At 34.0% G+C, this 57,671-nt stretch carries 51 protein-coding genes and 2 pseudogenes (2 of these 53 cut by a window edge); 42 read left to right on the forward strand and 11 right to left on the reverse strand.

The features are described from left to right. Positions 1 to 279, reverse strand: partial view of a LacI family DNA-binding transcriptional regulator gene (locus tag COJ46_RS09200; RefSeq protein WP_176522625.1) — the beginning only. It extends 732 nt beyond the left edge of the window; only the first 279 of its 1,011 coding nucleotides appear in the window; it begins with the start codon at positions 277 to 279; the stop codon falls past the left edge of the window. Between the two features lie 464 nt (positions 280 to 743). Between COJ46_RS09200 and COJ46_RS09205 the strand changes: the two genes are divergently transcribed. The 3 genes from COJ46_RS09205 (at position 744) to COJ46_RS09215 (ending at position 5,265) form a co-directional block, all read left to right on the forward strand. Continuing rightward, positions 744 to 2,165 carry an aldehyde dehydrogenase family protein gene (locus tag COJ46_RS09205; RefSeq protein ID WP_097978126.1) on the forward strand — a complete coding sequence of 474 codons (1,422 nt, stop codon included), beginning with the start codon at positions 744 to 746 and terminating at the stop codon, positions 2,163 to 2,165. A gap of 234 nt (positions 2,166 to 2,399) precedes the next feature. Next, entirely contained in the window at positions 2,400 to 3,716 is a 1,317-nt protein-coding gene (gabT, locus tag COJ46_RS09210) for a 4-aminobutyrate--2-oxoglutarate transaminase (RefSeq protein WP_097978125.1), read from the forward strand. A gap of 154 nt (positions 3,717 to 3,870) precedes the next feature. After that, positions 3,871 to 5,265 (forward strand): amino acid permease, encoded by a 1,395-nt coding sequence (locus COJ46_RS09215; protein WP_098565851.1) that lies wholly within the window; start codon positions 3,871 to 3,873, stop codon positions 5,263 to 5,265. Positions 5,266 to 5,360: 95 nt separating this feature from the next. On the opposite strand, the gene COJ46_RS09220 is transcribed toward COJ46_RS09215, so the two are convergent. Further along, positions 5,361 to 6,440, reverse strand: a complete 1,080-nt coding sequence (locus COJ46_RS09220) for a GIY-YIG nuclease family protein (RefSeq protein ID WP_335447132.1) — start codon at positions 6,438 to 6,440, stop codon at positions 5,361 to 5,363. A gap of 194 nt (positions 6,441 to 6,634) precedes the next feature. Between COJ46_RS09220 and COJ46_RS09225 the strand changes: the two genes are divergently transcribed. Continuing rightward, a complete protein-coding gene (locus tag COJ46_RS09225) occupies positions 6,635 to 6,973 on the forward strand; it encodes a hypothetical protein (RefSeq protein ID WP_097978122.1) in 339 nt (112 codons plus the stop codon). A gap of 558 nt (positions 6,974 to 7,531) precedes the next feature. Then, positions 7,532 to 8,266 (forward strand): AAA family ATPase, encoded by a 735-nt coding sequence (locus COJ46_RS09230; RefSeq protein ID WP_098565853.1) that lies wholly within the window; start codon positions 7,532 to 7,534, stop codon positions 8,264 to 8,266. Between the two features lie 43 nt (positions 8,267 to 8,309). Here the strand turns inward: COJ46_RS09230 and COJ46_RS09235 are convergent, their stop codons facing one another. Both COJ46_RS09235 and COJ46_RS09240 read right to left on the reverse strand, forming a co-directional pair. Further along, positions 8,310 to 8,657 carry a DUF952 domain-containing protein gene (locus COJ46_RS09235; protein ID WP_098565854.1) on the reverse strand — a complete coding sequence of 116 codons (348 nt, stop codon included), beginning with the start codon at positions 8,655 to 8,657 and terminating at the stop codon, positions 8,310 to 8,312. Positions 8,658 to 8,676: 19 nt separating this feature from the next. Continuing rightward, positions 8,677 to 9,420, reverse strand: a complete 744-nt coding sequence (locus COJ46_RS09240) for a hypothetical protein (protein ID WP_098565855.1) — start codon at positions 9,418 to 9,420, stop codon at positions 8,677 to 8,679. 161 nt (positions 9,421 to 9,581) lie between these two features. Between COJ46_RS09240 and COJ46_RS09245 the strand changes: the two genes are divergently transcribed. From COJ46_RS09245 to COJ46_RS09255, 3 genes are read left to right on the forward strand one after another with little or no spacing between them, the layout of a single operon-like run. Then, positions 9,582 to 11,036, forward strand: coding sequence for a spore germination protein (locus tag COJ46_RS09245; RefSeq protein ID WP_098565856.1), 1,455 nt, complete (start codon positions 9,582 to 9,584; stop codon positions 11,034 to 11,036). Positions 11,037 to 11,056: 20 nt separating this feature from the next. Beyond that, positions 11,057 to 12,154, forward strand: a complete 1,098-nt coding sequence (locus COJ46_RS09250; RefSeq protein WP_176527931.1) for a GerAB/ArcD/ProY family transporter — start codon at positions 11,057 to 11,059, stop codon at positions 12,152 to 12,154. Then, positions 12,151 to 13,272, forward strand: coding sequence for a Ger(x)C family spore germination protein (locus COJ46_RS09255; protein WP_098565858.1), 1,122 nt, complete (start codon positions 12,151 to 12,153; stop codon positions 13,270 to 13,272). Before COJ46_RS09250 ends, COJ46_RS09255 begins: the two co-directional genes overlap by 4 nt. A gap of 39 nt (positions 13,273 to 13,311) precedes the next feature. Here COJ46_RS09255 and COJ46_RS09260 read toward each other — a convergent pair whose 3' ends face one another. Beyond that, positions 13,312 to 14,496, reverse strand: coding sequence for an MFS transporter (locus COJ46_RS09260; RefSeq protein WP_098565859.1), 1,185 nt, complete (start codon positions 14,494 to 14,496; stop codon positions 13,312 to 13,314). A gap of 2 nt (positions 14,497 to 14,498) precedes the next feature. Further along, complete coding sequence (locus tag COJ46_RS09265) at positions 14,499 to 14,942, reverse strand: MarR family winged helix-turn-helix transcriptional regulator (RefSeq protein WP_098565860.1); 444 nt, start codon at positions 14,940 to 14,942, stop codon at positions 14,499 to 14,501. Positions 14,943 to 15,115: 173 nt separating this feature from the next. On the opposite strand from COJ46_RS09265, the gene COJ46_RS09270 reads away from it, so the two are divergent. The 10 genes from COJ46_RS09270 to COJ46_RS09310 all read left to right on the forward strand — a co-directional run bounded on the left by COJ46_RS09270 (position 15,116) and on the right by COJ46_RS09310 (position 24,151). Beyond that, entirely contained in the window at positions 15,116 to 15,994 is an 879-nt protein-coding gene (locus tag COJ46_RS09270; protein WP_098565861.1) for a YitT family protein, read from the forward strand. A gap of 193 nt (positions 15,995 to 16,187) precedes the next feature. Next, entirely contained in the window at positions 16,188 to 17,846 is a 1,659-nt protein-coding gene (locus COJ46_RS09275; protein ID WP_097978112.1) for an FAD-binding dehydrogenase, read from the forward strand. 134 nt (positions 17,847 to 17,980) lie between these two features. After that, a complete protein-coding gene (locus tag COJ46_RS24950) occupies positions 17,981 to 18,073 on the forward strand; it encodes a MerR family DNA-binding transcriptional regulator (protein WP_286145498.1) in 93 nt (30 codons plus the stop codon). A gap of 6 nt (positions 18,074 to 18,079) precedes the next feature. Beyond that, on the forward strand, positions 18,080 to 18,388 hold the full coding sequence (locus COJ46_RS09280; protein ID WP_286145499.1) for a MerR family transcriptional regulator: 309 nt from the start codon (positions 18,080 to 18,082) through the stop codon (positions 18,386 to 18,388). Positions 18,389 to 18,702: 314 nt separating this feature from the next. Continuing rightward, positions 18,703 to 18,852, forward strand: a complete 150-nt coding sequence (locus tag COJ46_RS09285; protein ID WP_176527932.1) for a hypothetical protein — start codon at positions 18,703 to 18,705, stop codon at positions 18,850 to 18,852. A 181-nt stretch (positions 18,853 to 19,033) separates the two neighbouring features. Then, positions 19,034 to 20,752: an alpha-keto acid decarboxylase family protein gene (locus COJ46_RS09290; RefSeq protein ID WP_098565862.1), complete on the forward strand. Its 1,719-nt coding sequence runs from the start codon at positions 19,034 to 19,036 to the stop codon at positions 20,750 to 20,752. A gap of 210 nt (positions 20,753 to 20,962) precedes the next feature. Further along, positions 20,963 to 21,235: a hypothetical protein gene (locus COJ46_RS09295; RefSeq protein ID WP_098565863.1), complete on the forward strand. Its 273-nt coding sequence runs from the start codon at positions 20,963 to 20,965 to the stop codon at positions 21,233 to 21,235. Between the two features lie 68 nt (positions 21,236 to 21,303). After that, positions 21,304 to 22,251: a LacI family DNA-binding transcriptional regulator gene (locus COJ46_RS09300; protein WP_098565864.1), complete on the forward strand. Its 948-nt coding sequence runs from the start codon at positions 21,304 to 21,306 to the stop codon at positions 22,249 to 22,251. A 46-nt stretch (positions 22,252 to 22,297) separates the two neighbouring features. Further along, positions 22,298 to 23,068 carry a Cof-type HAD-IIB family hydrolase gene (locus COJ46_RS09305; protein ID WP_097978108.1) on the forward strand — a complete coding sequence of 257 codons (771 nt, stop codon included), beginning with the start codon at positions 22,298 to 22,300 and terminating at the stop codon, positions 23,066 to 23,068. A gap of 87 nt (positions 23,069 to 23,155) precedes the next feature. Next, a complete protein-coding gene (locus COJ46_RS09310) occupies positions 23,156 to 24,151 on the forward strand; it encodes an alpha/beta hydrolase (RefSeq protein WP_098565865.1) in 996 nt (331 codons plus the stop codon). Between the two features lie 93 nt (positions 24,152 to 24,244). Here COJ46_RS09310 and COJ46_RS09315 read toward each other — a convergent pair whose 3' ends face one another. Beyond that, entirely contained in the window at positions 24,245 to 25,921 is a 1,677-nt protein-coding gene (locus COJ46_RS09315) for a M4 family metallopeptidase (RefSeq protein ID WP_097978106.1), read from the reverse strand. A gap of 587 nt (positions 25,922 to 26,508) precedes the next feature. Between COJ46_RS09315 and COJ46_RS09320 the strand changes: the two genes are divergently transcribed. The 6 genes from COJ46_RS09320 to COJ46_RS09345 all read left to right on the forward strand — a co-directional run bounded on the left by COJ46_RS09320 (position 26,509) and on the right by COJ46_RS09345 (position 31,996). Then, positions 26,509 to 26,691: a hypothetical protein gene (locus COJ46_RS09320; protein ID WP_097978105.1), complete on the forward strand. Its 183-nt coding sequence runs from the start codon at positions 26,509 to 26,511 to the stop codon at positions 26,689 to 26,691. Between the two features lie 418 nt (positions 26,692 to 27,109). Further along, the gene (locus COJ46_RS09325; RefSeq protein WP_069035062.1) at positions 27,110 to 27,340 is read left to right on the forward strand and encodes a hypothetical protein; all 231 of its coding nucleotides are present in this window, start codon (positions 27,110 to 27,112) and stop codon (positions 27,338 to 27,340) included. A gap of 112 nt (positions 27,341 to 27,452) precedes the next feature. Continuing rightward, the gene (locus COJ46_RS09330) at positions 27,453 to 27,959 is read left to right on the forward strand and encodes a protease inhibitor I9 family protein (RefSeq protein WP_286133627.1); all 507 of its coding nucleotides are present in this window, start codon (positions 27,453 to 27,455) and stop codon (positions 27,957 to 27,959) included. A 197-nt stretch (positions 27,960 to 28,156) separates the two neighbouring features. Beyond that, positions 28,157 to 29,623: a response regulator transcription factor gene (locus COJ46_RS09335; protein WP_098565866.1), complete on the forward strand. Its 1,467-nt coding sequence runs from the start codon at positions 28,157 to 28,159 to the stop codon at positions 29,621 to 29,623. 182 nt (positions 29,624 to 29,805) lie between these two features. Continuing rightward, a complete protein-coding gene (locus COJ46_RS09340; RefSeq protein WP_098565867.1) occupies positions 29,806 to 31,266 on the forward strand; it encodes a flavin monoamine oxidase family protein in 1,461 nt (486 codons plus the stop codon). Between the two features lie 202 nt (positions 31,267 to 31,468). Continuing rightward, positions 31,469 to 31,996, forward strand: a complete 528-nt coding sequence (locus COJ46_RS09345) for a DinB family protein (protein WP_286133626.1) — start codon at positions 31,469 to 31,471, stop codon at positions 31,994 to 31,996. Between the two features lie 78 nt (positions 31,997 to 32,074). Here COJ46_RS09345 and COJ46_RS09350 read toward each other — a convergent pair whose 3' ends face one another. Continuing rightward, positions 32,075 to 32,458, reverse strand: a complete 384-nt coding sequence (locus COJ46_RS09350; RefSeq protein ID WP_097978102.1) for a VOC family protein — start codon at positions 32,456 to 32,458, stop codon at positions 32,075 to 32,077. A gap of 243 nt (positions 32,459 to 32,701) precedes the next feature. Between COJ46_RS09350 and hutU the strand changes: the two genes are divergently transcribed. From hutU to COJ46_RS09365, 3 genes are all read left to right on the forward strand, one after another. Continuing rightward, positions 32,702 to 34,378, forward strand: a complete 1,677-nt coding sequence (gene hutU / locus COJ46_RS09355; RefSeq protein ID WP_097978101.1) for a urocanate hydratase — start codon at positions 32,702 to 32,704, stop codon at positions 34,376 to 34,378. Continuing rightward, a complete protein-coding gene (gene hutI, locus COJ46_RS09360; RefSeq protein ID WP_097978100.1) occupies positions 34,378 to 35,634 on the forward strand; it encodes an imidazolonepropionase in 1,257 nt (418 codons plus the stop codon). Before hutU ends, hutI begins: the two co-directional genes overlap by 1 nt. Before the next feature lie 69 nt (positions 35,635 to 35,703). Further along, positions 35,704 to 37,011 (forward strand): MFS transporter, encoded by a 1,308-nt coding sequence (locus tag COJ46_RS09365; protein WP_098565868.1) that lies wholly within the window; start codon positions 35,704 to 35,706, stop codon positions 37,009 to 37,011. A gap of 141 nt (positions 37,012 to 37,152) precedes the next feature. Here COJ46_RS09365 and COJ46_RS09370 read toward each other — a convergent pair. Beyond that, positions 37,153 to 37,347: pseudogene (locus COJ46_RS09370) on the reverse strand (ATP-binding protein); the annotation flags it as partial. 191 nt (positions 37,348 to 37,538) lie between these two features. On the opposite strand from COJ46_RS09370, the gene COJ46_RS09375 reads away from it, so the two are divergent. The 12 genes from COJ46_RS09375 (at position 37,539) to COJ46_RS09430 (ending at position 53,062) form a co-directional block, all read left to right on the forward strand. Then, positions 37,539 to 37,874: an ArsR/SmtB family transcription factor gene (locus COJ46_RS09375; RefSeq protein WP_217993274.1), complete on the forward strand. Its 336-nt coding sequence runs from the start codon at positions 37,539 to 37,541 to the stop codon at positions 37,872 to 37,874. After that, positions 37,867 to 38,322 carry an SRPBCC family protein gene (locus COJ46_RS09380; protein ID WP_097978097.1) on the forward strand — a complete coding sequence of 152 codons (456 nt, stop codon included), beginning with the start codon at positions 37,867 to 37,869 and terminating at the stop codon, positions 38,320 to 38,322. Before COJ46_RS09375 ends, COJ46_RS09380 begins: the two co-directional genes overlap by 8 nt. A 442-nt stretch (positions 38,323 to 38,764) precedes the next feature. Next, positions 38,765 to 39,190 carry a MarR family winged helix-turn-helix transcriptional regulator gene (locus COJ46_RS09385; protein ID WP_097978096.1) on the forward strand — a complete coding sequence of 142 codons (426 nt, stop codon included), beginning with the start codon at positions 38,765 to 38,767 and terminating at the stop codon, positions 39,188 to 39,190. Next, the gene (locus tag COJ46_RS09390) at positions 39,174 to 39,512 is read left to right on the forward strand and encodes a DUF3147 family protein (RefSeq protein WP_097978095.1); all 339 of its coding nucleotides are present in this window, start codon (positions 39,174 to 39,176) and stop codon (positions 39,510 to 39,512) included. Before COJ46_RS09385 ends, COJ46_RS09390 begins: the two co-directional genes overlap by 17 nt. Before the next feature lie 64 nt (positions 39,513 to 39,576). After that, positions 39,577 to 39,960 carry a YkvA family protein gene (locus COJ46_RS09395; protein ID WP_097978094.1) on the forward strand — a complete coding sequence of 128 codons (384 nt, stop codon included), beginning with the start codon at positions 39,577 to 39,579 and terminating at the stop codon, positions 39,958 to 39,960. Between the two features lie 358 nt (positions 39,961 to 40,318). Beyond that, positions 40,319 to 40,786 carry a DUF3291 domain-containing protein gene (locus COJ46_RS09400; RefSeq protein WP_097978093.1) on the forward strand — a complete coding sequence of 156 codons (468 nt, stop codon included), beginning with the start codon at positions 40,319 to 40,321 and terminating at the stop codon, positions 40,784 to 40,786. Between the two features lie 141 nt (positions 40,787 to 40,927). After that, entirely contained in the window at positions 40,928 to 42,310 is a 1,383-nt protein-coding gene (locus COJ46_RS09405) for an L-cystine transporter (protein WP_098565869.1), read from the forward strand. 1,106 nt (positions 42,311 to 43,416) lie between these two features. Further along, entirely contained in the window at positions 43,417 to 46,458 is a 3,042-nt protein-coding gene (locus COJ46_RS09410) for a LamG-like jellyroll fold domain-containing protein (protein ID WP_286145500.1), read from the forward strand. A gap of 364 nt (positions 46,459 to 46,822) precedes the next feature. Then, positions 46,823 to 47,932 (forward strand): HupE/UreJ family protein, encoded by a 1,110-nt coding sequence (locus tag COJ46_RS09415; RefSeq protein WP_098565870.1) that lies wholly within the window; start codon positions 46,823 to 46,825, stop codon positions 47,930 to 47,932. A 1,439-nt stretch (positions 47,933 to 49,371) separates the two neighbouring features. Further along, positions 49,372 to 50,640, forward strand: coding sequence for a penicillin binding protein PBP4B (gene pbp4b / locus COJ46_RS09420; protein WP_098565899.1), 1,269 nt, complete (start codon positions 49,372 to 49,374; stop codon positions 50,638 to 50,640). A gap of 230 nt (positions 50,641 to 50,870) precedes the next feature. Next, on the forward strand, positions 50,871 to 51,512 hold the full coding sequence (locus COJ46_RS09425) for an FMN-binding negative transcriptional regulator (protein WP_098565871.1): 642 nt from the start codon (positions 50,871 to 50,873) through the stop codon (positions 51,510 to 51,512). Between the two features lie 569 nt (positions 51,513 to 52,081). Next, complete coding sequence (locus COJ46_RS09430) at positions 52,082 to 53,062, forward strand: cation diffusion facilitator family transporter (protein ID WP_098565872.1); 981 nt, start codon at positions 52,082 to 52,084, stop codon at positions 53,060 to 53,062. Between the two features lie 209 nt (positions 53,063 to 53,271). Here the strand turns inward: COJ46_RS09430 and COJ46_RS24770 are convergent, their stop codons facing one another. Together COJ46_RS24770 and COJ46_RS09440 are read right to left on the reverse strand one after the other, a co-directional pair. Then, the gene (locus COJ46_RS24770; protein WP_098565873.1) at positions 53,272 to 53,628 is read right to left on the reverse strand and encodes a hypothetical protein; all 357 of its coding nucleotides are present in this window, start codon (positions 53,626 to 53,628) and stop codon (positions 53,272 to 53,274) included. Between the two features lie 6 nt (positions 53,629 to 53,634). Further along, positions 53,635 to 53,892: a hypothetical protein gene (locus tag COJ46_RS09440; RefSeq protein ID WP_098565874.1), complete on the reverse strand. Its 258-nt coding sequence runs from the start codon at positions 53,890 to 53,892 to the stop codon at positions 53,635 to 53,637. A 485-nt stretch (positions 53,893 to 54,377) separates the two neighbouring features. Between COJ46_RS09440 and ftsZ the strand changes: the two are divergent. The 3 genes and pseudogenes from ftsZ to COJ46_RS09455 form a co-directional block, all read left to right on the forward strand. Continuing rightward, positions 54,378 to 55,361, forward strand: a pseudogene (ftsZ, locus tag COJ46_RS09445) (cell division protein FtsZ); the annotation flags it as partial. An 806-nt stretch (positions 55,362 to 56,167) separates the two neighbouring features. Then, positions 56,168 to 56,815, forward strand: coding sequence for a TetR/AcrR family transcriptional regulator (locus tag COJ46_RS09450; RefSeq protein WP_098565875.1), 648 nt, complete (start codon positions 56,168 to 56,170; stop codon positions 56,813 to 56,815). A gap of 247 nt (positions 56,816 to 57,062) precedes the next feature. Next, positions 57,063 to 57,671, forward strand: the 5' portion of a protein-coding gene (locus tag COJ46_RS09455; RefSeq protein ID WP_098565876.1) for a tyrosine-protein phosphatase. The gene runs 174 nt beyond the window's last position; only the first 609 of its 783 coding nucleotides appear in the window; the start codon lies at positions 57,063 to 57,065; the stop codon falls past the right edge of the window.

Here is a 57,671-nt window from a genome sequence, read left to right on the forward strand (position 1 = left end):
GAGCACGTTATATCCGTTTCTTGCTGCAATAGTTACAATTCCGCGAGTAGATTCTTCATAAAATGGATCGTGACTATGTCCTGTGATTAACGCAATCATGTTGGTTTTTTTTTTCACGAGATTTCTAGCAATCATATTAGGATGGTAATTTAATTCTTTAATTGCTCTCTCTACTTTCGCTACTGTAGATTGTTTGATATTTTTAGAACCATTTAATACGCGAGAAACAGTAGATTGAGAGACTCCAGCTAACCTCGCAACATCGTGGGATGAAACCAAATAAATCACTCCAAGCTCATAGAATATAAAATTGAAATAATAGTGAATTAATTTTAAAAAAGCAATGAATACGGCTGATGTACGAATTCCTCTTACTCCCAAAAACAAAATAAACTGTGGAAGATTTAAGAGACTTTTCCTCATTATAGCAAATAAAAAAGAATTTGATTAGGATTTTTATGAGAATTAACGTGTTTTTTTGACTACGTATTCATAAAAAGAGAATGAATACAGAATTATTATTTAGATTAAATCTCCAAATATATTGGTGAAAAAGGATTCAATCGGATGTATTCTTACAGAAATCACCATAATTTGCAATGATACTTTGATAATTAGGAAATTTTTTTAGGTTTTTTAGTCGGAAGGTAAATATTTACAAAATGCTAAATAGTAAAAATTGTTTGACACTTATTTATTTGGAAGTTTATTATTAATACGTATTCATAAATTAGGAGGGAAACATGAAACAGAATCTTTGGGTTAACGGACTACATATGGAAACAGAACATTATTCAGAATTACTTTCTCCCTATTCAAGTGAAAAGATTGCAGACATTTCAATAGCGAATAAAGAGCAAACTCAAAAAGCAATACAAGCAGCTTATGATGCTAAAGAAGTAATGGCTAAAATGGCTGCTCATCAACGAGCAGCCATTTTAGAGAAAGTTTCGCAACTTCTTGAAGAAAATTTAGAAGAAGCGGCGAAAGTAATTGCTCTTGAATCGGCTAAACCGCTTATCTTCGCTAAAGCGGAAGTAATAAGAACGATTGAAACTTATAAATTTGCATCAGAAGAAGCTAAACGAATTCATGGAGAAACAATCCCCTTTGATGCGGCAGTTAGTGGTGTCGGAAAAATAGGCTACACCGTCCGAAATCCAATTGGTGTTATTGGAGCTATTACTCCATTTAATTTTCCCATGAATTTAGTTGCACATAAAGTGGGACCTGCTATAGCTTCAGGGAATACCGTAGTATTAAAGCCAGCTTCACAAACGCCACTTTCTGCATTTTATGTAGCTGACTTATTCAAAAAGGCAGGTCTACCTGACGGTGCGTTAAATATTGTCACGGGACCAGGTGGAGTGGTAGGTGACGCTATTGTAGAAAGTGATCAAGTTAGTATGGTGACTTTTACAGGAAGCTCTTCAGTTGGAATTGCACTTCGGGCGAAGGCAGGGCTTAAGAAAACAACTCTTGAACTAGGTTCAAATGCAGCATTAATCATTGATGAGGGCATTGATGTAAAGAAGACTATTGATCGTTGCTTAATGGGTGCATTTTCTAACCAAGGACAAGTATGCATCTCTTTACAGCGTATATATGTACACGAAAAAATCTATGATGAGTTTGTTTCGCAGTTTGCAAAAGCGGCTAGCAAACTTAAACTAGGTGACCCTCTAAATCCTGAAACATATGTTTCATCTCTTATTTCACCGAATGATTTAGATCGTGCTTTAAGCTGGATCGAAGAAGCAAAAGCACAGGGTGCGACTATTGCATCTGGTGGCAAAGCACAAGGTAATATCCTCGAACCGACAGTTATTTTAGATGTAACGAGTAACATGAAGGTATCGTGTAATGAAGTTTTTGCTCCAATTGTTTCAATTTGTAAAGTATCATCAGTAAACGAAGCAATCGATGCTGTGAATGATTCCCGATATGGGCTGCAAGCTGGAATATACACAAATAATGTTTCCAATGCACTGAAAGCAGCGGACGAATTGCATGTTGGTGGAGTGGTTATTAATGATGTCCCAACGTTCCGTGTTGATCAAATGCCATATGGCGGCGTAAAAGAAAGTGGAACAGGACGTGAAGGATTGAAATATGCAATTGAAGAGATGACTGAAATGAAACTGGTTATATGGCATAAAGGATAAATCACATGCAACGACTAAAATGATATTAATTTTTTTAGTATATCGCTTAGCTTTATTGTTTTTTTTATACGGTATACGTTTTTGGACTTATTTATCGGTTCTCATACTAAAGTTTGAAATGAGGGTATAGGTAATTATAAATAATGTCATGCTTTACCCCTAATTAAAAAAGATACAGTATTTGAAAAAGCAACTATCAAAGAGAAATTATTATAAAAATGGAGGAATCAAAAGATGGGTAAGCAACTAACCTCAAAAGAATGGCAAGAAAAACGCGATAAATATGTAGTAAAAGGAGTTAGTAATGGAAATCGAGCAATCGCTGTAAAAGGCAAAGGAGCGACACTATACGATTTGGAAGGAAAGAAGTTTATTGACTTCGGTGCGGCGATCGGAACAATTAACGTGGGGCATTCACATCCAAAAGTAGTAGCAGCTATACAAGAACAAGCAGAAAAGGTCATTCATCCTGGTTTCAACGTCATTATGTACCCGTCATACATAGAAATTTGTGAAAAATTGTGTGAAGTATCACCAGGAAATTTTGCGAAAAAAGCAATTTTACTAAACAGTGGTGCTGAAGCAGTTGAGAACGCTGTGAAAATCGCAAGAAAATATACAAAACGCCAAGCAGTTGTCACATTTACTCGCGGATTCCACGGCCGTACATTAATGACGATGACAATGACGAGTAAAGTAAAACCATATAAACTTGGTTTTGGTCCATTTGCACCAGAAGTATATCAAGCACCATATCCATATATGTATCGTAAGCCAAATGGCATGACTGATGAACAATACGAAGCAGATGTGATTGCACAGTTTGATCAATTTTTTGTGGCAACAGTTGCACCAGAGACTGTGGCGTGTATTGTTATGGAGCCGATTCAAGGAGAAGGTGGATTTGTTATACCACCAAAATCATTTGTAAAACATGTGCGTGAATTTTGTTCAAAACATGGTATTTTGATGGTTGCTGATGAAATTCAAACAGGTTTCGCAAGAACAGGAAAATTGTTTGCGATGGAGCATTTTGATATTGCAGCTGATCTTATGACTGCTTCTAAATCTATCGCAGGTGGTATGCCACTAAGTGCTGTTATCGGTAAGGCAGAAATAATGGATATGGCAGATCCTGGTGAATTAGGTGGAACATACTGTGGAAATCCACTTGCTTGTGAAGCAGCATTAGCAGTATTAGAAGTTATTGAAGAAGAACAATTATGTGAAAAAGCAAAATGGATTGGAGAAGTGCTTGAGAGCCAAGTGAGAAAATGGCAAGAAAAGTACAACTTCATTGGAGAATTCCGCGGTCTTGGCGCAATGTGTGCAGTAGAGATTGTAACAGATCAAAAATCAAAAACACCGAATAAAGAACTTACTACAAAAATTGCAAAAGCAGCAAACGAAGCTGGGCTTCTATTACTTACTGCAGGTCTAGATGGAAATATCATTCGTTTTTTAAGCCCATTAGTGATAACAGAAGAGGAGCTTAGCGAAGGTCTTGCCATTTTAGAAAACGTTTTAGAAAACGTATTAGTTTATTGTTAAAATTTTGTTGAAACTTAAACGTTCAATTGTTTTCATATGTTCAAACTTTTTAAGAGTAACTTCCGAATGTGGAGTTTAATAGGACATGCTCGAGTCTTTTAAAATAAGGTTTTTATAAATAGTTTTATATTAACAAAAAAAGGATAGGGTGAATATGGAGAATCAAAACAAAGGTTTACAACAAAATTTAAAGAACCGCCATATTCAGATGATTTCAATTGGGGGAATCATTGGGGCTGGTTTATTCGTAGGTAGCGGGAATGTTATTCATAGTGCAGGTCCATCAGCAATTGTTGCTTATGTAATAGCGGGAGTATTAGTTGCACTTCTTATGAGAATGTTAGGAGAAATGGCTGCAGAGAACCCAGATAGTGGCTCGTTTTCAACGTATGCAAAAGAGTCGATTGGCCCTTGGGCAGGTTACACGATTGGATGGTTGTATTGGTTTTTCTGGTTGATTACAATCGCAATCGAGGCGATTGCAGGTGCAAATATTATGAATTTATGGTTCCCAAGTATTCCATTATGGGGATGGGCTTTAATTCTTACATTTGCTCTTACACTCACCAATATTTTATCAGTGAAAACATTTGGAGAGTTTGAATATTGGTTTGCCATTACAAAGGTAGTGGCGATTTCAGCATTTATGTTATTAGGTCTAGCGATTTTATTTAAATTTATTCCTACAATTCAATCTCCGGGATTATCAAATTTGACACAGCATGGCGGATTTTTCCCTAAAGGTGTGAGTGCAATATTAGGTGGGTTTATGACGGTTATGTTTGCATTTTTTGGATCTGAAATTGCTGCGATTGCTGCTGGTGAATCAAAAGATCCTCAAAAGTCTGTTGTTACTGCTATTAATTCTGTTGTTTGGCGTGTAGCATTGTTCTACATTGGGTCAGTTGCTATTTTAGTTTTATTAATGCCTTGGAATGACGCGAAATCGTTAAGTAGCCCATATGTAACGTTGCTTACAAATTTAGGGATTCCTGGGGCTGCAACAATCATGAAGATTGTTGTACTTTTTTCAGTACTTTCTTGTTTGAATTCAGCACTTTACACGAATTCTCGCATGCTATATTCATTAGCGAAGCAAGGAAATGCTCCGAGAATTTTTACAAAAGTAAACAAAGGTGGATCACCATATTGGGCGGTCTGGGCAAGTTCAGCTTTCGCCTTCCTAGCTGCAATTTTTAACTTTATTTCACCAGATAAACTTTTTTCATTTCTACTGAATGCATCAGGTTCAATTGCTCTTCTAGTGTATATTGTTATTGCAGTCTCGCATTTAATAAAGAGAAGAGAAGCTGAGAAAAAAGGTAAAGTGTTACGATTAAAAATGTGGGGTTTCCCATATATAACTTACATTTCCATCATCGCAATGGTCGTAATTTATTTCTCGATGTTCTTTATGAGTGGTCTTCGCTCACAATTCTATTTAACATCTTTAATTACAGTTTTAGTAATTTCTTCATTCTTCATTTTTAAAGTTGGAAAGAAAGAGAAAGTTGAATCAAAACATGAAGAATTGATTATAAATAATTAATGCATGTGCTAGTTTAATAAGAACGTAAAATGGCTGTCAATATTGACAGCCATTTTTTACATACAAAATATTAACATTTTATTTTAATAGAGCTTTTATACAAAGAAATTAACTATTTTTCGAAGTTCTTTTGTTAATTTAGTACTAGTAGGACTAAGCCATCTTTTTGGAACAATTAGATGCTTGCAATTCTTACTATTTAAATAGCTGTAAATAATTTGAGCTTCGTCGATTTCATCGCGGCTTACATCTTTAGAAGATTGATCATTATTATTTTTGAAGTAATTAATTGAATTTGAAAATATTTCTTCAATCAATTGATCAAATGAATCGTATTCAATTTCTACCAATTCACAATGCAATATTTGTGTCCGATAGATCAGAAAGTACTTAAATTTGTTGTTTTCTAATTGTTCAATTGTAATAATATTATGATTTTGTTCAGTAAATTCGATTAGTTTTTCTTTATTAGTTAAAGATTTAACCATTTCAATCCAATCCCTGTATTTTGCCGCATCCTCAAAATCAAATTGTTCAGATGCGGATAACATAAGCTTTTCCATTTCTTCAAGCAGACTCATGTCAGTACGATTAAGAAATCGAATAACTTTATCAATTATCATATTGTACTCTTCAAGCGCTGGTCCACCTAGACAAACTCCATTACATGTCCCTAATGAATAATTTAAACAAGCGCTATTCTTAACCGCCAGATGGCCACAATTAATTTTAAAGCATTCCTTAATGCCGGTAACTGCTCTTTCAACTTTACTTCTACTTGTAAAAGGACCAAATATTAATACATTTTCACTTTCAATAGGCTCGTAGCTAATTTCAAATGAAGGAACTTTTTTATTTAAGTTGATGACTAAGTAAATAAAAGATTGCGGACTTTTCATCATGCGATTATACATTGGTTTAATTTCTTTAATTAAATGACACTCAAGCATGAAAGCATCGAATTCAGTATCAGTCAATAAATAGTCAAAATCCTTTAAATGGGTTACCAGTTTTTTCACTTTTGGTGAATGTCCCTTTGAACTTTGAAAGTAAGATTGAACTCGTTTTTTTAAGCTTTTTGCTTTTCCGACATAAAGGATTTGACCTTTTGAATCTTTCATTAAATAAACGCCAGGGGATAAAGGCAGATTTTTTACTTTTTCTTGTAGATTAATAGTAGTTCATCCCTTTTCTTGTAAGTATAATCTCATTTTAACATGAGTAATGAATTAAAAGTCAGAACAATTATGCGGAATAACTTCAACAAAACTTTATATAAAAAACATAATTTAAAGTCTTTAATACACGCATAAAAGAACGATTACATGCGTAAAAATTGACTACAGATGATTTAAAGGAGAAGTGATCTTTGATGAAAACGATCTATACGACATCCTCTTTCTCCAATTGGATTCTAGCTTGTATTGTTAATGGATTAATAATTTGGTTATGCAGTTTATTTGCTCATCTAGTCGACTGGAAGTATGCTGACATGGGATTCTTCCTATACTTTGTCATTCTAGTATTCTATATTATTTGTTTAAAACTGAATGAAGGATTCCCAGCACTTTTTCGGAAATTTGTACTCCGCAAAAAATTCGATATAGTTAATGTATCTGCTTATGAAGTAACGATTATTCTAGTAGCTATTTTTCACGTAGTAAGAGCGATTGTGATTTATAAGGATGCTCTTAGTGCCGTATTTTGATTTCATAAAAAACGAGGGAATCCTAACAGTCTAACTAGTTAGGAGAACCCTCTTTTTTTTATTTTAATGGTATAAAAGATTTGGAAAGCTATAAAAAAAGAGTGATGACAAAAAGCTTGAACTGCAAATAAGTCTTAGAGTACCCGCAAATAAGGAGCCAATCTGTGCAAATAAACAGCGTACTGCAAATAAAATCTGAGAATCGCAATTAAAAATAGTAAAACTGCAATTAAATATAGAAAAACGCAATTAAAAATAGTAAAACTATTAAATTTCAGAGAATCGCAAATAAGTTTAATAATTACCTATACTGGTTAGGGTATTATGACTTGGAAGTTGGACGATTGTAGACACTTTCAATGTAAAGATGCTCTTATTCTTACTAAATCGAAAAAAATCGTAAAATCCGTTAATTTTCGATGGATTATACCAACTACAATAAAAAAACGCACCTGAAATATCTCAATTACTGTTCAGGACAATAATTTGTTGTACTTCCTCACAAATAAATTTTTAGATAAGGTCATAATTACTATATAATCTTCATAGGTGATGAAAATGTTTTTAAAAAAAATTACACTTTTGCGCGATGATATTCATTCCTTTAGCCAATATCCGTTTTCAATTCCTTCCATTAAATCTTTTGATGAATTGAACTTAAGAAGTAATGTAACCTTTTTTGTAGGTGAAAATGGTTCTGGAAAGTCTACATTATTGGAAGCTATTGCTGATAAATGTGATTTTAATACGGCAGGTGGGGGACGTAATAATAATTATGAAGTTTTTGCATCGGAGTCACAGCTTGGAAATTACATAAGACTTTCTTGGTTACCGAAAATTTCGAATGGATTTTTCTTACGAGCGGAATCATTTTATAATTTTGCTACTTACTTAGATGAATTAGAGGATCCAGAAAATGAAAAATATGATAACTACGGCGGACAATCTCTCCATCATCAATCGCATGGGGAATCATTTTTGTCTTTGTTTTTAAATCGATTTAATGAAACGGCAATCTATTTGTTAGATGAGCCTGAGGCAGCGTTGTCTCCAGCTAGGCAATTATCATTTTTAAAAATAATTCATGATTTAGTCGAAAACGAAAATTCGCAGTTCATTATTGCTACGCATTCTCCCATTCTACTTGGTTATCCAAATGCAGATATTTTAAGCTTTGATCATGGAGAAATTTCTAGAATTGATTATGAAAATACAGATCACTATCAAATTACTAAATATTTTTTACAAAACAGGGAAAAGTTTTTAAGTGATTTGTTACGTGATGATGAGTGAAGCTAAAAAAACCCAGTTCACCTATGTGAAACTGAGTTTTTTGTTATTCTTGCTCTATTAATTCTTTAGGTAATATAAATTGTCCATTTTCATCAGCGTGAAGATCAACAACTTTAAAGACAGCATCTAAATTTAATGGTCCATAAATATGAGGAAATAATTGCCCGAAGTTTTCAGTATCTTCATAGACGATTTTTGATTTTGTTTTTTCTTCATTAATACAAAGTAAATTTAAATCAGTTGCACCTTTAAAGAATAAGTTTGCGATTTCAACAGTTTGCTGGAGGGTTGAACAATGGATAAAACCCTCGTTGTTTAAACTATCAGGTGAATATGCACCTGAATTCTTTGCATTTTGCCAGTCTTTGTTTCCGATAATATGTAAAATCATTTTGGCTCTCCTTTAATCATCACTCAAAGTAGTATATAATTTTTCTTTTCATCTCTTCTTTATTTTCCGCAAATTGTTTATGCCGATGTCCATTCCCGCCAGATGTATGGGGAAATCCGTATAAAATGGAGTCCGAGTTTAAATAGTCATTTGCTGTTAAATAAGTTAAAACTTTTGAAACATTAACTCCTAATGGGATAATGAGGGGACGTTCTAGTCTTATGATTTCTTCTGCAAAGGTATTAACAATATACTTTTTAAGTAAATCAGTTCTTAAAATATTCGGAGTTGAACCATTATAGTTTTTTCCTTTATAGAACACAGGGTATTTAATCACGGATGTAGTTTGGACTAAATGACTTGCTGTACTAAAAAGTTCGCTAGTTGAATTTAATCCAAGATAATGATGTAATTCTAATTCATCTAACATAGCAATTAAATTTTTTCGCATCGGTCCTTCAAAGCTAGAATTCTTTTTAACTTCATGTAAAATTTCTTCGTCATCCATCTCCGTATCTTTAAACCTGATCACAGTAGAATAAGATTGTTTCATTTGATGTAAGCCGGGTGTTATCCCTACTATGATGACTTTAGCTCGCTCATTAATGTACTCAAAAGGAGCATAATAAATTTCTAAATTTTTCTTTTCATCTTTATCTACTAGAAATTTTTCACTTTTTAATGTACTAGTTTCAAGTGAAGGAGATAAAGAAGATATTAACTTTTTATATTTGGTAAATTTTGAGTTGGCTAAAATCGCCATATTATATCCTCCATCAGAACTATTTATTGTTCATTGTAACGAATGTCAGCCATTAAATCCAACGATCTAGTAACTTGCTTTTTAAGTATAAAATAATTCATTTTTGATAAAACTGAATAGCTGATAGTAAGCTGGAAATTTATGAAAGGCTGGAAGATTAAGTGGATTATTCTAATGAACAAAAGAAGCGTTTAAGAAAATTTAATTTACGTTCTTCCGTTCTTCATACTGAAGGGAATTTAATAGAAAACCTTAACATTATTCAGAGAATCTTTCCTACTTCTGATTTAGTAACAAAAGACTTGATAATTCGAGATAAGCAAGCTGTGCTTTGCTATTTGTCTAGTATAGTCGATGAACAAAAAGTATCTCAATTTATTAATACAATAAGTTCAAATACAGAAGAAATAGAATTATTCATAACGAATAATACTGTTCGTACTAATCAAATCTTAGATATTGAAACAGCAATATTGGATGGTAAAAGTATACTACTAGTAGAAACCGATCCAGTTGCATTTGTTTATTCAACTGGAAAATTGCCACAAAGAGCATATACACCTCCAAGTATTGATAATTCCTTAAGAGGTTCAAAAATCTCTTTTGTTGAAACTGATCAAGCTAATATTGCTTTACTTCGCAGATTTATTAAAAGTCGAGATTTTCAAATTAAGCAAGTTGAAATTGGGAATGAAAATAAAAGTATCGTATCAATTGCTTATATCGAAGGATTAGTAGATGATGATTTACTTTCTGGTGTAGAACAAGATATTTCAAAGATAAAAGTTGATTCTGTTTTAAATGCAAACCATTTAGGGCAATTAATGGAAAGGAACCCATTTTCGCCTTTTCCTCAATATTTTACAACTGAAAGACCGGATGTTGCAGCTACGACATTACTTGAAGGAAAAGTAGTTTTAATCGTAGACCGATCCTCTGAAGTTATTATTTTACCGATTAATTTTGCAATATTTTTTAAAACGATTGATGATTATGCAGCAAGATCGATGGTGGCGTCATTTAATCGTATACTTAGAGTCGTTGCATTTTTTTTAACAATCTTTTTGCCAGGAATCTATATTGCAATTATTTCATTCAATTATGAGATCGTTCCTTTAAAATTGCTACTATCAATCGGTGAATCTAGGGCGAAGGTTCCATTTGATCCTTTATTTGAAGCCATAGTTATGGAGATAACATTAGAAATGTTAAGAGAAGCAGCTATTAGGCTACCAGCACCTATTAGTACAACAGTTGGCATTGTAGGCGGGATTGTAATCGGGCAAGCAGCGGTACAAGCAGGAATCGTTAGTAATATTATGGTAATCGTTGTAGCTCTAACTGCTATTTCATCATTTATTATTCCAAACTATGAAATGGCATCTAGTTTACGAGTCATTCGATTTCCAATTATGATTATGGCTTCATTATTTGGTTTAATCGGTTTGATTGTAAGTACAATGATTCTCATGATTCATGGTTTGAGCTTATCTAGCTATAACAAACCCTATACTTTACCATTCTCCCCAATTAATCGTGATGCATTTAAAGATACAATCTTAAGAGTACCTTTAAACTACCTTTGGAAAAAACAAAATAAACGTAATGAAGAATGAATGTTAGAAGGGATTCTTTCATGGTTATTACGAAGTCGAAAATTACACAATTTCAATTTATTTTAATGATTTTTGGTATTCAAGTAGGGATTGGAATGTTGTCACTTCCTAGAGAACTAGCTCTTAAAGGAGGTACAAGTAGTTGGATTGCAATTCTTTTTGGGGGGATCATTTCTACTTTTATTAGCATTTTATTTGTTAAATTAAGAGAGAAGGCTCCTAATTTAAATTACGTAAGTTTTTTTACTTTTTATCTAGGAAAAATAATTGGATCAATTGTAGTCTTTTTACAAGCTCTCTATTTCCTTTATGCTGGGTATCTCGTATTATGTAGAGCCATCTTATATATTCAATCCTACATTCTTCAAGAAACAAAAGGGTATGTTTTATTAGTGTTATTTCTTTTTCCAACTTACCAGCTGTTAAGAGGTGGTATTCATTTAATTGCAAAATATATAGAAGCAATTTTTCCAATTGCTTTTTTTACTTTATTCATGCTCCTTTTCACACTTAAAGATGCTGATCTAAATTTTATTTTACCAATTATTAAAAATGGATGGATACCGATATTTAAGACAATTCCATTAACGACAACTTCATTTCTAGGCATTGAGTTAATTCTAGTTTTTTATCCTTATTTAAAGTCGAAGGAAAAGGCAATAAAAGGTGTTATTATTGGAAATGCATTAACAACTTTTACATATATTTTTATAACAATTATTTGCTTTGTTATTTATAGTCCATATGAAATCAAAATGACGTTTGAGCCTGTAATCGATATTTTAAGCATAATGGAATTCCAATATGTTGAGAGATTAGATTTCATTTTATTCTCATTATTTTTAATGATTATATCGAAAACATGGGTTACGTATATTTGGGGCGGTATGAATGGATTATCAGAGTTATTTAAATTTAAACTAAAACCTCTTATCATTATTATTCTTTTTATCGTAATTCTCATTCTTACGTTTATTCAAGTACCGACGTTTACAAATACGACTATTCATTTACATTATATAATGGTTTCTGGATCATGCATATTAATCGGTATTCCAATCCTCTTATTAGTGGGCGGTTTAATAAAAAATAGGTTAAGTAAGGTGAAAATCAATTGAAATATTTTCAAGTATGTTTGCTTAGTATTTTTTTAGTAATCGGCGTTTCAGGTTGCAGAGGGAAAATTAATATAGAAGATGTCACATTATCGATGATTTTAGGAATCGATGTAAATGATGAAAATAAAGTAGAAGTATTTATGGCAAGCCCGGTCTTTACTGAAGAAACAAAAGAGAAAACTGAACATTTTAGTGTACAAACTCTTTCTATTAAAGAATCAAGAAATTATTTTGATACCCGAGCTAATGGTGTTACTGGTGGTGGTAAAATTCAAGCAATCTTAATAGGATCAAAGGTTCTTGAACATAAAAATTGGTTTTCAATAATGGATATGTTTTATCGAGATCCAAAGTTTCGATTAAATGCCGATCTTATTTTTGTAGATGGTCCACTTTCCGATGTTTTTAATTTAAAACCAAAGGATAAACCAGAGTTGCCAATCTATATTCCTCAATTAATACAAACTGCTGATTTTCGAAATGTTGCTTTCAGAACGTCTTTACGAATGTTTCATCAAATGTATTATGAGAAAGGAATAACACCTTTTGCACCTGAATTAACAGTACAAGGTGATCATTTAGTAGTTAATGGAACAACTTTATTAACCAAAAATAATTTGTATAATCGAACTCTATCAATGAATGAAACACAAATGTTAAAAATTTTAAAAGATCATTTAGAAGGGCAATTAGTTGTTGCATTGAATCTTAAAAAATTTAAAAGACATCAAGATGATGTTTTTACTGAAGAAGAAACTAGTTTTTATATTAAAGATGTAAAGCGAAAAATCGATAAAAAATATTCAAATGGTCGCTATACCTTTAATGTAAATTTGACAATGCCGATTATGATAACAGAATCCCCAATAGGATTGACGAACGCAACAGAAAAAGTATTAAAAAATGCAATACAAAAAAAGTTACAAAAAGATTTAAATGTTTTAGTCCAATCTTTTCAAAAAGATAAAGTTGATCCAGTTGGATTTGGCATACTTGCTCATTCATTTCAATATTCTGATTGGGAAAAAAATGAGAATCATTGGCTTGATACATACCAAAAATCGAATATAAAAGTAAAAGTTAAAATTATTGTTATCGATAAAGGAATAACGATGTAAACATAGAAAACCCACCAAAAAAATTGGTGGGTTTTATGTTTATGCGGCTGCATTTTCGAGATCTATAGCTTTTCTTTGTTTACGGTCATGCAATAAATAGTAAATGACAGTCGTTGATAATACAGCAATTGCCGTTATTACGTACATAATATGGAATGATGCTTTCGCAGATACAATTCCAAGAACGTAAGAGCCAATCCCCATACCGGTGTCAAAAAACATAAAAAATGTCGCTGTTGCCATTCCCTTTTTTGCTGGGGCAGCAGTGTTAATCGCTAATGTTTGGAAACTAGGTACGATTGAACCATAGCCTAGACCGATTAAAGCAGCGGAAAATAAAAAGATTGTTGGTACAGTTGAAAAACTCAAGACAACTAGACCAATCGTAAATAAGATGATCCCAGGATAAACAATTATGCTTGCTCCTTTACGATCAAATAGTTTACCAGTGAAAGGTCTTGAACCTAAAATGAAAACTGCATAAACAATAAAAAAGAAACTAGCGATATCTACAAAACCTAAATTCTTTGCGTATAATGTGATAAATGAAATGATACCACTGTAACCAAAAGAGATAATTGCTGAAGTAATTGAGATTGGTAATGCTGAACGCTCAATTAATTGTGATGGTTTAATTCGAGTTTTTGCTTTCAATGTTTGTTTAGGAATCGCAATGAATAGACCGAAAATAAGTGAAATAATTGCGAAGAATCCACAAACAAAAAACAAAATATGGAAGGTGAAATGATTCATTAAATTAATACCAAGATAAGGACCAAATACCATTGCAAGGATCATGGATGAACTATAATAACTCATACCTTCGCCCCTACGTGTTACAGGAACTATTTCAGCAACTATTGTACCTGTCGCGGTTGTTCCTAGACCAAAAGCAATCCCTTGTGCAAAACGCAATAATAGTAATAATGCAAAATTATTTATAAAAGGATATAAAAATGTTGTTAAAGTAAAGAAAACTAATGAAATGATAAGTATTTTTCTGCGACCAATTGTATCAAGCCAGATACCTGCAAATGGACGAATTGCAACTGAGGCGATAAGAAAGCATGTTACTACAAGACCAACTTTACTATCTTCTTGGCCTAAATTATCAATCACAAAAATCGGCAATGTCGCCATCAACGTATAAAATACTAAAAACACAAAAAATCCACTTAAGCTTACACTTAGAAAATCCTTTGTCCATAAACGCTCGTTTTTCAAACTTATTCCCCCTGTTTAGTAACCTCCGACGCTTTCATATTGTTCATCATTTTTTGAAAAACTTGAAGTGCAATATCAAGCTCTTCATCGGGTATATCTTTAATAACATCATTCTCAAATGAGATGATTTGCTTTTTCCAACTATCAAATTGATTTATAGCTTTATTAGTTAGATGAATCATTTTTTCTCTTTTATCTGTTCCTTCTTTGCGAACAATTAAGTCTAACGTTTCCATTCTGCGAAGTGTTCGTGTCAGTGTAGGTGGCTCAATATTCAAATTCGAACAAATTGTTCGTTGAGTACATGGTCCATGTAAATGGATATAGTGAATAACGGACCATTGTGCCAAATACAATCCAGTAGGAACGAGATGCTCATTAAATGATTTCGAAAACTGACGTGTAGTTTGATTTAATAAAAAAAAGAAAGGCTGCTTTTTGCGCATAAAAAAGTCTCCTTGGAAAATTAGTTAGCTAGCTAATTAAAATAGTTGTCTAGCTAATTATATTTGAACAAATTGTGAATGTCCAGTGAATGAACTTAATTAGTATAAATTGAGCATAAGAGCAAATATTAAATGTAGAAAAATTTTACAAAACAGTTAGGACGGTATTTGAGATGGCAGGAGCAATACAAGCAACAAACGGTAAATCTCACAAAATGAAGATTGTGCAAAGAGCAATTGCAATGCTAGTTGGTGCTTTACTTGTAGCGACTGGTCTTGAAATTTTTTTAGTTCCAAATGATGTTATCGATGGTGGAATAACAGGTATTTCAATTATGTTTTCCCATCTTACAGGTCTTCCACTTGGGATCTTTCTATTTGTACTAAACCTACCTTTTTTTTATTTGGGTTATAAGCAAATTGGGAAAACATTTGCAATATCAACCATTCTTGGTATCACTGTTCTTTCCTATTTAACAAGCAGGTTTCACCATATCTCTGCTTTTACGGAAGATATTCTACTTGCAACAATTTTTGGAGGAATGGTCGTTGGAGTCGGAGTAGGATTAGCCATTCGATTTGGTGGAGCACTAGACGGAATTGAGATTCTAGCAATCATTATTAATAGTAAGATTCCTTTTTCCGTTGGTGAAATCATTATGGTTTTCAACTTATTTATTTTAGGAGCTGCTGGATTCATTTTTTCTTGGGATCGAGCAATGTACTCAATTATTGCCTATTTAGTTGCATTTAAAACAATTGATATAGTGGTTGAAGGATTAGAACAATCAAAATCAGCATGGATCATTAGTGACAAAAGTGATGATATTGGAGAAGCAATTCTTTTTAGAATGGGCCGTGGTGTTACATATATAAATGGTACAGGAGCATACTCAGGTGAAACTACAAAGGTTATCTATTGTGTTATCACTCGATTAGAAGAAGCGGAATTAAAAACAATTGTCGATGACATTGACCCAACTGCCTTTTTAGCAATTTCAGATATTGCAGAAGTACGTGGTGGAAGATTTAAAAAGAAAAATGTACATTAGGATTGGTCAACAAAAGCATTTAAAAATGGAGGAAGGTTCAGAATTATTGGACCTTCTTTCCTTTTATTGTCTTGCTATTTGCTGTATTATTTAATTGATAACTGAAAATTTAGAAAACTGTTTTTGTAGATAAATTTATAATTTGATAGATTAGAAGGCTTAAAAGGAGGGAGAAGTTGGATGGAGAAGTTCGATGGAGAAGTTCGATGTGATTGTTGTTGGTGCAGGATTGGCTGGTTTAGTTGCAACTGCTGAGATGGCTGATGCTGGAAAAAGTGTATTGTTATTAGACCAGGAACCAAAAGCGTCAATAGGTGGTCAAGCTTGGTGGTCATTTGGTGGGCTATTTTTAGTAGATTCTCCTGAGCAACGTAGGTTAGGAATTAAGGATTCAAGGGAATTAGCTTGGCAGGATTGGCTTGGAACTGCAGGATTTGATCGAGAAGATGATGAGGATTATTGGGGAAAGAAATGGGCAGAGGCATATGTCGAGTTTGCATCAGGTGAGAAGAGGCAATGGCTTTATGACATGGGGGTGAGATTTTTTCCAATCGTCGGTTGGGCTGAACGTGGAGGATATCTTGCAGAAGGTCATGGAAATTCAGTGCCCCGATTTCACGTAGTATGGGGGACAGGTCCTGGAATTGTTGCTCCTTTCGAACGAAGAGTTCGCGAGCATATGAAAAAAGGTTTAGTAGAATTCAGATCCCGACATCGTGTAGATCAACTTCTAACACAAGATGGAGCTGTAGTAGGAGTAAGTGGTTCTTTATTAGAACCAAGTAAATCAGAACGAGGAGAAGATAGCTCTCGTGAAGTCATTGGTGACTTTCAATATGGGGCAAAGGCCGTTTTAGTATCAAGTGGCGGTATTGGAGCGAACTTTGATTTAATACGCCAAAATTGGCCAAGTCGATTAGGTACCCCGCCGAAAAGAATGATATCTGGTGTTCCAGCACATGTTGATGGTCGAATGCTTGCCATTACTGAAAATGCTGGTGGTCGAATTGTTAATCGCGATCGAATGTGGCACTACACTGAAGGCATAAAAAATTGGAATCCGGTATGGAGCAATCATGGTATCCGTATTCTTCCTGGACCATCTTCAATTTGGTTGGATGCCCGAGGACAACGATTTCCTGCACCAAATTTTCCTGGTTTTGATACTTTAGGTACATTACAAGCCATTCAAGAAACTGGTTATGATTACTCCTGGTTTATTTTAACGAAAAAAATTATTCAGAAAGAGTTTGCCCTTTCAGGTTCAGAACAAAATCCTGATTTAACCGGAAAAAGCATAAAACAAGTGATGAAAAGAGCAACTTCAGGGATACCAGCACCGGTAAAAGCTTTTATGGAAAAAGGAGAGGACTTTGTTGTTGCAGACACGTTAGAAGACCTTGTTGAAGGCATGAATAAGATAACCGGGGAAAACTTACTAAACTATGATGAAATCAAACGGCAACTAATTGCACGTGATCGTGAAATGGATAATAAATTTACGAAAGACTTACAAATAACTGCCTTAAGAGGAGCGCGAAATTATATTGGTGATAAATTAATTCGTGTTGCATCTCCTCATAAAATTTTAGACCAAAAAAACGGTCCGTTAATTGCTGTTCGTTTAAATATTGTAAGTCGTAAAACACTTGGTGGACTTCAAACAAATTTAGATGGGAATGTATTAAATTCTTCAGGTGATGCTATTCCTGGACTATATGCAGCAGGTGAAGTTGCTGGATTCGGCGGTGGTGGTGTACATGGTTATCGCGCGATGGAAGGAACCTTTTTAGGCGGTTGTTTATTTTCAGGTAGACAAGCAGGAAGAGCGATTAGTAGAGATTTAGAATAAAATCGAACTCATCTAACAAATACGTTTGATCGACAAACTAGTCGATCTTATTTTTTCTTTTGTTGACTTAAACCATAGTTTAAGTCGTATGATATTCCTGTCGACAATGAAAGATATGTTTTGGGGGTCTGCCAATGAAATATTGTTCAATTAGTGAAGCTGCAGCAAAGTTCAATATTACTGAATCAACCTTGCGTTATTATGAAAAAAAGGGATTATTACACTGATCGAGCGTGATAAAGCAGGTAGAAGGCTTTTCTTTAGAGAATCAAATTTCACTCCTAGAAACCGTTATTTGTCTAAAAAATACGCATATGCCCATTAGTAGTATTAAGCAATATATTGATTGGGTCGTAGAAGGAGACAACACGATTGAACTCCGACTTGAAATGATGAGGAATCATAAGCAGGCAGTTCTAGAAGAAATATCGTTAATGACAAAATCGCTAGAGGGGATTGATTTGAAAATTAATCGAAACAATGCAGGGATTCAACAACGTTTTAATATCGTGAACCACTCCCACCACTTAGCTAACGCTTGAAGTGGTGGCTTCTCGATTCCATGACGAAAGCAACCTTTCATCTCCACGAGCGTTACTTCCCACAGTTCCTGCGGTAGATGTCCAACGAATGGAGGTTCTTTCGTTACCTTAGTTATTTTACGAGTGGAAGGGTGACGGGCTTGGTTTTCGCACGATGTCTTATTTGTCCACTCAACCTTATATAACTACTTCTCAAAGAACAATTCATAAGAAAATCAAAGCATATAACCATATGTTTTTCTATCGAAAAAAGGCAATGCATCTCCCACCTACCGTTGGACTAAGTTCTTAACAAGCTTGAGGAAGGAGACTTCTTGCCTGATTATGTTAAAATCAGATGCAAAGAACGATTGGAAATTTCAATTGGATATGGAACTTCAGTTGAACGACTTCGTATGTCGCGAGATCAAGTCGATGAACATGTGACAAATATGTATAATATGTTGAAAAATACAATTCAATAACCAACTATTTTAAAAAAGGGCAAGTTCGTTAAATCGAATTTGTCCTTTTGTTGCTTTGTATTGGTTTTACACTATTCCTTATTCTAAACAACCGTATAGCCTGTTCTATGATAGGGTACGAATAAAAAGGGTACTAAAAAACTGAACAAGCTATTGATATTGGAAAAGGAGTGGGTGTGTAATGGATAAAATGAAGAATACAGTTAGTCCCGACACACATGCTGATATAGCACAAAAAACAGTTGGGCAGTATTTGTTTGATTGCTTGAAGCAAGAGGGGATTACTGAAATTTTCGGTGTCGCAGGGGACTATAATTTTTCACTACTTGATACGTTGGAGCGATATAACGGAATCCAGTTTATTGAAGGACGGAACGAACTAAACGCGGGTTACGCTTCAGATGGCTATGCAAGAATCAAGGGGATTTCTGCTCTTATTACAACGTTTGGTGTTGGGGAGTTGAATGCATGTAATCCAATAGCCGGAGCCTATAGCGAACATGTTCCAATAATCCACATTGTTGGTTCGCCAAAAGAAAAAGATCAAAAAGAGCACAAGCTAATGCACCACACTCTAATGGATGGGGATTTTAATGTATTTCGCAATATGTATAAACAGATAACGGCCTATAGTGCGGTAATCACACCTGAAAATGCCATGATTGAAATTCCTGCTGCTATTCGCATTGCAAAAGAAAAGAAACAACCTGTTTACCTCGTTGTGGCTGATGATTTAGTCGATCAGCCGATTATGGAACGGATAGAGCCAACACAACAACTAAAAACGTCAAACTTAAAATTTATTCAGGCTGCGACAGAACATGTCCGTCAGCTACTAGAAAATGCTAAGCGGCCTGTTATTCTAGTGGATGTAAAAACAATGCGTTTTGGCCTTCAGGCTGCTGTACTAAATTTAGCAGACGCCATGAATATACCTGTTGCGTCCATGATGTTCGGTAAAGGGGCATTTGATGAAACCCATCCAAATTATATTGGGATGTACTTAGGCTCGTTTGGATGTTCTGAAGTTCAAAGTACGGTAGAAAATGCAGACTGTATCATTGCGATTGGCTTGGTACCCGCGGACACCAACACAGGGAATTTTACAGCAAAACTGAATTCAATGGTGACCATTAATATTCAATCGGACTTAGTGAAGATTGCTGAGGCGGTATATCCGAACGTTCTTGCAAATGACATGCTTCAAGCAGTACAAAATGTGGGTTATAAAGGTGAGGGAGCGATCAAAAAAGTGTCATTCCCATACGATCAATACAAAGTAAGTAACGATGAACCACTTAAGGCAGCCGGCTATTATCCACTTTTTCAACGTATGCTGAAAAAGGACGACATTATGATCGTTGAGATTGGTACACTCTTCAATGGCATGGCAGAGGTGAGACTGCCTAGTAATATTACATATATTGGGCAAGGAGGCTGGGGCTCCATCGGATATGCAACCCCCTCGACGTTTGGTACCTGTATCGCAGCCCCAGAACGTCGGGTGTTACTGTTTACAGGTGATGGTTCACTACAGTTAACTGCACAAGAAATCAGCTCTATGCTATATTACGGCTGTAAACCGATAATTTTCGTCTTAAATAATGACGGTTATACCATCGAAAAATATTTAAATGTAAAAACCAAAAATCAAACATACAACAAAATCCCTAGATGGTCTTACACTAAGCTAGCTGAAGCTTTTGGAGGCAATGCGTTTACTGCTATTGTTCGTACTTATGGAGAGTTTGAACAGGCAGTAAACGAAGCTGAAATTGAATGTTCCGAAAGACTCTGTCTTATTGAAATGATTGTAAAAGACCCATTGGACGCACCAGAAAATATGAAAAAGATGTACAAGTATTTGGAGAAACAGGCAATGCAACGCAGTCAAAAGTAGTCAGTATAAACAAAAAAAAGTTGGAATCAATGATCCCAACTTTTTTTGATGTTCATCGCTCTATTATTTGTTCAATATACCGAGTGATGAAAACTTTGATCTGCTTCCTTATAGCTGGCCTGAAATTTAGTTTGATTTTTTTCTCTTGACTTGAAATCCATTTCATAAATTAGATTGAAAGTAAGCCGTATTTGAACGGAGGGGGAAAAAATGAACAGAAAAATTAACCTTCAACACGATGAAAATGTATTGTCTAACGTTACAGGCTTATTGGAAATCTTTGATGGAACACTAAATATTTACTTTGGAGATTTGTTTTTAACCAATAAAAGATTATATATTGTAACCAATAAACTAATAAAGATGGAAAAATCATTCTGGTTTGAAGGAGAAAGGAAAGAGTTTGAACATTCTACACTCATTGTAGGAGAACACAGGATTACGGTAAGATGGGCATACAGTGGAAACCTCATTTCTTACTAAACGCTTTTTCCAAGATTGAATGTAATGCATAAAAATCCTTGATAATTCATATATGTTGGAGGTGTGCGATGGCAAATATTAACGATATTGCAAGATTAGCAGGTGTATCGGTCTCTACTGTTTCTAGAGTACTAAACAATTATAAGTATGTTGCTAGTGATAAACGTGAGGCAGTTCTTAAAGTTATTGAAGAAATGAACTATACACCAAATAAAAATGCAATTGATTTAATTCGAGGAGAAACACGGACAATAGGGGTTATTCTCCCATATAACAACAATCCAGCATTTGATCAAATATTAAACGGTATACTGAACAAGGCATTAGAGAAAGATTTTTTGATAACGGTGCTTCCTTCAAATTATCGTAAAGAAAAAGAAATGGAGTATTTGCAAAAATTAAAAAGCAAGCTGTATGATGGCATCATTATCACTTCACGAGCAAATGATTGGGAAACAATCATTCCGTTTAGCAAATATGGTGCAATCGTAGCTTGTGAATATACGCAACACAAGGAAATCGGCTGTTCCTATATGGACCGCCATTCTTCGTATTTGGATGCTTTTCAATTATTAAAAAACAAAGGGCATGATGTGGTAGCATTCACAACTGCTAGGCTAGAAAGCAACAGTACGAAGCAAATGATTGCTGCCTATATTGAAATATTTGGTGAACTTCAACCTGAATATCATCTCACAGAATGTCATTGCTTAGAAGATGGATATGAAGCAGCAAAGAAATTTCTCCAATTACAAAAAAAGCCAACCGCTATCTATGCAAATGGGGATGAAGTGGCCGGTGGAATGTATTTATACGCAAAGTCGCAACAATTGAAAATCCCTACTGATTTAGCAATCATTGGCCAAGAAAATCAACCAATTGGAATAGGTATGGGAATTCCTACAGTGGATCATCAATTAACAAAAATCGGTGAACACGCTTGTAGCCTTGTAATAGCGAAATCTAGAGAAAAAGTAAAAATACCATATCGAATTATAGATAGAGATTCTATTTAAAGCATAATGAATGATAAAAAAATAGAGAAAAATGTGGGGAAAGAAAATGAGTAAAAAATTTATTGTTTTTGATATTGATGGAACATTACTAACGACTGAAATGAAGTTTTTAGACAGTACGAAACAAGCTTTGGTTTCTCTAAAAGAAAATGGACATGAAATCGTAATCGCGACAGGAAGAGATTACACTTCTGCAATATCCATCGTCGACGAACTCGAAATTGATACGTATGTTTTATGCAATGGGTCAGTAGGGTTTGTCAGTCATGAAATAGCTCATGAGGAAATATTTTCAAAAGAATCTATTATGAAATTAATTGAAATTGCGATGGAAAACAATGATCAGATTGTGTTCCAAACATTGAACGGGGTAAAAAGACATTTTGAAGAACCTGGAGAGTCATTAACTAAGTCCTATGAAAGTCTAGGATTGATTATACCTGACTTTGATGAGATGTATTGGAAAGAAAATTCTATTATTCAAGCTATGCTGTTTTGCAAGACTGAAGATCTTCACAAATATGATATCAATGAATTCCGCTATGTTAGTTGGCACCAATATGGCTCAGATGTTATTCCTAGAGAAGGTTCCAAAGCTAAAACAATTTTGAAAATCGCTAAAGAAAATGGATTTAAGCAAGAAGATATTGTCTTCTTCGGTGATGGAATGAACGACATCGAACTAATGGAACATTCAGGAGTTGGCGTTGCAATGGGAAATGCTGAAACTGCGGTTAAAGAGAAAGCCAATTTAATCACAGATAGTTGCAATGAACATGGAATTTACAATGCTCTTAAGAAAATGTTATTAATCTAATATGTGAACGAATTCTGTCTTTATGTATGATATTTTTTGGAAAATCGAATAATAAGCTTCAGTTAGCTCTTTATCTGGAGGACAAATATGAAGCGCACATTTAAAATAATTGGAATATGTTTACTTTTAATAATCATAGTTGGTGTTGGATCGATATTTCTATCCCCAAGGCCTGTAACGTGGATTTTGAAGAAGTCTTTTGCGGGTGGTATTGAAGTAGAGGCAGCAGATTATGGTATAGCAAAACAAAAAACTACAATGGATACTGATATTGAGTACTCATCAAAATATAAAAGCAGTACGTTCGATTTGATTAAATATAAAGGTGACCAAAAATACGTTCCAACCATTTTTTGGATTCATGGTGGTGCTTTTGTAGCCGGAGATAAAAATGATGTTCGAAAATATGCTACATATATAGCGAGTCATGGGTATAATGTAGTGAATATAAATTATCCTTTGGCGCCGAGTGTTGCTTATCCAATACCTCTACAACAAATCGATCAAGCTTACAAGTTTATTAAAAAAAATGCTGGTAAATATGGACTGGATTTAAACAATATTTATATAGCTGGAGATTCAGCTGGAGCTCAGCTTACAGCACAATTTGTTAGCATTCAAATGAATAAACACTATTCCGATACAGCTAAAATCAGTCAGAGCGTTGATCAAAATACAATTCGTGGTGCGATTCTTCTTTGTGGTCCTTATGATCTGAAAGAAGTGCAGACAAACGCTTCTTCAAGAATGATTAAATTTATGTTTAAGCGAGTTGGATGGGCCTATTTTGGAAAATACAATTGGGAAGATGAAAAGATGACGAAGGAAACATCTCTTTTAAGAAATGTACCAGAAAAATTTGTTTCAACATTTATAACTGACGGAAATACAGGTTCCTTTGAATCACAAGGTAAAAAATTTGCAACTTTACTAGAAAAAAGAACAGGTGTTAAACAAGTCTTTTATAGTAAATCAGAAGGAAAACTAGGTCATGAATACCAATTCCAAATGAATACGAAAGCTGCTCAAAATACATTTAATGAATTACTTAACTTCTTGAATGGTACGAAAGTTTCTCAATAAAAAGGTGATGGGTTTGCTACTTCCGTTCATTAAAAAAAGAAGTCTCATAAGTACTTTCACTTATGAGACTTCTTTTACTTTATAAATTTTTAATTATTTTACACCAACTGCATCAAATGCATTATTAACAGTTGTTACTTCAGCAGAGCCTGCACCATATAAGTCAGCAGCAGATTGTACAAGTGCTGCACGAGCTTGACTAAATGTTGCTGAAGAAGTTAAGTAAACTGTATTTGCGCGATAGAAAATTTTAGCAAGTTTATCATTACCGATGCCTGTTACAGATACACCGTAATGAGTTCCACCAACTGCAATTAAGTAAGCAGCTTTGTTAATGATACTGCTATTTGTATGAACTCCTCCATTATCAGAAGTTCCAGTGTAACGTTTTGAGTAGTGATCTGGATCACCATATTTAGTTGGATCACTCATTGAACGAAGTGAGTCACCAGCAATACCTGGTGTGTAGATATCCTCACCAATCTCGTAATCTGGATTGTTATTATTATAGAACTCAATAACAGTTCCAAAAATATCCGAAATCGCTTCGTTTAATGCACCAGATTCATTTTGATAGATTAAGTTTGAACTTCTTTCTGTAACTGCGTGAGTTAACTCATGAGCTACTACGTCAAGTCCACCTGATAAGTAAGTGAAAGTCGTTCCATCACCATCACCATAAACCATTTGAGTACCGTTCCAAAATGCATTGTTATAACTACGGCTATAATGGACAGTTGATTTTAAAGCAGCACCATTACCATCAAATGAATTACGTCCAAAAACAGTTTTATAATAGTCATATGTTTTTCCAGCATAATAATGTGCATCAACTGCTGCAGCTTCACTTGTGCTATTTAGTAGTGTGTCAGTGCTTGACAAAAGAGTACCAGGAAGAGTAGTACGATTAGATCCATTATATGTGAAAATACCGTTTCCTCTTGTATTGTCTTGTAAATAATAAGTTGAACCAGATAAAGTCATATTTAATGTTTTTGTATCACCAAGTACACCTTTTCCTGTTGCAGTTACATTTGTACCAGAAACTGTTGGTTTAGCAACTGATGCTCCAGCTGATTTACTAGCAGCATGGATACTGTCCATTGTATCAATACTATTATATTTATTTAAAACTTTTCCAGTTGAAGCCTCAATGAAATAATAAAAGTTTCCAGGTTTAGGAGAAAGGAAGTTTAAGTTTACAACATAAGCATACGTAGCATTATCACCATTTGTATAAACTACTAGTTGAGCTGTTGGGTCTTTTTCATAGACAGGGGTATATCCAAGGTCTGCTTCTGCGATTTTGATAGATTTATTAGCGTTAACTTTTTTAGTAGATTTTAACCCTTTTTTAGTATCTAAGTTTGGAATTACTGTACCAGAGAAAACATGTAGAGCACCATTATCTCCAACTACAGCCGTTTGAGTAGATCCCCATACAGGAACACCGTTATAAACTTGTTGTAGTCGAAGTGCGGTACCATAAGTATCTTTTTTGCTAGACTTAACAATGAACGAATCATTTGCGGACTTTGAACCTAATTTGAACTTATCTTTGTTAGCATTTACATACTCTTTTACAACAGTTTCAGCATTCTTAGCTGATGGTTTTGTCAGCTGTCCAGAAACGAATTCAGGAGATCCTACTGATTTGTTGTACTTGTATTTAGATAATACATTTTTTGGTGCAGCATATGTATTAGTTACTCCTAAACTACTTGCCGCCAAACCTACAGATAATCCAACCGCTAAAACTTTTTTGTTCATTAAAAATTCCTCCCCTTGGTTAACAATGTGGTATTGAGGAATTCATCGTATCACCTGAAAAACTGGTTTATCAAACGACAAAAAACGTCAATTCTTGCATTTTGTGAGGGAAAAATAAGCGTAAATATCGACGAAAAATTTATTCAGAATCTTTAAAATAGTTAAAAAGTATCAATTTTAGTTAAAAAATGGTAAATAAAAAATCGAATTTTATTAAGAATATGTATGATTTTGGTTAAAATTAACTCAAGGAAATGGAGCTTAAAGAGAAAAAAAACATTGAAATTATTATATTAGAAAATGATTATTTTCTAGATTTGTTAAAAATTAAAGTAAGAAAAACAAAAAAAGGCAGAAAATTTAGAGAATTAATGATTTCCTGCTTTTAATATTCATTGACCTTATTTTTTTCATAATCTTCTTTGCTACAACGAAATTCCTTTATAAATAATGATAATCTTTGCTTTCACATGAACCTTTGAGTCTTATTTATTAGCCTTGCTGATTGTTAAACAATCATTGCAAAGTATAAAATCACCCTAAAATTACCAAAATAAATAACAAAAACTAGTAAAAGGGTGAGTTAATTGAGTATCGAATTCCAGGTTGGAAAAGATTACGAAAATGGTTCAATTAAAGATGTTTTACACGATTTAGGTTTTCAAGAAGATGGTAGAGAGTTTAGAAAAGACGGAAAGAGATTTCGTTATGAAGGCTGTGATAAGTATCAAAGCTATATCTTTTCTGTGACGATGAATCAATTAAATTAAAGTATTATAAATAGACCTAATTTGGTTTTTGTTTAATTAATCTAGTTATTTAAATCCTATGAAATGTTAATTTCAATAGGATTTTTTTATTTCAATGACTTTATCTCCAAACTTACACAAATTTTTGCACATTTTTCTATCGGATATAGTCGAAAGTAGTCTGATTTTTTTAAAAGTGTTGATGTTACTACACTAAAATAATCCGTTTGACCTCCGATTGAATTTTCAGAATAATTGAGAAGGTAGTCGGAAAATAGGTGGAAGAAGATGGGGAGTAAAAACAAATAAAACTTTAGAGGTATAATTAGTAGACATGCTAAATAGAATGATACAAAGAACTAGTCCTAAGTAGGTTTTAATAATAGGACTAGTTCTTTTTACGAAAAATCGTTGTTCTATACAAGTAGGAGGGGCAATTATGAACTTTACAGATTATCTAATAAATGTAAAAAAACTCAATGAAGTCAAAGCGAGTCAATATAATCATAGACTTTCAACTTTAAAAAAATATAGAATTTATAACAATGAAAAAGTATTAAGTGTTCATATGTTAAAGAGGATTAAAAGTCTTTCCAAAGATACAACAAAACAATATTTAAGGACGATTAATTATCATATTGAATTTTTGAATGATAACTATAGGATGTAACAAATGTTTATTACTTCTAAACTAAATAATGTTTGAAAGGGCACTCTAAAGGATAAAATCCTGATAGATTGTCTTTTTTTATTAAACAGTTTTTGAAGGGGATGTAGTAAATATGAAGAATTTTTATAGAGTAAGTATTTTATTTAGTTTAATGCTTTTTATGATGAGCGGATGTAATGGGAATACACTTAATACAACTAAAATTTCAGATGAGACAAAGGTGGCGAATGTTACAATGAACCCTTCTTTTTTTGTAGATCCATCAATTGATTTTTCAACTAATCAAATGACTTCGATTATTATTGAATTTAAAACAAAGCCTGCTGTGGTAGCTGTAAAGGAAGCAGAGGCAGCTGGAAAACAACTTACTTTGGAAGAGGCAACTAAGCAAGTAGAAGAAAGTCATGCAAAATTTCAAGAAGAATTAAAAACTCTGCTAGAGGATCAGCATGTCCCTTATATGATTAGGCATGTTTATAAAACTGCACTGAATGGTGTATCAATGGAGCTACCTGGTAAGGATATTAAACGATTATCACAATCAACAGTGATTGCAAGAATCTATCCAAATAAAAAAGTACATATTATGCCTCCTGTTACACCGTTTAATCAGAAATAATCATTCATTTGTGAGTGCCTCAAAAGTTTACATACTTTTGAGGCACTTTTTTAGAAGGAAAACTTTAAATTTAAAAAATCGAATTATTTCAAATACTATTTCATTAAAAACGATTAATTAAGCGTTTTTATTCTACAAAAACAAAATAAATTTGCTATTATGATATAAAAAAGCTAGAAGTGAAGGTGAAAAACACGATGGAAATTCATTTAGTTGCAAAAGATGAGTTAGAGGCTTCAGGGATTAGGTGGGTCGTGGAATCGCACTTTACTGGTATTAACCTTGTTTCTTGGAAAACGGTGGGAGAATTTGAAAAGGCTATTCAAAAACAGCAACCAGACCTTGTCATATTTGATATGGATCATTGGAAAAATGAGAGTGAAAGATTTGGTGATTTAATCCAAAAATTTTCAATTCGTTGGTTAGGTATTTCATCCGAGCGAATTTTTCAAACTGCTTATCTTGCATTACAATATCGAGCGGAGGATGTATTGTTTCGCCCGTTTTCTCCTACTGATTTAATTAAGCATATTCAACAATTACGCTATCAAATTCGTAATAAAGAAAGATACTTTACTAGAAACATTAATGAAGAAATAAGCCCATTTAATATAGATTATCCTGACCTTTTTTTGAATGAACGAATGTATGATGGTCCGATTACGATGGTTGCATTTTTGACACCGAATTCAAGTACACTTCCACTTGTCTATAAAGCATTAGAACGAAATCCCTTTACCGGGAAAAATCGTCTATTCGTAGGATCTGACTTTATTTTAAGTGTACATGAAGTTGATGAAGTATTATTGCAGGACGAATATAATGCATTTCTTGCTCGTTGGAAAGAAATGATGGATGAGCCTCTTGCAATCGTAATGAAAGTTGGAACTCAGGAAGAGACATTAAAAGATATTTTCGAGCAAACACTTCAGTTAACACGGAGAATCTTCTTTGAAGGTTATGATATTATTTTGGCTGAAAACGAACCAATGCCATTTCAAGAGAAGGATCCATTCCTTACGCCTCTAGAGCAACGCCAATGGATTGAAATGCTAGAAAAAAGAGATGCAAAAGCGATTCGAGACTGGATGGAACTAGAATTTTTAACTTTTCAGCAGCCTTACCCAGATCCAGAAATTGTTCGAATCCGATTAACAAGTGTACTTGCACAAATAAGAAGATATATGAAATCAAATAATCTTCAAAATGCATCCTGGGAAGGTACTTATTATGATATTTTCCAAAAAATTGTACATGGACCGATCATCTATCAAATTGTTCAAGAATTGCTTGATTTTACAACAAGACTATTGCTACAAGGGCATGATTCAACCCAAGAAGGTCACCGTAATTTAGTTGAAAAAACAAGGGAGTTAATTGAATCAAATTATTGGGATGCCGGATGGAGTTTAACAGATTGCGCTGATGCACTAAGGATTAATAAAAGTACACTAAGTCGTCGCTTTGCGGCCGAATCAAATCAATCGTTTAGAGAGACACTCCATGAAGTGCGCATTAGAGAAGCAAAACGATTATTAGATGAAACTGACTTACCACTAGATGAAATTTCAAGATTAATTGGCTATTCTCACCAATCATATTTTAATGCAAAGTTCAAACAACTTGAGGGGTGTACTCCTTTAGTTTATCGATCAGGATTATAAAAGAAACGGTTCAGTTTAGGCTGAACTGTTTTTTTTATGAATCTATTTAACTAAGAATCATTGATGAATTAGTAGAGAAATAAAACAAATGGCCTAGAAGTAACGTGACAAAAGGATAATTCTAAATAAAAGATATTATGAATAAATTTTAAGAATGATAACTTTAGAAAGAGTTGATTTTTATGAACTCAAGAATAAAACTTCCAACGAATCAAATGATATCGATTATTCGAAATGGACTAGAAAAAACAAATAGTCCAAATCGAATAACGATCATTGGCGCAGGAATGTCAGGATTAGTTGCTGCATCCTTATTAAAAAAAGCGGGTCATATTGTAACAATTTTAGAAGCAACAGGGCGACTAGGAGGAAGGGTTTACACAAAAAGAAAGCCGTTTATTGCGGGCCAATATCTTGAAATGGGTGCTATGCGAATTCCATCGACTCATTCGCTAGTTTTTGAGTATATTAAAAAATTTAATTTACCTTTAAATGAATTTATTAATACTACACCGAATGATTTAATTTACGTAAACGATATTAAATTAACTCAAAAAGAAAATGAAACGAATCCTGATTTATTGGGCTTTCCAGTAAATCCCTCAGAAAAAGGATTAAATGCTGATCAATTAATAGAAAAAGCCATTAAACCTTTATTAGAATTTATAAGTCAAAATCCAGATAAAAATTGGGAAACTGTTGTTAAATATTATGATAAGTATTCAATGGATGCATTTTTAAGATATAATCCTGTAGGACAATCGTTGTCACCAGATGCAATCGAGCTTATTAAAGTTATCCAAGGTTCGAGAGGATTTCCAGAGCTAGGTTTTACTTCAATTTTAAGAGAATTTACAGTCCTATTTTCTAAAGATATAAAGCTTTACGAAATTACTGGTGGAAATGATCAATTACCATATTCTTTCTTACCTGAATTAAAGGAAAATCTTTTCTTTGGACAGAGATTGATAGGAATTATACAAGAAAGTAATCAAGTTACATTACAAACAGAAAATGTAAATAGTTTTGAAAAGTTTCAACTATCCAGTGATTTTGCAATCATTACGATTCCATTTTCTGTTTTAAACTTTGTTCAAGTTGTTCCACCGAATACTTTTTCCTACAATAAGTGGAAAGCGATACGAACGCTTCATTACTTGGCATCCACTAAAATAGGTCTACAATTTAAATCAAGATTTTGGGAAAAGTATGGTCAGTTCGGCGGTAAAACAACCACAGATTTACCAATCCGATTTTCTTATTTTCCAAGTAACCAGTTAGGTTCTGAAGGTCCAGGTGTAATACTGGCCAGTTATACATGGGAGGATGCTGCCTTATATTGGGATAGTTTGTCAGAAGAAGATCGGATAAGATATGCATTAAGAGACTTGGCAACAATTTATGGAAATCAAGTATATACAGAGTTTATTACAGGCACTTCGCACAGTTGGACGCAAGATCCTTTTGCAGCGGGAGCTCTGTCAATGGGTAAGCCTGAACAGGAAATTGATTTAGGACCATATATTACTACACCAGAAGGAAGAGTACACTTTGCTGGGGAACATACTTCATCAATCCCTGGTTGGATAGAAGGTGCTATTGAATCTGGAATTAGGGTTGCTTTGGAAGTTAATAATGCTTAATGACTTCATGGAAAATATAAAGTTAAACTATTTCTCTTTTAGAAATATAAAGAAACAGTTCAGTTTATGCTGAGCTGTTTTTTAAAATCCGTTTTTTAAATTATTAGAGGAATTAAAAAACATCTTCATAATTATCTTTTTTCTATTGATTAATTATTATAAAATGAAATTTTGTGTAGAAAAAATGAGAGGGGTTGCAACTATGTACGAATGGAACAAATTACTTTTAGTTGGAGAGCAAGATGGTGTTAAAGGAGATTTTAATACATTAACTTCTATGATGAATTATGTAAGATATACAACTTTGGAAGCTATTAAAGATATTACAGTGGAGGAGTTAGATTATTTACACACCCCAAAAGGTAATACCATCGGAATGTTATTAACTCATATGGCAGGAGTTGAGTATTGGTATCAGCTTAATACATTTGAAAATCGAGACTTAAATTCGGAAGAAGAAGAGAAATGGTTACCTGGTTTAGATTTAGATGATCATGCTAGAAAGACGATTAAAGGAAATGATGCAGACTATTATATTAATCTTTTAAACTCGGTTCGAGAAGAAACTTATGCAAAGTTTAAAACACTTTCAGATGAGTGGTTATATGAGCAGACAGAGTTTGGTAGAGAAAAAGCTACAAATTATTTTAAATGGTTTCATGTATTTGAGGACGAAATCAATCACCGTGGCCAAATCAGAATGATCCGTAAATTATTTAAAAATGCTTAAAAATAGCCTGTGTCGTCGAATGATATTAATCGATGATACAGGCTTGAATTTTAGATTTTCCTCGATTATTCTCTCATATTAACTAGTACAAATCATTAATACATTCCCATCTAAATCTTCAAAGTTAAAATAAGCAAATTCTCCGATACGTTCAATTTCTTTTACGATTGCAATATTATTTTCTTTCATAAAGTTATAAGCCGCGTCTATGTCGTCGGAGTAGAAATTAAATAACACATGTTTTGAAGGTTCGAACTTAAAATTAGGATCAAAAGTATGATCATCTAATGTAAGTCCAGTAGTACCTGTTACTGGTATGTTGAATACTGGAGATTCAATCTGGCTACTATCGAGCGTAATACCAAGGAGTTTACAATACCAATTAACTGATTTTTTTAAATCCTTAACATGGATAAAAACATTGTTAACTTTACTAGCAATTGGGGAAACAGTTGATTTCATGACGATACCACCTTTCGATTTAATCAATTAATGAATTCTACATCACTTATTTTAAACCTTTTTTATATTCCATAGTTTTCTTTTAAAATAGACTAATAAATTAATAGAAAATGAGATAATTTATAAAAAAACAAATAAAAGTTAAGTAATTTGAAATAAATTATAAAATAATCATTATTTTATAATAAAATATCGGAAAATTCGTGTTAGACTGAAAATATCACATCAAGGGGGTATTAAATTATGAATACGGTTACAGTCGATAAAGTAGTTAGATATAGAGGTACGGAATTAAATACAAAAGGTTGGCAACAAGAAGCAGTTCTTCGTATGTTAATGAATAATTTAGATCCAGATGTAGCAGAGCGTCCAGAGGATCTTGTTGTATATGGTGGAATTGGTAAAGCAGCTCGAAACTGGGAGTGCTTCGATGCAATTGTTGATTCCTTAAAGAATTTAGAAAATGATGAAACATTATTAGTTCAATCTGGTAAACCAGTAGCGATTTTTAAATCTCATGCTGATGCGCCACGTGTTTTAATTGCTAACTCAAATCTAGTACCTGCTTTTGCTAATTGGGATACTTTCCACGAATTAGATAAAAAAGGTTTAATGATGTACGGTCAAATGACAGCAGGTAGCTGGATTTATATTGGTTCTCAAGGTATTGTTCAAGGAACTTACGAAACATTTGCTGAATTAGCAAAACAACATTTTAATGGCACACTTGCAGGTACAATAACTGTTACTGCTGGTCTTGGTGGAATGGGTGGAGCTCAACCACTTGCTGTTACAATGAATGGCGGAGTTTGTATCGGAATCGATGTAGATGAAACTAGAATCGATCGTCGTATCGAAACAAGATATACAGATGTAAAAACAGATTCATTAGATGAGGCAATTCGTCTTGCTGAAGAAGCGAAAAAAGAAGGAAAAGCATTATCAATCGGTCTTGTAGGAAATGCAGCTGATATTTTACCAGAAATGATTGCTAGAAACTTTATTCCAGAAGTATTAACTGACCAAACGTCAGCACATGATCCATTAAACGGTTATACACCATCAGGAATGTCATTAGAAGAAGCTGCAGAATTAAGAGCTTCAAATCCAGAACTTTATGTTGCTCGCTCAAAAGCTTCAATGGCAACTCATGTAAAAGCAATGCTTGAAATGATGGAAAAAGGATCTGTGACATTTGATTACGGTAATAACATCCGTCAAGTTGCGAAGGATGAAGGAGTAGAAAATGCATTTGATTTCCCAGGATTCGTTCCAGCTTATATCCGTCCACAATTCTGTGAAGGTAAAGGGCCTTTCCGTTGGGTAGCATTATCAGGTGATCCTGAAGATATTTACAAAACTGACCAAGCTATTTTAAGAGAATTTGCTGATAATGAGCATTTATGTAATTGGATTCGTATGGCTCAAGAAAAAGTTCAATTCCAAGGCTTACCTTCTCGTATTTGCTGGTTAGGTTATGGAGAGCGCGCTCGTTTCGGTAAAATCTTAAATGACATGGTTGCAAGTGGCGAATTAAAAGCTCCAATTGTAATTGGACGTGATCACTTAGATTCAGGTTCTGTAGCATCTCCAAATCGTGAAACTGAAAGCATGATGGATGGATCAGATGCAGTAGCAGACTGGCCAATCCTAAATGCAATGATTAATGCAGTTGGTGGAGCTACTTGGGTATCAGTTCACCACGGTGGTGGAGTAGGAATGGGTTACTCTTTACACGCTGGTGTTGTAATTGTTGCAGATGGTACGAAAGAAGCAGAGGCACGTATTGAGCGCGTATTAACAACAGACCCTGGAATGGGTGTAGTTCGTCACGCTGATGCAGGTTATGAGCTAGCTAAACAAACTGCTCGTGAAAGAGGAGTAAATATTCCAATGCTTGATAAAGGGACTGATAAGTAATGACAAAACCAATTTGGATTAAAAATGCAGCTCAATTAGCAACGCTTGCTTCTGAAATGAAAGGACCTCGCTCAAAGGAAGCAATGTCAGAGCTTGGTTTAATTGAAGACGGTAGCTTATGGATTGAAGATGGAGTAATCCAAGCTGTTGGTACAACAAAAGAAATTCAAGATCGCTATGCAGAAAAAATTCATGAAGCAGAAGTTGTTGATGCATCAAACCAACTTGTTACTCCTGGTCTAGTGGATCCACATACACATGTTGTGTATGGTGGAAGCCGTGAGCGTGAATTTGAAATGCGTCTTGAAGGTGCAACATATATGGATATTATGAATGCGGGTGGCGGAATTCATGCGACTGCCCGCATGACTCGTGAAGCGACTGAAGAAGAATTAATGACACAAACGATGCGTCGTCTAGATTCATTCATTGCGCATGGCGTGACAACTGTAGAAAGTAAGAGCGGTTATGGTATGGATTTAGAAACCGAGCTAAAGCAGTTACGAGTGATGAAAAAATTAAAATATATGCATGCAGTTGAATTAGTTCCTACTTTTATGGGTGCACATGCAGTGCCGAAAGAGTTTAAAGGACGAGAAGACGAATTTGTTAATCACTTAATTAACGACATGCTACCAATCATCGCAGAAGAAAAACTAGCTGAATTTAATGACGTTTTCTGCGAAAAAGGTGTATTTACGCCAGAACAATCAGAGCGAATTTTAGAAGCAGGTAAGAAATATGATCTAATTCCAAAAATTCATGCTGATGAAATTGAACCGTATGGCGGAGCGGAATTAGCTGCAAAAGTTGGTGCTATTTCAGCCGAGCATTTATTAAAAGCTTCTGATGAAGGTATTGCTGCAATGGCCAAATCAGGAACAATTGCTTGTCTATTACCTGCAACAGCACTTTATTTACGTGAAGATGCTGCTAAAGGAAGAAAAATGGTTGATGAAGGGGTAGCTGTAGCTATTTCAACTGACTGCAATCCAGGTTCTTCACCAACAACTTCCATGCCACTTGTAATGAACTTAGCTTGTATTTCAATGAGACTTACTCCAGCTGAAAGCTTAACAGCAGCAACATACAACGCTGCGTGTGCTATTAATCGCCAAGATCAAATCGGCTCACTTGAAGTTGGAAAACAAGCTGACATTGTATTATGGAATGTTAAAAACTATCAAGAATTACAATATTTATTTGGTGTTAACCATGTGAAATCTGTTTGGAAAAAAGGTAAAAAGATTGTGTAAGTAGTAGAAAGTGATAAATATATGGGGGGTTCTTCTGATAAAAAAATTAATAGGAGGAACTATCTTTTAATGAAAAATAATTATAGATTCTTTATCATTTTTATGATCATTATGATCACAATCGTTAATTATATCGACCGAGGTGCAATTGCATATGCACAGGCAGAGATAATTAAAGAGTTTGGATTAAGTCCTATAAGTTGGGGTGAAATCCTAGGTTACTTTGGATATGGTTATATATTTGGAGCATTATTTGGTGGAGCTTTCGCCGACAAAAAAGGACCTAAATTTATGTGGTTACTTGCCGCAACTGCCTGGTCAATTTTTGAATTAGGCACTGTATTTGCTGGGAATTTAGGTGCGACTTTATTTGGTGGATCAGCTTTAGCTGGATTTGCAGTTTTCCGAGTATTATTCGGACTTGCAGAAGGACCTACCCTCTCAACAATGAATAAAACAATGGCAAACTGGGTTTCTCCGAAAGAAAGAGGCTTTGGAGTTGCGCTTGGTTTAGTAGGTACACCAGTAGGAGCACTTATTACTGCACCAATCGTAGTTGCTCTATTATCAGTTGCAAGTTGGAAAGTGACATTTATTATTCTTGGGGTAGTTGGTTTAATTTGGGCATTTATTTGGTCTAAAGTATTTACAAACCTACCAGAAGAAAATCCAAATGTCACAAAACAAGAACTTGAGATCATCCGTTTAAATAATCCGGTTAGTGGAAAAAGTGAACAAGAATCTACACCGTGGTACTATTTTTTCAAAAATCCTAATCTAGTAATGAATGCAATTGGTTATTTTGCCTTTTTATATGTAAATATATTATTACTTACTTGGACGCCAAAATATTTACAAGATGAATTCGGTTTTTCATTAGCATCACTAGGATTTGTTGGAATGATCCCATGGATTGGAGCTATTTTTACTGGTTTACTAGGAGGAAAAATATCAGATTCACTTCTTAGAAAAACAGGGAATTTACGAATTGCTAGATCTTGGTTCACAGTTATTTCATTATTCTTTACAGCAATTTGTTTCATGCTGATTCCGACAGTTCAAAGTGCTACAGCAGTCTTAATCTTAATGTGTATTGGTAATGCATTTAACTATTTACCAAACTCAATTTATTGGACAGTAGTATTAGATACAGAACCAAAAAAAGCTGGAACATTTGGTGGCGTAACACATTTCATCGCAAACCTAGCTACAATTATTGCACCAACCTTAACAGGTAGCCTAGTCGCAAAACATGGATACAGTGCAATGTTTATCGCAGCATCAATCGCAGTAACATTAGGAATGGTTGCCATGATCTTTGTTAAACCAGGGAAACGAGAACAACCTGCTAGACCTTCGAATGATCTTGCAGGTTAATAGAATGAAAAAGAGAAATTGTTTCGGCAATTTCTCTTTTTTTTGCTTTTGAATTCACTTTTAAAACTTAAGGATTACAAATTCTTTATATACTTATCCATACATCCATTTAATTTATTGTTAATTATTAGTTAATTTTTATCAATTGATCGCAATCTCAGTTGAATAATTGGCCGTTTTATTTACGAACGGTAGGATAACTTCAATAATTGTACCTTTGTTTACTTCACTCTCAATATGGATTTCGCCAAAATGATTATCAATGATTTTTTTACTAATCATAAAACCTAAGCCCGTTCCTTTTTCTTTCGTAGTATAGAATGGTTGCCCCAACTTTCAAAATCCTGCTAATAACACTTCATTTAGCTTTTTGGAAAAAAGGAATCATTTGTTTTAAAACATTTTATTTTAATAGAATCTTGTTTTTTTAAAATGAATTTTGTTCAATAAAGCGAGTAATTTACTAACTTCAAAAAAAAATCTATTGAACTTGACATGCAACTAATTAGTTGCTTAATATATAAATATTGAGGAGGTCGAATGAGATAGATAAGGTTTTTAAAGCACTTGCCGATTCAAGTCGAAGAAAACTGCTTGATGAGCTATTTATGAACAACGGGCAAACATTAAGTGAATTATGTCAACATCTTGAAATGAGCAGACAAGCAGTAACTAAACATCTAGTGATACTAGAAGAAGCAAATCTTGTTGTAGTAGAGTGGCATGGTCGTAATAAACTTCACTATCTTAATCCTGTACCAATTAGTGAAATTTCAAAGCGATGGATCAACAAGTATGAACATAATCGCTTAGATACATTAAGTGAATTAAAAAAACTTGAGGAGGATTATAACAATGAATAAACCACAATTTGTTTATGTTACATACATCGCAACTACACCCGAAAAACTATGGGAAGCTTTAACAAGCTCTCAATTTACTGAAAAATACTTTTTCGGAACTGCAATTGAATCTGATTGGAAAGTAGGCTCAACGGTTTCTTATTTACGAAATGGTGAAGTTACAGATTATGGAACGATTCTAAAATGTGAGCCATATCGTTTACTTTCATTCACATGGAATCATACAAACGATCCGACGAACCGTAAAGAACCATCAATCGTTACATTTATGTTGAAAGATTTAGAGTCAACAGTTAGATTAACGCTGAAACATGAAAATCTTGAACCTACTGATTTAGTAGATCGTGATGATACGTTTGAAGGATTAAACAATGGCTGGCCTGCAATTTTAAGTAACTTAAAAAGCTTACTTGAAACAGGGAATACATTACCACCTATTTCTATTTAAGAATTTAATAGGGGCAGTCCCGTAAGTCAGGTTAACTGACGGAGGGACGCCCTTTTTTTTTGTAGAAATACTAGGGAAGTGGACGAATCTAAAAACAGTGAGTTGATCTGATTGCTCTTTTTTAAGGTTTTTATCAATTTATTTCTAAAATGAAAAGAATTGAACCATGTTTTGCTAGTTTTCTATTTGAAAGTAACTACTATCGTACAATTTCTAGGTGATAATACCTTAACTGGTATGGGTAATTTCTTGTTTTAATTGCGATTCTTTGGAATTTAATTGCAGTTTTACTAATTTTAATTGCAGGTTTCCCAATTTTAATTGCGATTCGCAGATTTTAATTGCAGCCAACTGTTTTTTTCCATGACTTTTCTTTACCCTATATTTTACATATATCGTACTATGAGATATAATCGTATTATACGATATAAGGAGGGCCATCATGAATAAAGAAATTAAACAATTGAATCAATTATGGACTGATATTTACTATCTTTTACGGTATAAGCATAAAGAAAATATTACGCACCAAAGCGTTCGGATTTTACAAATTATCGATAAAGAAGATGAAGTTGGGATAAAGGATATTGCTGAAGGAATTAAAGTCTCTCACAATACAGCGTCAGAACATGTTAAACGTTTACTAGAAAAAGAATATGTTTATAAAACTCGTGGTGAGATTGATCAACGAAAAGTAATTCTAATGCTTACTGATTTAGGGAAAGAAGTTTTGTTACAAAATTCAAGTTTAAATGAAGAAAAGCTTCAACAGCTTCTTTTTGAACAGATGACAGAACAAGAAAGAGAAACGATATTAAAGGCCTTTAATTTAATGAAAGAGAGAGCTCAAAATGTACGCGATTATTAAAATATTTACTTCCGCAATTATTATCGGAGTTATTACTGAAATAGCACGCCGATTCCCTACACAAGGTGGATTGATTGCGGCATTGCCAATCGTTAGTCTTTTAAGTTTAATTTGGCTAAATGTTCAGGGCGAACAAGTACAAACATTAAGTAAATTTGCATATGGAGTTGTACTTGGGATTCCAGGAACGGTAGTTATGTTATTGATTATCGGAGTAGCGCTTCAGCACTCAATGCACTTAGTTGCTTCAATCGGACTTGGCATTATAGGTTGGCTTGTTTATATTTTTGGACAAGACTTTGTGGTAAAACATTTGTTTTAATATTCGCGACTCTTTCATTAAAAGCTTTGATATAATTAGTTAAAACGCAAATATAGGAGAAAAAATGCTTAAAAAATTAAAATTATGGGCGAAGAAATTAAAGCGACAAGTATTCACACTTTATTTTGCATGCAAGGATGAACGTGTTCCGTTGTATGCAAAAGTATTCATAGTTTGTGTAGTAGCATATGCTTTCAGTCCGATTGATTTAATCCCTGATTTCATTCCAATTTTAGGCTATTTAGACGATGTTATTCTCATTCCTTTAGGTATTTATATTTCTTTAAAGCTAATACCAGATAATGTAATAGTTGACTGTGAAATGAAAGCAGAGGAAATGATGAAACAAGGTAAACCTAAAAATTGGATAGTCGGATCATTAATTTTGCTGATTTGGTTAGTGATTTTTATTTGGGTATTTTTCAAGGTTTATCAATTAATAAGTTAGTATTTTTAGACGAATGAAAAAAGGGCTGTCCCATTGTGAGGTAGTCGTTTTAACCCAACCGTAACAGATGCTACAAAACCAGTTAAAAAGTATTAGGGAATAACCATTAATCTTGTTAAAACTCAATTAGGATTAAACTATAATTTATTTTTAGAGACAATCAAAAGGGAGTAATCCTAGGTGATTGTCTTTTTTGCTGTCTACAGAACACTGAATTCGATATTCAAAAAAGTTTACAAGAATTTCTCCTTACTCCAATTCTCTACAAAATATAAAAATATTGAAAAAAAGAATTAGTTATGAAATAAAAGCTTACTTGAATATAAATTTAATAAAACCTGTCTATGGAGGACTATTTATGGCTTTTGTTGCAATCTATACAGTTGGTAGGCTAAAACACCCATATGACCACTCTGCCTCTCGTCAATTTTTTTCTGTAGGAAATGATGTCTTTCGTCAGGCTACAAAATCAGGACACATGATTGATGCGTTTTCATCTGATAGAATCGCTCTCCCTGAAGAAGCTAGTAAGGGAGACGGCTATCCTATCCTTACACTAACGGTATGGAAGAATTTAGAATCCTTATATCGCTTTACGTACTCTGGACACCATAAACAAGCGTTGAAAGATCGAAGTAAATGGATGGAATCTTATAAAGAGAAACATCTTTCATATGTTGTTTGGTGGACCGAGAAACAAAGCGATATATCGTGGGAAGAGGCCTTTAAAAGATATGACTATTACATTCAAAATGGACCAACTCCTACTGCTTTTGATTTTAAGCATGCATTTGATGAACATGGTGAAACGCTATTAATTAAGTAGAAATAGATTTCTAGCTAAATTGTGTCTAAATGATAAAAAAGTAGGAATTTTACAAAAAAATAATAAATCCTACTTGATTTATAGGAATACTTGTATTAGTATTTTCGTAAATTAAATTATTAAAAGAAAAGGGGGAGAAAAATGAATACATTTCTTATCTGCGTAAATGTTGTTATCTTATTAGTACTTATGTATGGCTTGTATTTTATGCAAAAAAAGCATGTATCTTTTTCAAAACGTGTATTCACTGGTTTAGGTTTAGGTCTTATTTTTGGTTATATTATTCATTTAATCTATGGAACTGAACATGACGTTACAGTCGGAACAATCGACTGGTTTAGCATTGTTGGTAGTGGCTATGTCAAACTATTACAAATGATTGTTATGCCACTAGTATTCGTTTCAATTGTTGGAGCGTTTACAAAATTAAAGTTAACTAAGAATATCGGTAAAATTAGTGTCCTTGTTATTGGGATTCTTCTTGGTACAACAGCTATTTCAGCAGCTATTGGAATAGGATCCGCTTTAGGATTTGGACTTGATGGAATCAAAATATCAGAAGGTGCTGCAGAGACTGCTAGAATTACAGAATTACAAGGACGTGTTCCAACTGTAGAAGCGATGACTATTCCTAAACAAATCCTTGAATTAATTCCAAGTAATCCATTTTTAGATTTAACTGGTGCACGTGCAACATCTACAATTGCAGTTGTAATTTTTGCAGCAATTGTGGGAATTGCCTACCTAGGAATAAAACGTAAAGAGCCTGAAACTGCAGAGTTTTTTGCTAAAATAATTGATACACTTTATACAGTAACGATGAGGGTTGTATCGTTAATTCTTCGTTTAACACCTTATGGAATCTTAGCAATCATTACAAAAGTAGCAGCAACAAGTGATTATGATGCAATCGTAAAATTAGGTAAGTTTGTAATAGCGTCTTATGTGGCTTTAATCGTAATGTTTATTGTGCATTTATTATTATTATCATTTGCAAAACTAAGCCCAGTAAGATATGTGAAAAAAGCCTTACCAACTTTATCATTTGCATTTACATCACGTACAAGTGCTGGAACATTACCAATGACAATCAAAACACAAACAAAAGATTTCGGTGTTTCAGAAGGAATTGCAAACTTCGCTGGTTCGTTTGGACTTTCAATCGGTCAAAATGGATGTGCTGGTATCTACCCAGCAATGTTAGCTGTAATGGTAGCTCCATCAGCTGGTGTTGATCCAACAAGTGCATCGTTTATTATCTCTCTAATTTTAATCGTAGCAATCAGTTCATTCGGTGTAGCTGGTGTCGGTGGAGGAGCAACTTTTGCAGCTCTTATCGTACTATCAGTTATGAATCTTCCAATCGCAATCGTTGGATTACTAATCTCCGTTGAACCTCTAATTGACATGGGCCGTACAGCTCTAAACGTTAGTGGAGCAATGACATCAGGTATTCTAACAAGTAAGGCTACAGGAGAATTCGAAAGTGAAGTCTATCAGCAAACGGATGTTGTGGAAGCATAAATGAAAAACTAAATAAAAAAAGAGTCCCAAGGAAAATGGCTTTTACTTGGGGCTCTTTTTTGTATAGAATTATCATTCGATTAATTGGTAGACAATAAAAATGTATTCACTTGATGTATACATTAAAAAAACATTATACAATATTAAGAATTTCTTAATAGTGTTTATTGGTGGACATAAAAATTAAGTTTACTTTACATAAGGTCAATAATTAAGTTGTATAATTAATGGCTAATTTTTACTAATTATATAACAATTTTTTTAATCTAGAAGGATCTATGATCGATAGGACACCGAAAATATAGCTAGCAGACATGAGTTCAAATTCATCTACTTAAGTTCAAGAACGTTGTTTTTCTTGAACTTTTTCGCATTTATTTAGACGTTGAAAATCAATTTTGGCTTAAGGTTAGGAGAATGAAGGTATATAGTTTTGAGGACTTTGGTATTTCTTATTTGATTTACTTCCTGAGGAAAGCAATTAAGGTTAATAGTTTTTATCATTACGGATTACTTAACACAAATGGTTGTATTAATAGTTGATAATTTAGAATTAATGTTCAATTTACATAGTGCTTATATAATTGTCCATGTGATATTTTTCACCATCTCACTGAAAAAATAAGTTGAAATTCTAAAGCGTGGCTGACTTCACTAGGAGAAGAAGTCGTAAGGAAGTTAAGTTCATTTAGGAAAAGGAGGAACAATATTCTATTGATATTTAACTATTTTTTACAGTTTATTAATTGTTGTAATCTGCTTTACAATATTAAATTCACTTAATATTCAGGAAATGTTCAGTGAGTTGATTTGTTAAATTGGGTGGAAACCTTGTAGCAAGAGTTGTAAAAGATCAATGCTTGTGAATTTAGCTCAAAAACTGTCCAACAAGGGAGGGACAACAAAATTCGATGTACCGGGCAAACGTTAATATGTATCCATAGATCTCTATTCATTCGGATAGAAATAAACACGATTTAGTTTTCCCTGTTATAAGTGATATTCATATTCAAGCTAAAAGTAATAATTTCTTAGAAAAGTTGGTCTGTACTTTAGAACAATTCGCAGTAATCGTAGAAAATTAGAATTCCTGGAGGTTTTCTGTAATGAAAAGAATTTTATCCATTTCTCTCGTATTAACGATGATATTCGTTATGTTATCAACCACCAAAGATGCACTTGCAAACGAATCGGGTACCAAACTCGTTAAAATCGACAATATGCAGCCGGTTTACGGTCAAACGATCACCGCCAATGTAATCATGGGTCATGGTTCAATGGGCAAAAATCTAACATTTCAATGGCAAGTACAGAAATCACGTATAAGCGATCAATATATTAATGTAAAATCGGGTGGTACATCCAAAAGCTACACCGTAACGTTAAATGATATTGGTAAAAAATTGCGCGTTGTTGTTGCTTTACCATCAAATGGTGACAGAAAAACTTCATTGCCCACAAATGCAGTATTAAATGCCAACCCCCTTATTGCATCAATGAAATTCGACAATAATTTATCGGACGATGCAAATCAAGAGAAATTGGAAGGTAAAGGAAATTATAGTTATGTAGATGGTGTATTACCCGGGACCAAAGCTCTGCACTTAGAAAGTGGAGACGGTAATTATGTCGGTACGACGCATAGCTTGAATTTTGGTAATGAAAGTTTTACCACATCCTTCTGGTATAAGGGTGACACTAACAATAATCAGGTAATATTATCAAACAAGGATTTTACTAAGAGCACTAACGAAGGCTGGGCGATTTATACATCAGCCAATTCGGTCAATATGAATTTAGGATTCCCGACCTCATCAGTAAAATTTGGGCGTGACACGTTTAATGCTTCCCATTGGCGTTACGTGACATTTGTTGTAGACAGAGATAAAATGCTCGGATCGTTGTATATTGATGGTTACAAAATGACTGAAACATCGCTGGGGGTCGGAACTTTAGATACATCGAACCCATTAAATATAGGTAGCGACGGATCGGGCAAAAATGGAGGTAATTCATTCGATATAGCTGATCTGAATGTTTGGAAAGGTGCATTTAGCAGTGATATGGTTCAAGCTAATTTTAATAGTTACGCTGTAAATAAAGTAGATTTAAAAGCACTTAACGACAAAATATCAGAAGCAAATACAATAATAGCAGACGGTCTCGGTAACGGCTTCAGCCAAACCGATTTTGATTATTTGAAGAAGGTTTTTAATACGGCAACTAAGGTAGCAACAACGCAAAAAGAAAAATTATATACACAGGAAACCATCAATTATTACGAACGTGAACTAAACAGCGCCATATTCATCTATCAAAAAAGCAATAAAACATTAACTCCCGCCGGTTTAAATATGATTGTGGACAGCGATCCGGAAGTAAGTGCTAATCCCGCAACAATCGCGCGCATTGAAAAAGATTACAGAACAGAACTGAGACTATTCCCACAAGCCGACGTACTCTTTATTCCTGGCGACGTTACCGGTGGTAACAACGCCAATGAATATGTGTGGATGAAAAATCTGACAGACATTTACAATAAACTTAAAGGTGAAGGTCTGTTTGACAATACGAAGCTTTATATGGTACGAGGCAACCATGATATGGGCGGCGCCGAAAAATTTATACCTGTAGGTTCGGCGGGCGCGTGGAACGCCACAACGAATTCATACGATAACAATTTCTTTAATAGTGCTTATAGGGTAAAGGTAAAAGGATATAATATTGTAGGTTTTGACGGAAATTATAACAACGACAATACAGTGGGAAAAACCAAAGATTTACTCAACCAAATTAAAACAGAAGCGGATTACGATCCAACCAAACCCATATTTGTATCTTCTCACTACCCTATAAGTGGAACAGTGTGGTCAGGGAGATGGAGCAGCGCAGCAAGTAATAATGTAGGTAAATATATTGCCGACAATGACTTGTCGCAGGTGGTATATATGTCAGGTCATACGCAATACGACCCGACCGACGAACGTTCTCACTATCAAGGTTCGGCTACGTTTCTCGACAGCGGTGCGAGTTCATATTCAAGTTATATTGATGATGGACCTTACGGTGGATATTTAGAAGGCTCGTATATCAACTATAAAACCACACCTCGCATCGTGAATTTCTTAGAGGTTTACGGTTCAAAAATTATCATCAAACAGTATAACTTAAGTACAGATGAATATGTAGGCATACCTTCAGTAAAAATCGTTGGTGAAGGTAAAGAGGCCTTTACCTATAGCAGGAGCGATATAAGAGAACTCATAGCTCCGGAGTTTGAAGAGGGTATTACGGTCGATTCCTACAAAAACAACGAACTTGCTTTTACAATAAAGCAAGCAAATGACAATGTGCGCGTTTTGGAATATAATATTCAGCTTATCAACAAGCTTACGGGGAAAGTGGACAAATCGTTTAACAGCCTTTCGCTTCCACTAGACAAGCCGTTCGATGAATACAGGCATTATAAGTTTACAAATTTGTCGCCGACTACTCCATATATACTCAGGGTATTCGCTGACGATTCCATGTATAATCGTTCGTCGCAAGACATTGAAATTGAGGCTCAAAGAGTTAATTTAAACAGCATCACTGCGCCTGCATCGGTATCTGCGAACAACGGAACGGCCAAGACAGCGGAAGCTCTTGGATTGCCCACAGAAGTAATTCTTGCAACAGATAAAGGAAATGTGGACGCAAGTGTGACTTGGAATTTAAGCGGCGTTAGCTACGATCCGGCTATCAAGACGGTGCAGACCTTCTCGGTGCCAGGGACCGTAACTCTGCCTTCTGGAGTTGAAAACCCGAACAGCGTTCCATTGACAACAAGCATTAACGTAACTGTTCAAGCAGTTGGAGTAGCTACAGGCCAAATAACACTAGACAAATCCCAGTACATCCAAGGGGAATCTATTACCCTATCCTATACTGGGGCAGCGTTAAACGGGAAAGATTGGGTCGGCATCTACAGAACTGGAGCTGTTCCTCCAGGTGCGGGTGCATCTTTGCGATGGAGTTATTTAATGTCTGGATCTGGAAGAGTTAGTTTAAACAATGGACTGGCCCCTGGCACTTATGATGTACTCTTTTTGCTCAATGACGGTTATACGGTAGTGGAACGCAAGACATTCCAAGTCGTTCAACAGTGACGTTAAATAGCATAACAGTGCCCGCAGCCATCCAGGGATTGGCCAACGGAACAGCAAAGAAAAAGTATACACGCAGGTGTCATCACATTAACGAAATTTAGGATGAATCGGTAATGAAACTGGGGGAGAACAATTTTCTCCCCTTCATCGATTTGGACGATTAATGGTACCAAAGGTGTACTAAAGCTACATTGCCTCGTTCTGCAACGGGATACCGGCTCATATTTCATATGTAATGTAAAGACACTCTTAGATAGCTTGAAATAAGTCGAGCAACATGTTCGGGTTGCAGAATGAACGTTCGTAACAGGATAAACTATATTGTAGATTGTAATACTAACATTTCATGAAAAGAGGTTCCTCTATGAAGATGCGTTCATTACTGTCCATGTTCATCATCATGTTCTTATTATTTTTTGGGACTACCACAACTTCACTTGCGCATTCCATAGATATGAGTTACTCGGATTTAAACATTGAAGGAAACGAGATTCTCTATGATCTTTTTATTGAACAAAAAGACTTGTTTCCACATTTCGGTACTGACTTGGATAATCTGGTGAACGATGAACTGGCCTCGCAAAAAATCGAAGCCTATTTACAGAAAGGTCTTCGCATAGATGCTGATTCGAAGCAGCCCTTAAAGTTGGAATTGGTTTCGATGAACATGGCGCAAAAGGGTGTCGTAAGAGGTGTGGAATTTCAACTAAGGTTTATCGCCGATGAAGAAATCAAACAATTTAATCTTCATTACGATCTGATATTTGACGCTGTGCCTACTCATACGAGTGTACTCATGGTCCATGCAGGTGATTATTTTCAGCAGGATATGATTGATAGCACTAATAAAGATATTCTAATCAACCTTCCAAAGGGCCTTCCCAAGGACCCTCCCAAGGATCTTCCAAAGGACCTTCCAAAGGCTAAGATTGGTGCTGTTTTGTGGAAATACTTTAAGCTTGGCATCGAACACATTTTGACAGGTTATGATCATTTACTGTTTTTGTTATCCTTAGTAATAATCGCAACTAGATTCAAGGATGCGTTGAAAATTGTTACTGCCTTTACTATCGCCCACAGCGTTACACTGTTCTTGGTGGCGACAGGTCGCATTCACGTCATCCCGTACTGGGTCGAATCCTTGATTGCCCTGACAATCTGTTATGTAGCAGTGGAAAACATATTTGTTAAAAAGGCGAAATGGCGGTGGCTATTAACGGCCTTATTTGGTCTGATTCATGGCATGGGCTTTGCCGGGGCCTTGGCTGAAACTGGACTTCCAAAGAGTAATCAACTTGGCTCACTCCTGATGTTTAATTTAGGTGTGGAAGCAGGACAACTCATGATCCTATGCCTATTACTTCCTTTCTTGCTATTGATGAAACGTTTCCCATGGTATCGTAAAATGATGGTCTCAACGTCTTGCCTTATTTTTGCGGTGGCATTTTATTGGTTATTTCAAAGACTACAATAAGTCCATGATGATTCCTATTTCTGATTTCTTACATTGGGAAAATGATTTTGTGCGATGTTTAATTCCATCATGTTACATTTAATAGCAATAAATTTTATATTATATATTGATACTATTACTATATTATTTTATATTTTTCTAGGTATAATAGAATGCTCCTTATTGTTGAGCTAGCTAGATGCATTCTACTTGAATTTAAGAATAAAAGACATTAATGAGACTGTTGAACAGGCTATTTTGGATCATATTTGAGAAACTAGAAATGCTTAATATGAAAAAACAGGGTAAGAAAAAATTTATCAAACCTAATTTTTAAAAAAATGATAGATAAATAAAAGGACATTACATAGTTTATATGACTAATATGTAATGACCTTTCTTATACATGAATAAGTTAAAGATCGAGTAGGTTACTTCGGTAGTCTATTTTCTTGCCAATTGACAATGAAGAAATTTAAGTATAGTAATCTATCTCGGGACAATACCACAATTTTTAGCACTCATAGATTTTATGAAAAAAATGGATTTGCGAGTATAAAACGTTCAGATTTACCTGAGAAATTTCCAGTGGTACATGTCGATAAAATATTCTATAAGTATTTGGTAGATTTGATACAAAAATTGTTTTTTAACTAAAGGATGCAAAAATTGAACAATTTGGATTGCTTAAGACTCTATTATTTCTTGTTCTATAATAAGGGTAGTTTTGGATTCTTATTGTTTTTTTATTGATATATTAGTAAAAAAAAGAATTAAACGTAATGTTTATGAGAAAGCGGCTTGCTTTTTTTTTGTTGTAGATCTGGAATTTTTATGCTCCAATACGTATTAAAAAGTCATTACTTTTAGCGACCTAGTAAATAATTATGAAAAGAAAATATTTTGCCAAAGATGGTATTCATAGGAAACTTCAGAAAAGAAAGTAGATATATGAAATATCAATATTCTTTAGTACCTATTACATAGAAAAAAATTAGCGATTTATGTTTTCGAACATTTTAATGATTTTTCAGATTCATAATTATTGAGATCGTGTAGAGTAATTGCCAAGTAGTGTTGGAATTTTAGAGTTGTTGTACCTCAATAGCAAATTTAAATGTGGAGAGGCTAGTAGTTATATAGTACTTTAGAATGCTTTAGTAAATTTGTTAGAATAGTCAGACTTTACAAACTTCGAACCTCAAACTTATACTAATAGTAGTTGAAATTTTCTTTCAAAATAAAAATAGTGAATTTTGAATTTTATTTACAACTATAAAAAGGATTTTCCAACTAGACAATCCTTGAATGAATCATAATGGGAGGGGACAAAATTGACTCGAATTACTCGAAGTATTGTAACATCAACACTATCTCTTGCGTTGGTTACTACAACAGGTTCTGTCAGCTACGCTCAAACAAATGCAGAGAAAACCTCAATCCAGTCAGAGGTGAATGGAATGAAACAAAACAAACATAGTGATAACTTTCCCGTGTTGAGCAAAGTAAAACGTCCTGAAGAGGTTGGATTTTCATCCGAGAAATTAAAACAAGTAGATGAATTGATCCAACAGGATGTAAACAATGGTTTTCCGGGTGCAGTTCTAATGATTATTAAAGATGGAAAAATTGTAAAAAACACTGCTTATGGGTACTCGAAAAAATATGATGGGCTATCACCACTGAAACATCCTCAGAAAATGAAGACTAATACAATGTTTGATTTGGCATCAAATACTAAAATGTATGCAGTTAACTTCGCTTTGCAACATCTTGTTAGTATCGGAAAAATAGACTTGAATTCAACTGTACAATCATACTTTCCAAATTTTAAAGACAAATCAACTGATATGATTAAAGGGAAGGATACCCTGCGCTTAATCGATATATTACACCACACTGCTGGTTTTCCAGCTGATCCGCAATACCACAATCCTACTGTAGCAGGTCCCTTGTATACACAAGACCGTAATGAAACATTTGAAAAAATCGCTGAAACACCGTTAGAATACGTACCTGGTACGAAAAACATTTATAGTGACGTGGACTATATGATCCTTGGTTTTATTATTGAGAAGGTAACTGGAAAACGACTAGACGACTATGTAGAAAATACGATTTATAAGCCGTTAGGTCTAAAACACACAATGTTCAACCCCTTGCAAAAAGGATTCAAACCGAAAGATTTCGCGGCAACCGAGTTAATCGGGAATTCACGTGACGGGATCATTTCTTTCCCAAACATTCGTACATACACAATACAGGGAGAAGTGCACGATGAGAAGGCATATTACTCTATGGGTGGCATATCTGGTCATGCGGGGCTTTTCTCTACGACAAGCGATTTAGCGGTTCTATTGCAAGTAATGTTAAACGGAGGTGGATATGGTAAAGTAAAACTATTTGATCAAAAAACGATTGATCAGTTTTCAGCACCTTCCGATTTAAATCCAACATATGGCTTAGGTTGGAGAAGAAATGGCTCTCCGAGTATGTCGTCAACTTTTGGATTATATGCAAGTCCAAATGCGATTGGACATACTGGTTGGGTAGGCACGCTGACCATTATAGATTCTGATAATAATTTAGGGATTGTCTTAATGACCAATAAAAAACATTCACCTGTAATTGATCCACTAATAAATCCGAACAAATTTGAAGGGGATGACTTTGCTACGGGTCAATATAAAGCCGTGGCGACTGCTGTGTATGAAGCATTGATTAAGTAATTGTTGGGATACTTTTTTGATTTATGCTTGAACTAGGAAAGAGAAAAATCTTCAGATTGAATGATTTTTCTCTTTTTTATAATTAAGTGAAATACCATTTGTTAATAGTAAGATTCCACATACATCCTATTAAAAATATTATTGCAAATGCAACAATATTAAGGTAGATTATAAAGTATAATAATTTTATTGCATTTGCAACAAAAGTAATGAAGGAGGTATCACGAAATATGTATATTCCAAAATATTATAAAGTCACAAATCCTGAAGAAATTTGGGATTTCGTTCAAAAAAACTCTTTTGGCACGGTTATCACAACAAAACAGGGTAAACCAATTGCTACTCATTTACCTTTAGCTATAACTAAAAAAGGTGAAGATTATTATATTACTGGGCATATTGCATATGGAAATCCACAATGGAAAACATTTGAGAATAGTGAAGAAGTGCTTGTTATGTTTCAAGGACCTCACGCATATATTTCATCTTCTTGGTATGAAGTTGAAGAAGTTCCAACTTGGAATTATCAAGCTGTGCATGTTTACGGAAAAGCAAGCATTTTAGAAAGAGATGAGTTAGTAGATGAATTAACAATCATGCTAGAGAAATATGAAAAAAATCGTGAAAACCCAGTACTATGGGATAAACTTTCTCCACAACTTTTAGAAAGTGAACTAAAAGGTATAGTTGGATTTAAGATTAAAGTGGAAGAAATTCAGGCCTCATATAAATTAAGCCAGAATCGAAGCGAAAAGGATTATAATCATATCATTGATAATTTACAAAAAGAAGAAGATCCTCATTCAAAACAAATGGCTGAACTGATGGGAAAGAGATTAGAGCGTTTATCTTTTAAGGAAAGTAAGAAGTAAAGTTTGTAAAAAAAAATGAAATTGAACTAGTACATTTAATTATCCGCATATAAATTATGAAAAGCTGTCTTTTTAGATAGCTTTTTTTGCTTCATAAAGAATTAAGTATGACATAGGAATCTTAGTAAAAGGATGTGAAGATAGTTGCTGATTTTGTTACTAGCGGTACCAATCTTATTATTAGCATTATTTTGTTTATGGGTCTCAATTTTCAATAAAAAAAAGCTTTTATTAAAGAAGATACTATACTTCTTAATAGGAGTAACCATGTTGATGATCGCGATATATCTATTTGATTTCTATTTATTTTTTCGTCTTTAGTGGCATCTTCGTTTTGTTAAGGGTAAAAAGTTTTTGTTCAAGTTACAAAAATATTTTAGCTGATTAAAAATATTTTTGTAGAAGAGACAAAAGAATAATCAGAACCTATGTTAAAATTAAATTACATATCTTTCCAAATAAGTAAAAAATGAACTGTTGTTACTTCGAATTTTATGAACTTTCCCTGGTTAGCTAATAAAAAATATAAAAATACATAATATAAAAATACTAGTGAAGAGGAGTATAGAATGAAAGAATTTTTACAGCTTTTAAAAAAGGGTAATAAATCTGCATTATTAGCAGCGATTGTTAACGCTGTAATAGCGATAATAAAAGGAATAGGGTTTAGTATGACTGGAAGTGTTGCACTCTTTGCTGAGATGATGCATAGTGCTGCCGATACTGCAAACCAACTTTTTGTATTTAGCGGTTCAGCTTTAAGTAAAAAGGCACCAACAGATCGGTTTCCAAATGGATTTGGTCGACTTGTTAATTTAGTTTTACTTGGAGCAGTATTAATTGTAGGAATTATGGCATTTGAAACGATTGTCGAAGGAATTCAGCATATTGTACATCCAACCCACTCTTCAGGTCTGGCTATTACCCTAACTATTTTAGGTGCTTCGGTTGTGCTTGAAGCCTTTGTACTTTACAAAGCAATGAAAGAAATTAGTCATGAATTAGGAATAACAACAAGTGGTTTTGGAGTGGTTACTGAGGCAATTTCTAATTTAGGAAAAGCAAAACCAGCTACGAAATTAGTTTTCTTAGAAGATACAGTAGCAACTCTAGGTGGATTATTAGCGATGATTGCTGTAATCATTGCTTACTATACACCATTCCATCAAGCGGAAGGTATCGCTTCTGTTATCATCGGTATTTTGATGTTCCTTGTTGTTGGAAAAGTATTTCTTGATAATGCTGCAGGAGTAATTGGTGAATCCGATGAAGAAATGGAAGACAAGATTGGTGAAATCGTAATGGAAGATCCAGATGTCAAAGATATTCAAGCTCTTACGGTTGTTAAAGAGGGGGAAGATTTACATGTTGAATTAGAAATTGAACTAGACCCTAATTTAACAGTAGCTCAAGCTGATGACATAAAAGACCGATTAGAAGAAAAAATTATGAAAGAAAAAGGTGTAACAGACGTTATTATCGAATTGGACGAAGATGACGGAGTTCAAAATTGGACTGAAGAAAATAAAACAGAAATAATCAAAAAATAGTAAAGATTGAAACGACAAATATTAGTTTTGTCGGTTCTTTTTAGTATGGAGAGTTTTATTTACCTTCTGTATTAGTGAAAGGACTTGGTTGTTTCAAATACCTCTTTATAATTTGAAACATTATAAAATTAGGTTTCAAGTTGCTTATTTAATTCTGTAACAGCATTATTTATTCTCAATTCTGTTTCATCTATTTCTTTAGTTATATTTTAAGGGGTACCTCGAAAATATTTCCTAGAGTTATTGTCTTCAATAAATTTGCCTTTATATGCCCCATATATTCCATATAACTTGGTTTCTAAATTTGTAGACTCATTTACATCTATTAAAAAAGCAATATTACTTTGTCCTACTTTAGAATTAAGGATTCCTTCAAATTTTAAATTTTCATCTCCCATTTCTAAAATTGAGATAGTTTTTCCATTCAACCGCTTTTCACCTGAAATAACTTTACTTATTTTAAATGTTAATTTTGTATATGGTCTACGATGACTTCTCTCATCAATTGGAACATATGGTTCAGTTGCAATAACAGTCCCTTTAACGACTAGCTCAGAGGCTTTCATTAAGTCTTAAAGACGATCAAAGTTTCCAAAAAGGCAAATAGTTGCTTTAGCAATTTCTTTTTTTGAATTTGATTGATATTGTGTCAGATTAGAAGACAAAGTAGATTTATCTGCATCTGTATCACTATCAATTCTTTTAATATCTTCTTTTATTACTCTAGTAGATATATCTTTTTTATTAATGAATAATTTTTGAGAATTGAAGATGAATAAGCTAATTAAGAGACAGATTATAACAAATAAACTTTTAAATAATATTTTCATGATTTCTCCGATTCATACTTATTTATTAAGAAATCCTAATATATGAATATTTTACCAATAGGAAATTTGTAGGGATTATAATTTATTGGATAATTTGTGAACAGTATCACAAATTATCATATATTAGGTTTTGATTTCTTTGGATCTGATAAAGATTCTTAAAGGATTCATTCAAAAAGGAAAGAATTATATTAATTGTACAAACTTTTTAATGAAAGTTTGTTACGAAGTTGATAGAGATATTACATTAAGATGTTAAAATACATGTTTTAGTTAAAGGTATATTAAGGAAAAATTATCGAAAAGATAATAAGTAGTTTTCTTGTATAGTAGTGTTAGGGGAATTAGGACAATTCTATGTCTTAAAGTGAATTGGATAATTCTAAACTACTAAAACGTACATAAAAAGATAAATCTTAGAATGAAATGAATGGTTCTTAGAAAAACGTGAAATTATGTAATCGGTATGACGAGGAGGAATGATCATGTTTGAATTTGAAAATATAGAACAGTTTGCAAGAATAAAAGTTATTGGTGTTGGTGGTGGCGGAAATAACGCCGTTAACCGAATGATTGAAGACGGAGTAGAAGGCGTTGAGTTCATTGCTTTTAATACGGATGCCCAAGCACTAAAACAATCAAAAGCTGAAATTACTATGCAAATTGGTGCAACGTTGACGCGTGGTTTAGGAGCAGGAGCAAATCCTGAAATTGGAAAAAGAGCTGTTGAAGAAAGTAAGTCGCAAATTGAGGAAGTACTACAAGGAGCAGACATGGTTTTCGTTACAGCTGGAATGGGTGGCGGAACAGGTACAGGTGCAGCACCCGAAGTTGCAAAAATTGCTCGAAAGCTCGGTGCTCTAACAATTGGAGTAGTAACTCGTCCTTTCAAATTTGAAGGGAAAAAACGTGCAACAAACGCTGAAGGTGGAATTAAAGAACTTAGGGAAGCTGTTGATACATTAATAATCATTCCAAACGATCGATTATTGGAGCTAGTTGACAAAAAAACACCGATGCTCGAAGCATTCCGTGAGGCGGATAATGTACTACGACAAGGTGTTCAAGGGATTTCCGACTTAATTGCAGTACCAGGATTAATCAATCTAGACTTTGCTGATGTTAAAACGGTCATGTCTCATAAAGGGACAGCCCTTATGGGGATCGGTATTGCAAAAGGTAAAGATCGCGCTACAATCGCTGCTCAGAAGGCATTAAATTCTCCGTTACTAGAAACTTCTATTAATGGAGCTCATGGTGTAATTATGAATATTACAGGTGGACGTAACTTAAGTCTATTTGAAGTACAAGAAGCTGCTGATATCGTTGCTTCTGCATCTCATGAAGAATTAAATATGATTTTCGGTTCGGTAATCGACGAAAACTTAAAAGATGAAATTATTGTAACAGTTATTGCTACAGGATTTGCGGATAAAGAAGAGAAAATGGTAAGAACTCCTTCTAGGCCAATAGAAGAAGCACCTAGCTTATATAATAGAGAGCAACGCTTCCAACAAGATCAAAGATATCGAGTAGACCAACAGCAAGATTTTGGTCGTTATAATGATCAACAAGACACTGGTCGATACACAGAACAGCAAAATTATGGACGTTACAATGAACCAAAAGATTATAATCGCTATAATGAGCAACAAGATTATGGGCGTTATAATGAACAAAATGATTACGGTCGATATAATGAACAGCAGGAATATAACCGTTACTCAGAACGACAAGATCAAAATCGATACACAGAACAACAAGATTACGGCCGCCATAATGAGCAACAAGAATATGGCCGATTTAATGAGAAGGAAGATTCTACTTCATATATTCCGGCTTTCTTACGTAATCGAAAAAACAGAAATAGATAGATTTATAGATGTAGAGAAGGACATGAGTGTTGATGCTCATGTCTTTTTATTTGGCTCTTTTGGTAAATTTTGTAGCATTTATTAAATATATTAATTTTAAATAAATTGGGAGAGCAGATAAAATAAATTATCATTCAGAAGGTGAACCAACATCTAAATATAAAAAGATAAAAACTTGGAGCCTTTCGATGAAAAATAATTACCATTATTCAACTAATGCATGCTTCAGTTGAACAAGACCCGAAGTTTTGCTAATGCGACGTATTTTGCGTTCTTGCCAGCTATTAGGTTGTCAATGTTTTTAATAACAAGTACATCGATTCAGTATAGTTAACTACTAGTTAATACAATTTAAACATGATAAAATGTCTAGGAGTTTAGAGTTAGGGGGCAGTAGTTAAATGAATCAGCAGTGGAAAGAACAGTTAGAGAAGCACAGAAATAATCGTAAAGAAGAAATCCTTACTGCAGCTCAGCATTTATTTCTTGAAAGAGGATTAGGGGTTGTTAAGTTAAACGATATCGTAAAGCAATGTGGGATAAGCAAAGTTACATTTTATAAATATTATAAATCGATTGATGAAGTCATTTTTGCGGTTCAAATGAGTTTACTAGAGAAGTTTATAGAGCGAGATAAAAATTGGGAATCTAAAGGGAAAAATGGATGGGAAAAGATGGAGTATGTTCTCCGAATTCAAAAAGAAACTTTGCAAACTGACAATGCTGCAATCAGTTTCATAGGCCTCTTTGATATGCATTATCGTGACCATTATCCCACTCCGGAATTGGAAAATGCATTTTTAGATTTATTAAAAAAAGGTCGGTCACACTTTAAAAACATACTCTTAGAAGGCATTCAGGATGGATCAATTCGAAATGATATTGACATAAGGACTCTGCAATTTACAATAAGCAATGTAATGAGCGCGACAATTCAACGTATGGCTTTAAGAGGTAAAATTTTAAAATACGATCAAGGTATTGATCCCAACTTGATACTTGAACAGATGGTTAATATGATCTTAACATACATAAAACCAATGAAATAAATAAAAAAGGATGTTGTCTTTAAAGAGACGGCATCCTTTTTTTGTAAGATTTACAATTCATTAACAAGATAAATACACTTAATTAAAAAAAGAAAACTATAATTCAAAGTGTGTTTACTATTGGTAAACACATAGTTACACTATGTAATTGTTTTTGGAGGGCGATCAACCAAAAAGGAAACTTAAACTGAATTTATTCAACTGGCGGTATTAAGAAGGCTAATCAAGGCACGGAGGGAACTTGGGGATGAATATTAAAAATAAGGAAACGTTAGAAAGCCGAACTAATTTTAGACCTATAGCGAGTTATAGAACAAAGGATGGACGAAAAATAATTGAGAACCGACTTTTTCGTTCAGGAGAACTAGCTCAATTGAATAGTGAGGATCTTCATTTTGTCCATTCTATTGGGTTAAGTCACATTATAGATTTTCGTTCTAAACAAGAAATAGAAGATAAACCGAACCCGATTATTAAAAATACTAGGTACGTCAATATAGAAGCTATTGGGGGATCTATGAATCATGATGAAATGATGGTTGCCCTTAAGAAAATTTTAGAATCTGGTCAATCAGGAAGTTTTTTAGAAAACGTCAACCGTAATTTTATAAGAGATACTACTTCTAAGAAGGCTTTTAGACAATTTATAGATTTGGCAATTGAGGCTGATGGAAACCCAATTTTGTGGCATTGTACGGCGGGTAAAGATCGAACTGGCTTTGCTGCAGCTATCTTATTAATAATACTCGGAGTACCAATGGAGCAAATTTTTGAGGATTATTTACAAAGTAATAACAATCGAGTCGAAGAGAACAAAAAAATACTAGAAATACTGTATACGATGTTTCCAAATAAA

The organism is Bacillus sp. AFS077874 (assembly GCF_002566505.1).
In the GTDB taxonomy this organism is placed as follows: Bacteria; Bacillota; Bacilli; order Bacillales; family Bacillaceae_G; genus Gottfriedia.

Coding starts and splice junctions, on each gene's coding strand:
- hutU (WP_097978101.1), top strand. CDS start 32,702: ATGAATACGGTTACAGTCGATAAAGTAGTTAGATATAGAGGTACGGAA.
- COJ46_RS09400 (WP_097978093.1), top strand. CDS start 40,319: ATGGCTTTTGTTGCAATCTATACAGTTGGTAGGCTAAAACACCCATAT.
- COJ46_RS09305 (WP_097978108.1), top strand. CDS start 22,298: ATGAGTAAAAAATTTATTGTTTTTGATATTGATGGAACATTACTAACG.
- gabT (WP_097978125.1), top strand. CDS start 2,400: ATGGGTAAGCAACTAACCTCAAAAGAATGGCAAGAAAAACGCGATAAA.
- COJ46_RS09430 (WP_098565872.1), top strand. CDS start 52,082: ATGAAAGAATTTTTACAGCTTTTAAAAAAGGGTAATAAATCTGCATTA.
- COJ46_RS09295 (WP_098565863.1), top strand. CDS start 20,963: ATGAACAGAAAAATTAACCTTCAACACGATGAAAATGTATTGTCTAAC.
- COJ46_RS09300 (WP_098565864.1), top strand. CDS start 21,304: ATGGCAAATATTAACGATATTGCAAGATTAGCAGGTGTATCGGTCTCT.
- COJ46_RS09390 (WP_097978095.1), top strand. CDS start 39,174: ATGTACGCGATTATTAAAATATTTACTTCCGCAATTATTATCGGAGTT.
- COJ46_RS09250 (WP_176527931.1), top strand. CDS start 11,057: ATGGTTATTACGAAGTCGAAAATTACACAATTTCAATTTATTTTAATG.
- COJ46_RS24950 (WP_286145498.1), top strand. CDS start 17,981: ATGAAATATTGTTCAATTAGTGAAGCTGCAGCAAAGTTCAATATTACT.
- COJ46_RS09270 (WP_098565861.1), top strand. CDS start 15,116: ATGGCAGGAGCAATACAAGCAACAAACGGTAAATCTCACAAAATGAAG.
- COJ46_RS09395 (WP_097978094.1), top strand. CDS start 39,577: ATGCTTAAAAAATTAAAATTATGGGCGAAGAAATTAAAGCGACAAGTA.
- COJ46_RS09410 (WP_286145500.1), top strand. CDS start 43,417: ATGAAAAGAATTTTATCCATTTCTCTCGTATTAACGATGATATTCGTT.
- hutI (WP_097978100.1), top strand. CDS start 34,378: ATGACAAAACCAATTTGGATTAAAAATGCAGCTCAATTAGCAACGCTT.
- COJ46_RS09405 (WP_098565869.1), top strand. CDS start 40,928: ATGAATACATTTCTTATCTGCGTAAATGTTGTTATCTTATTAGTACTT.
- COJ46_RS09325 (WP_069035062.1), top strand. CDS start 27,110: ATGAACTTTACAGATTATCTAATAAATGTAAAAAAACTCAATGAAGTC.
- pbp4b (WP_098565899.1), top strand. CDS start 49,372: ATGAAACAAAACAAACATAGTGATAACTTTCCCGTGTTGAGCAAAGTA.
- COJ46_RS09415 (WP_098565870.1), top strand. CDS start 46,823: ATGAAGATGCGTTCATTACTGTCCATGTTCATCATCATGTTCTTATTA.
- COJ46_RS09365 (WP_098565868.1), top strand. CDS start 35,704: ATGAAAAATAATTATAGATTCTTTATCATTTTTATGATCATTATGATC.
- COJ46_RS09335 (WP_098565866.1), top strand. CDS start 28,157: ATGGAAATTCATTTAGTTGCAAAAGATGAGTTAGAGGCTTCAGGGATT.
- COJ46_RS09215 (WP_098565851.1), top strand. CDS start 3,871: ATGGAGAATCAAAACAAAGGTTTACAACAAAATTTAAAGAACCGCCAT.
- COJ46_RS09290 (WP_098565862.1), top strand. CDS start 19,034: ATGGATAAAATGAAGAATACAGTTAGTCCCGACACACATGCTGATATA.
- COJ46_RS09235 (WP_098565854.1), bottom strand. CDS start 8,657: ATGATTTTACATATTATCGGAAACAAAGACTGGCAAAATGCAAAGAAT.
- COJ46_RS09330 (WP_286133627.1), top strand. CDS start 27,453: ATGAAGAATTTTTATAGAGTAAGTATTTTATTTAGTTTAATGCTTTTT.
- COJ46_RS09425 (WP_098565871.1), top strand. CDS start 50,871: ATGTATATTCCAAAATATTATAAAGTCACAAATCCTGAAGAAATTTGG.
- COJ46_RS09340 (WP_098565867.1), top strand. CDS start 29,806: ATGAACTCAAGAATAAAACTTCCAACGAATCAAATGATATCGATTATT.
- COJ46_RS09205 (WP_097978126.1), top strand. CDS start 744: ATGAAACAGAATCTTTGGGTTAACGGACTACATATGGAAACAGAACAT.
- COJ46_RS09265 (WP_098565860.1), bottom strand. CDS start 14,942: ATGCGCAAAAAGCAGCCTTTCTTTTTTTTATTAAATCAAACTACACGT.
- COJ46_RS09230 (WP_098565853.1), top strand. CDS start 7,532: ATGTTTTTAAAAAAAATTACACTTTTGCGCGATGATATTCATTCCTTT.
- COJ46_RS09275 (WP_097978112.1), top strand. CDS start 16,188: ATGGAGAAGTTCGATGTGATTGTTGTTGGTGCAGGATTGGCTGGTTTA.
- COJ46_RS09385 (WP_097978096.1), top strand. CDS start 38,765: ATGAATAAAGAAATTAAACAATTGAATCAATTATGGACTGATATTTAC.
- COJ46_RS09380 (WP_097978097.1), top strand. CDS start 37,867: ATGAATAAACCACAATTTGTTTATGTTACATACATCGCAACTACACCC.
- COJ46_RS09350 (WP_097978102.1), bottom strand. CDS start 32,458: ATGAAATCAACTGTTTCCCCAATTGCTAGTAAAGTTAACAATGTTTTT.
- COJ46_RS09310 (WP_098565865.1), top strand. CDS start 23,156: ATGAAGCGCACATTTAAAATAATTGGAATATGTTTACTTTTAATAATC.
- COJ46_RS09315 (WP_097978106.1), bottom strand. CDS start 25,921: ATGAACAAAAAAGTTTTAGCGGTTGGATTATCTGTAGGTTTGGCGGCA.
- COJ46_RS09240 (WP_098565855.1), bottom strand. CDS start 9,420: ATGGCGATTTTAGCCAACTCAAAATTTACCAAATATAAAAAGTTAATA.
- COJ46_RS09345 (WP_286133626.1), top strand. CDS start 31,469: ATGTACGAATGGAACAAATTACTTTTAGTTGGAGAGCAAGATGGTGTT.
- COJ46_RS24770 (WP_098565873.1), bottom strand. CDS start 53,628: ATGAAAGCCTCTGAGCTAGTCGTTAAAGGGACTGTTATTGCAACTGAA.
- COJ46_RS09440 (WP_098565874.1), bottom strand. CDS start 53,892: ATGAAAATATTATTTAAAAGTTTATTTGTTATAATCTGTCTCTTAATT.
- COJ46_RS09450 (WP_098565875.1), top strand. CDS start 56,168: ATGAATCAGCAGTGGAAAGAACAGTTAGAGAAGCACAGAAATAATCGT.